This window comes from Flavihumibacter sp. UBA7668, from assembly GCF_002483205.1.
Lineage (GTDB): Bacteria > Bacteroidota > Bacteroidia > Chitinophagales > Chitinophagaceae > Flavihumibacter.
Window position 1 is genome coordinate 865,070 of sequence record NZ_DLHM01000007.1, and the last position, 57,671, is coordinate 922,740.

At 43.6% G+C, this 57,671-nt stretch carries 56 protein-coding genes (1 of these 56 cut by a window edge); 40 read left to right on the forward strand and 16 right to left on the reverse strand.

Annotated elements, in window-relative coordinates; translation table 11 throughout:
• A protein-coding gene (uvrB, locus tag B2746_RS21125) for an excinuclease ABC subunit UvrB (RefSeq protein WP_290798684.1) crosses the window boundary here: on the reverse strand, positions 1–1,252 show its 5' portion. The gene continues 788 nt to the left of window position 1, outside the view; 1,252 of the gene's 2,040 nt are visible here — the first part of the coding sequence; its start codon is at positions 1,250–1,252; the stop codon falls past the left edge of the window.
• A gap of 231 nt (positions 1,253–1,483) precedes the next feature.
• On the opposite strand from uvrB, the gene B2746_RS21130 reads away from it, so the two are divergent.
• Positions 1,484–1,795, forward strand: a complete 312-nt coding sequence (locus tag B2746_RS21130; RefSeq protein ID WP_290798687.1) for a DUF3817 domain-containing protein — start codon at positions 1,484–1,486, stop codon at positions 1,793–1,795.
• Between the two features lie 4 nt (positions 1,796–1,799).
• Here the strand turns inward: B2746_RS21130 and B2746_RS21135 are convergent, their stop codons facing one another.
• Complete coding sequence (locus B2746_RS21135) at positions 1,800–2,258, reverse strand: methylglyoxal synthase (RefSeq protein ID WP_290798690.1); 459 nt, start codon at positions 2,256–2,258, stop codon at positions 1,800–1,802.
• 122 nt (positions 2,259–2,380) lie between these two features.
• On the opposite strand from B2746_RS21135, the gene B2746_RS21140 reads away from it, so the two are divergent.
• The 5 genes from B2746_RS21140 to B2746_RS21160 all read left to right on the forward strand — a co-directional run bounded on the left by B2746_RS21140 (position 2,381) and on the right by B2746_RS21160 (position 11,477).
• Positions 2,381–2,986, forward strand: coding sequence for a T9SS type A sorting domain-containing protein (locus B2746_RS21140; RefSeq protein WP_290798693.1), 606 nt, complete (start codon positions 2,381–2,383; stop codon positions 2,984–2,986).
• A 627-nt stretch (positions 2,987–3,613) separates the two neighbouring features.
• Positions 3,614–4,828 (forward strand): ROK family protein, encoded by a 1,215-nt coding sequence (locus tag B2746_RS21145; protein WP_290798696.1) that lies wholly within the window; start codon positions 3,614–3,616, stop codon positions 4,826–4,828.
• A 48-nt stretch (positions 4,829–4,876) separates the two neighbouring features.
• Positions 4,877–8,002 (forward strand): SusC/RagA family TonB-linked outer membrane protein, encoded by a 3,126-nt coding sequence (locus tag B2746_RS21150; RefSeq protein ID WP_290798699.1) that lies wholly within the window; start codon positions 4,877–4,879, stop codon positions 8,000–8,002.
• A 27-nt stretch (positions 8,003–8,029) separates the two neighbouring features.
• Positions 8,030–9,937, forward strand: coding sequence for a SusD/RagB family nutrient-binding outer membrane lipoprotein (locus B2746_RS21155; RefSeq protein WP_290798702.1), 1,908 nt, complete (start codon positions 8,030–8,032; stop codon positions 9,935–9,937).
• Positions 9,938–10,259: 322 nt separating this feature from the next.
• Complete coding sequence (locus B2746_RS21160) at positions 10,260–11,477, forward strand: ROK family protein (RefSeq protein ID WP_290798705.1); 1,218 nt, start codon at positions 10,260–10,262, stop codon at positions 11,475–11,477.
• Between the two features lie 13 nt (positions 11,478–11,490).
• Here B2746_RS21160 and B2746_RS21165 read toward each other — a convergent pair whose 3' ends face one another.
• Entirely contained in the window at positions 11,491–11,790 is a 300-nt protein-coding gene (locus B2746_RS21165) for a hypothetical protein (RefSeq protein ID WP_290798708.1), read from the reverse strand.
• 127 nt (positions 11,791–11,917) lie between these two features.
• On the opposite strand from B2746_RS21165, the gene B2746_RS21170 reads away from it, so the two are divergent.
• The 4 genes from B2746_RS21170 to B2746_RS21185 are packed head-to-tail and all read left to right on the forward strand — an operon-like array spanning position 11,918 to position 14,727.
• The gene (locus B2746_RS21170; RefSeq protein ID WP_290798711.1) at positions 11,918–12,352 is read left to right on the forward strand and encodes a thioredoxin family protein; all 435 of its coding nucleotides are present in this window, start codon (positions 11,918–11,920) and stop codon (positions 12,350–12,352) included.
• On the forward strand, positions 12,345–13,301 hold the full coding sequence (locus tag B2746_RS21175) for an FAD:protein FMN transferase (RefSeq protein ID WP_290798714.1): 957 nt from the start codon (positions 12,345–12,347) through the stop codon (positions 13,299–13,301). Before B2746_RS21170 ends, B2746_RS21175 begins: the two co-directional genes overlap by 8 nt.
• Complete coding sequence (locus B2746_RS21180) at positions 13,298–13,510, forward strand: DUF4266 domain-containing protein (RefSeq protein ID WP_290798717.1); 213 nt, start codon at positions 13,298–13,300, stop codon at positions 13,508–13,510. Before B2746_RS21175 ends, B2746_RS21180 begins: the two co-directional genes overlap by 4 nt.
• A 26-nt stretch (positions 13,511–13,536) precedes the next feature.
• The gene (locus tag B2746_RS21185) at positions 13,537–14,727 is read left to right on the forward strand and encodes a DUF3570 domain-containing protein (RefSeq protein ID WP_290798720.1); all 1,191 of its coding nucleotides are present in this window, start codon (positions 13,537–13,539) and stop codon (positions 14,725–14,727) included.
• A gap of 66 nt (positions 14,728–14,793) precedes the next feature.
• Here the strand turns inward: B2746_RS21185 and mqnC are convergent, their stop codons facing one another.
• Positions 14,794–15,918 carry a cyclic dehypoxanthinyl futalosine synthase gene (gene mqnC, locus B2746_RS21190; protein WP_290798723.1) on the reverse strand — a complete coding sequence of 375 codons (1,125 nt, stop codon included), beginning with the start codon at positions 15,916–15,918 and terminating at the stop codon, positions 14,794–14,796.
• 114 nt (positions 15,919–16,032) lie between these two features.
• Between mqnC and B2746_RS21195 the strand changes: the two genes are divergently transcribed.
• The 10 genes from B2746_RS21195 (at position 16,033) to B2746_RS21240 (ending at position 27,637) form a co-directional block, all read left to right on the forward strand.
• Positions 16,033–17,250, forward strand: coding sequence for an aspartyl protease family protein (locus B2746_RS21195; protein WP_290798726.1), 1,218 nt, complete (start codon positions 16,033–16,035; stop codon positions 17,248–17,250).
• 24 nt (positions 17,251–17,274) lie between these two features.
• Complete coding sequence (locus B2746_RS21200) at positions 17,275–18,513, forward strand: M16 family metallopeptidase (protein ID WP_290798728.1); 1,239 nt, start codon at positions 17,275–17,277, stop codon at positions 18,511–18,513.
• Between the two features lie 54 nt (positions 18,514–18,567).
• Positions 18,568–19,845 (forward strand): M16 family metallopeptidase, encoded by a 1,278-nt coding sequence (locus B2746_RS21205; RefSeq protein ID WP_290798730.1) that lies wholly within the window; start codon positions 18,568–18,570, stop codon positions 19,843–19,845.
• 86 nt (positions 19,846–19,931) lie between these two features.
• Positions 19,932–21,017, forward strand: a complete 1,086-nt coding sequence (locus B2746_RS21210; protein ID WP_290798733.1) for a formylglycine-generating enzyme family protein — start codon at positions 19,932–19,934, stop codon at positions 21,015–21,017.
• Positions 21,018–21,164: 147 nt separating this feature from the next.
• On the forward strand, positions 21,165–21,830 hold the full coding sequence (locus B2746_RS21215) for a DUF4136 domain-containing protein (RefSeq protein WP_290798736.1): 666 nt from the start codon (positions 21,165–21,167) through the stop codon (positions 21,828–21,830).
• Between the two features lie 4 nt (positions 21,831–21,834).
• The gene (locus B2746_RS21220) at positions 21,835–22,443 is read left to right on the forward strand and encodes a hypothetical protein (RefSeq protein WP_290798739.1); all 609 of its coding nucleotides are present in this window, start codon (positions 21,835–21,837) and stop codon (positions 22,441–22,443) included.
• Positions 22,444–22,497: 54 nt separating this feature from the next.
• Positions 22,498–22,974, forward strand: a complete 477-nt coding sequence (locus B2746_RS21225; RefSeq protein WP_290798742.1) for a DUF4251 domain-containing protein — start codon at positions 22,498–22,500, stop codon at positions 22,972–22,974.
• Between the two features lie 56 nt (positions 22,975–23,030).
• Entirely contained in the window at positions 23,031–25,268 is a 2,238-nt protein-coding gene (locus tag B2746_RS21230) for a TonB-dependent receptor (protein ID WP_290798744.1), read from the forward strand.
• Positions 25,269–25,291: 23 nt separating this feature from the next.
• Entirely contained in the window at positions 25,292–25,636 is a 345-nt protein-coding gene (locus tag B2746_RS21235; RefSeq protein WP_290798747.1) for a phage holin family protein, read from the forward strand.
• A gap of 3 nt (positions 25,637–25,639) precedes the next feature.
• Positions 25,640–27,637 (forward strand): alpha-ketoacid dehydrogenase subunit alpha/beta, encoded by a 1,998-nt coding sequence (locus tag B2746_RS21240; protein WP_290798750.1) that lies wholly within the window; start codon positions 25,640–25,642, stop codon positions 27,635–27,637.
• Here the strand turns inward: B2746_RS21240 and B2746_RS21245 are convergent.
• Positions 27,606–29,426 (reverse strand): ABC transporter ATP-binding protein, encoded by a 1,821-nt coding sequence (locus B2746_RS21245; protein WP_290798753.1) that lies wholly within the window; start codon positions 29,424–29,426, stop codon positions 27,606–27,608. The genes B2746_RS21240 and B2746_RS21245 overlap by 32 nt on opposite strands.
• A gap of 1 nt (position 29,427) precedes the next feature.
• Complete coding sequence (locus B2746_RS21250) at positions 29,428–30,645, reverse strand: dipeptidase (RefSeq protein ID WP_290798755.1); 1,218 nt, start codon at positions 30,643–30,645, stop codon at positions 29,428–29,430.
• A gap of 145 nt (positions 30,646–30,790) precedes the next feature.
• On the opposite strand from B2746_RS21250, the gene B2746_RS21255 reads away from it, so the two are divergent.
• Entirely contained in the window at positions 30,791–31,000 is a 210-nt protein-coding gene (locus B2746_RS21255; protein WP_290798758.1) for a YgaP family membrane protein, read from the forward strand.
• Between the two features lie 3 nt (positions 31,001–31,003).
• Here B2746_RS21255 and B2746_RS21260 read toward each other — a convergent pair whose 3' ends face one another.
• Genes B2746_RS21260 through B2746_RS21275 form a run of 4 tightly spaced genes read right to left on the reverse strand, consistent with a single transcriptional unit; the run spans position 31,004 to position 34,832 of the window.
• On the reverse strand, positions 31,004–31,543 hold the full coding sequence (locus B2746_RS21260; RefSeq protein ID WP_290798760.1) for a hypothetical protein: 540 nt from the start codon (positions 31,541–31,543) through the stop codon (positions 31,004–31,006).
• Between the two features lie 8 nt (positions 31,544–31,551).
• Positions 31,552–33,081 carry a serine hydrolase gene (locus tag B2746_RS21265; protein WP_290798763.1) on the reverse strand — a complete coding sequence of 510 codons (1,530 nt, stop codon included), beginning with the start codon at positions 33,079–33,081 and terminating at the stop codon, positions 31,552–31,554.
• Between the two features lie 33 nt (positions 33,082–33,114).
• Positions 33,115–33,888: a hypothetical protein gene (locus B2746_RS21270; protein WP_290798765.1), complete on the reverse strand. Its 774-nt coding sequence runs from the start codon at positions 33,886–33,888 to the stop codon at positions 33,115–33,117.
• A gap of 41 nt (positions 33,889–33,929) precedes the next feature.
• Positions 33,930–34,832 carry a phosphoribosylglycinamide formyltransferase gene (locus tag B2746_RS21275; protein ID WP_290798768.1) on the reverse strand — a complete coding sequence of 301 codons (903 nt, stop codon included), beginning with the start codon at positions 34,830–34,832 and terminating at the stop codon, positions 33,930–33,932.
• Positions 34,833–35,054: 222 nt separating this feature from the next.
• Here B2746_RS21275 and B2746_RS21280 point away from each other — a divergent pair, with 222 nt between their 5' ends.
• The 15 genes from B2746_RS21280 to B2746_RS21350 all read left to right on the forward strand — a co-directional run bounded on the left by B2746_RS21280 (position 35,055) and on the right by B2746_RS21350 (position 51,276).
• Positions 35,055–36,281 carry a c-type cytochrome gene (locus tag B2746_RS21280; RefSeq protein ID WP_290798771.1) on the forward strand — a complete coding sequence of 409 codons (1,227 nt, stop codon included), beginning with the start codon at positions 35,055–35,057 and terminating at the stop codon, positions 36,279–36,281.
• A gap of 65 nt (positions 36,282–36,346) precedes the next feature.
• Positions 36,347–39,496, forward strand: a complete 3,150-nt coding sequence (locus tag B2746_RS21285) for a TAT-variant-translocated molybdopterin oxidoreductase (protein WP_290798774.1) — start codon at positions 36,347–36,349, stop codon at positions 39,494–39,496.
• Between the two features lie 100 nt (positions 39,497–39,596).
• On the forward strand, positions 39,597–41,036 hold the full coding sequence (gene nrfD, locus B2746_RS21290; protein WP_290798777.1) for an NrfD/PsrC family molybdoenzyme membrane anchor subunit: 1,440 nt from the start codon (positions 39,597–39,599) through the stop codon (positions 41,034–41,036).
• A 52-nt stretch (positions 41,037–41,088) separates the two neighbouring features.
• A complete protein-coding gene (locus tag B2746_RS21295) occupies positions 41,089–41,682 on the forward strand; it encodes a DUF3341 domain-containing protein (protein WP_290798780.1) in 594 nt (197 codons plus the stop codon).
• A gap of 22 nt (positions 41,683–41,704) precedes the next feature.
• Complete coding sequence (locus B2746_RS21300; protein WP_290798783.1) at positions 41,705–42,355, forward strand: c-type cytochrome; 651 nt, start codon at positions 41,705–41,707, stop codon at positions 42,353–42,355.
• 35 nt (positions 42,356–42,390) lie between these two features.
• The gene (locus B2746_RS21305) at positions 42,391–43,611 is read left to right on the forward strand and encodes a quinol:cytochrome C oxidoreductase (RefSeq protein ID WP_290798786.1); all 1,221 of its coding nucleotides are present in this window, start codon (positions 42,391–42,393) and stop codon (positions 43,609–43,611) included.
• Between the two features lie 72 nt (positions 43,612–43,683).
• Positions 43,684–44,751, forward strand: coding sequence for a cytochrome c oxidase subunit II (locus B2746_RS21310; RefSeq protein WP_290798789.1), 1,068 nt, complete (start codon positions 43,684–43,686; stop codon positions 44,749–44,751).
• 67 nt (positions 44,752–44,818) lie between these two features.
• Entirely contained in the window at positions 44,819–46,612 is a 1,794-nt protein-coding gene (locus B2746_RS21315) for a cytochrome c oxidase subunit I (RefSeq protein WP_414655289.1), read from the forward strand.
• 104 nt (positions 46,613–46,716) lie between these two features.
• Positions 46,717–47,643 (forward strand): heme o synthase, encoded by a 927-nt coding sequence (gene cyoE / locus B2746_RS21320; RefSeq protein ID WP_290798795.1) that lies wholly within the window; start codon positions 46,717–46,719, stop codon positions 47,641–47,643.
• Between the two features lie 46 nt (positions 47,644–47,689).
• Positions 47,690–48,256, forward strand: a complete 567-nt coding sequence (locus B2746_RS21325; RefSeq protein WP_290798798.1) for a cytochrome c oxidase subunit 3 — start codon at positions 47,690–47,692, stop codon at positions 48,254–48,256.
• A gap of 51 nt (positions 48,257–48,307) precedes the next feature.
• A complete protein-coding gene (locus tag B2746_RS21330) occupies positions 48,308–48,979 on the forward strand; it encodes a cytochrome c oxidase subunit 3 (protein ID WP_290798800.1) in 672 nt (223 codons plus the stop codon).
• Between the two features lie 17 nt (positions 48,980–48,996).
• A complete protein-coding gene (locus B2746_RS21335; protein WP_290798803.1) occupies positions 48,997–49,443 on the forward strand; it encodes a cytochrome C oxidase subunit IV family protein in 447 nt (148 codons plus the stop codon).
• A 99-nt stretch (positions 49,444–49,542) separates the two neighbouring features.
• A complete protein-coding gene (locus B2746_RS21340) occupies positions 49,543–50,232 on the forward strand; it encodes an SCO family protein (RefSeq protein WP_290798806.1) in 690 nt (229 codons plus the stop codon).
• A gap of 6 nt (positions 50,233–50,238) precedes the next feature.
• Positions 50,239–50,781 carry a DUF420 domain-containing protein gene (locus B2746_RS21345; protein ID WP_290798809.1) on the forward strand — a complete coding sequence of 181 codons (543 nt, stop codon included), beginning with the start codon at positions 50,239–50,241 and terminating at the stop codon, positions 50,779–50,781.
• Positions 50,782–50,802: 21 nt separating this feature from the next.
• Positions 50,803–51,276 (forward strand): hypothetical protein, encoded by a 474-nt coding sequence (locus B2746_RS21350; protein ID WP_290798812.1) that lies wholly within the window; start codon positions 50,803–50,805, stop codon positions 51,274–51,276.
• 3 nt (positions 51,277–51,279) lie between these two features.
• Here B2746_RS21350 and B2746_RS21355 read toward each other — a convergent pair whose 3' ends face one another.
• Genes B2746_RS21355 through trmB form a run of 3 tightly spaced genes read right to left on the reverse strand, consistent with a single transcriptional unit; the run spans position 51,280 to position 52,574 of the window.
• A complete protein-coding gene (locus tag B2746_RS21355; RefSeq protein WP_290798847.1) occupies positions 51,280–51,696 on the reverse strand; it encodes an MGMT family protein in 417 nt (138 codons plus the stop codon).
• Entirely contained in the window at positions 51,668–51,883 is a 216-nt protein-coding gene (locus B2746_RS21360; RefSeq protein WP_290798850.1) for a DUF5522 domain-containing protein, read from the reverse strand. Before B2746_RS21360 ends, B2746_RS21355 begins: the two co-directional genes overlap by 29 nt.
• Positions 51,864–52,574 (reverse strand): tRNA (guanosine(46)-N7)-methyltransferase TrmB, encoded by a 711-nt coding sequence (gene trmB, locus B2746_RS21365; RefSeq protein ID WP_290798853.1) that lies wholly within the window; start codon positions 52,572–52,574, stop codon positions 51,864–51,866. Before trmB ends, B2746_RS21360 begins: the two co-directional genes overlap by 20 nt.
• Here trmB and B2746_RS21370 point away from each other — a divergent pair.
• Positions 52,573–52,749, forward strand: coding sequence for a hypothetical protein (locus tag B2746_RS21370; protein WP_290798856.1), 177 nt, complete (start codon positions 52,573–52,575; stop codon positions 52,747–52,749). The two genes, trmB and B2746_RS21370, sit on opposite strands and share 2 nt — an antisense overlap.
• Before the next feature lie 13 nt (positions 52,750–52,762).
• Entirely contained in the window at positions 52,763–53,857 is a 1,095-nt protein-coding gene (locus tag B2746_RS21375; protein ID WP_290798861.1) for an alkaline phosphatase family protein, read from the forward strand.
• Here B2746_RS21375 and B2746_RS21380 read toward each other — a convergent pair whose 3' ends face one another.
• Genes B2746_RS21380 through B2746_RS21390 form a run of 3 tightly spaced genes read right to left on the reverse strand, consistent with a single transcriptional unit; the run spans position 53,858 to position 55,569 of the window.
• On the reverse strand, positions 53,858–54,193 hold the full coding sequence (locus tag B2746_RS21380; protein ID WP_290798864.1) for a hypothetical protein: 336 nt from the start codon (positions 54,191–54,193) through the stop codon (positions 53,858–53,860). It abuts the gene before it with no gap.
• Positions 54,194–54,208: 15 nt separating this feature from the next.
• On the reverse strand, positions 54,209–54,901 hold the full coding sequence (locus B2746_RS21385; RefSeq protein WP_290798867.1) for an OmpA family protein: 693 nt from the start codon (positions 54,899–54,901) through the stop codon (positions 54,209–54,211).
• A 32-nt stretch (positions 54,902–54,933) separates the two neighbouring features.
• Entirely contained in the window at positions 54,934–55,569 is a 636-nt protein-coding gene (locus tag B2746_RS21390; protein WP_290798870.1) for a porin family protein, read from the reverse strand.
• A gap of 990 nt (positions 55,570–56,559) precedes the next feature.
• On the opposite strand from B2746_RS21390, the gene B2746_RS21395 reads away from it, so the two are divergent.
• Complete coding sequence (locus B2746_RS21395) at positions 56,560–57,027, forward strand: Lrp/AsnC ligand binding domain-containing protein (RefSeq protein ID WP_290798872.1); 468 nt, start codon at positions 56,560–56,562, stop codon at positions 57,025–57,027.
• Positions 57,028–57,202: 175 nt separating this feature from the next.
• Positions 57,203–57,619 (forward strand): hypothetical protein, encoded by a 417-nt coding sequence (locus B2746_RS21400; protein WP_290798875.1) that lies wholly within the window; start codon positions 57,203–57,205, stop codon positions 57,617–57,619.
• The last annotated feature ends 52 nt before the right edge of the window (positions 57,620–57,671 follow it).

The window sequence follows — 57,671 nt, forward strand, 5'->3', positions numbered from 1 at the left end:
CCAGCAGGCCGGTTGGACGAACCACTTGTTCAATCACTACACCACCGGTTTGTTCCAGTTCGAATTCACCGGGAGTAGCCGAAACGTAAATTACCTGATTCAGCAGGCTTTCAAATTCGTGAAAATTGAGTGGCCGGTTGTCCAGCGCAGAGGGTAATCGGAACCCAAAATCCACCAGATTCAGTTTTCTGCTTCGGTCACCTCCATACATACCACTGACCTGGGGAATAGTCTGATGGCTTTCGTCAATAACACAGAGGTAATCCTTTGGGAAATAGTCCAGAAGACAGAAGGGGCGGGTTCCAGGATCCCGGCGATCGAAAAAGCGGGAGTAGTTTTCCACCCCGTTGCAATAGCCGAGTTCACGGATCATTTCAAGGTCGTAGTTTACTCTTTCACTAATTCGCTGGGCTTCAATAAACCGTCCCTGAGATTTGAAATACTCAACCTGTGCAGCCATTTCATCCTGAATTTCATTCAGCACCTGGTGCATCATATCCTTGGGAGCAAGATAAAGGTTGGCTGGAAAGATAGCAGCATTGTCTAATTTGCCAATTCGTTTGCCGGTTTGAATTTCGAAACTTTCGATGGTTTCAATTTCATCGCCAAAGAAAATGATGCGATAGCCGATATCAAGATAGGGCAGGTTTATATCGATGGTATCACCCTTCACCCGGAAAGTGCCGCGGGTGAAATCGGTTTGCGTTCGGGTATAGAGGGAATTTACCAGCGCATGCAGAAATCCCTGCCGGGAAATGGCTTGTCCCGTATGGATACGAACGATACCATTCTCAAATTCCGTGGGGTTACCCATACCATAGATACAGCTCACAGAAGCCACCACTATAATGTCTCTGCGCCCGCTGAGCAATTGTGATGTTGCCTGCAGGCGAAGTTTGTCGAGTTCTTCATTGATAGCCAGGTCTTTTTCAATATAGGTATCGGATACCGGGAGATAGGCTTCGGGCTGGTAGTAATCGTAATAGGAAACAAAGTATCCTACGGCATTATCAGGAAAGAATTGTTTGAACTCGCCGTACAACTGTGCCACCAGGGTTTTGTTATGCGTAAGCACCAGGGTGGGTTTCTGTACATTCTGAATAACATTGGCAATGGTGAAGGTTTTACCGCTTCCGGTTACGCCCAGCAGGGTTTGTTGTCTTTCTCCACTACGCAGACCTTCTGTGAGTTGGGCAATGGCAGCGGGCTGATCACCGGCCGGCTGGTAAGAGGATTTCAGTTGGAAAGGCATGGAGCAAATATACGAAGGGAGAGGGGAGGAGGGAGAAGGGGGGCAAAACGAGCTGCACCCATATATAATCCATGTACCGTACTTTCCTTATCCTTGTGTCGTTTGATTGATTATTGACTTAAAATACCATTGGGTAAATTTCTTTGACCCTCCTCCCTTTTCCTCTTTCGCCCTTTCCTTTTCTCTTCTCCCAGCTCCCTTCTTCCTATCTTCACAAAAATTCAATCTACCATGAGTGATGCGGCGGTAATCAGGAAATTCAGGGCAATTGGAACGGCTGAGGGCATTTCCTTTCTTTTGTTATTGGGCATTGCGATGCCGCTAAAATATATGATGGGAATTCCTGAAGCGGTGAAGTATACCGGCTGGATCCATGGAATTCTTTTTGTATGGTACTGTTATATGGTAATTGAAGCCGGACAGGCACTTAAATGGAAATTTGGCAGAATTTTTCTGGCATTTCTTGCGGCCTTATTGCCGCTGGGGCCCTTTCTTTTTGATCGCTGGTTTTTACGAAAGGGTAAGTCTGTGCTGGAAGAATAGGAAATCAGTCTTTGATTTTTCTGGTCAGATAACCGGAGTAATCGGGAATAACAGCTTCATATGCACCGGACATCAGCGGGGAACTTATTATAAAATCTGCTGTAGCCGGATCGCAGGCTACAACACAGTTCCAGGCGATGGCTACACGCAGCAGGGCTTTAACATCACTATCATGTGGCTGGGCTTCCATAGGGTCCCAGAAGAAAATAAGAATATCGATAGCACCGTCGGCAATCATTGCTCCGATTTGCTGATCACCACCAAGCGGACCGCTTAATAATTTTTTCACCGGACGATCCAGCTTGTCTTCCAGCAATCTGCCGGTAGTGCCGGTGGCGAGCAGTTCATGTCTTGCCAGTATTACTTTATTCGTTTCAGCCCAATCCACCATTTCTTTTTTCTTTTTATCATGGGCTACCATCGCAATACGTTTACGGGGACTAAAACTTCTGTTTTGCAACATGCTGAAAATCTTTGCGCTATATTCCTGTTAAAGCCGCTGGTTCCGGTTCATTCGGCACAATAATTGTTCACAACTTATCCACAACCCAAGGACCAGGACCCATGCACTTACTAACTCCCGTTATGGCAATCGCCATTTTTTGCCGTCTATTACCAGTTGCAGCGCAAACAAATCAGGCATCGCCGCTTACACCGTCCATGGGTATGCGAAATTTGCTGTCGATTCGGTTAGACGATCCGGTTATATTGGTGCCAGGTAAGGTTTTGCTGAAATGGGAGTTAGCAACAGCCAAGCGTGGGGGTTATGCAAATGTAGAAAGGGCAACATTTAAAGATGGTCCATTTGAAGTGCTGGCGGTAATCCGTCAGGATTCGGTATTGGCAAAATTTACAGATGAGCAACCGATGAAAGGGAAAAACTTCTATCGGTTGAACTGGATGCTGGAGGATGGAACAAGGTTTGTTTCAAATACTGTTCAGGCAAATCTGGCGGGGGACATGACCTGTCGATTTTATCCGAATCCGGTTGATAATGTATTGATTGTCCGCTCTGAGCAGGCCCTGGATCTGGTTTTATCGGATGCCAACGGAAAAATAATGGTGAGTTTGAAATTGCAGCCCGGATTACAAACCGTAGATGTCTCGAAATTGGATAAAGGTTTGTATATCATCACATTAACCCAGATGGAAAGCGGCCGTGTGATTACAGAAAAGCTCATGAAAAACTAGCAGCATTACACGTATTTCTACTCAATTTTGGGAAACCTGTTGTGTATATAGTAGAAAACCACTATTATTGTAATGGTTTTTCATAGGATATTGGATTTTAAAAACGGGGTTGAATGTCTATTCTGACCCCTTTTTTTATGCCCGGTCTGAACAGACTTTCTTCTTTTTTTTATTGTGTACAGAGAGTTAATTTCCAGCTAAAATCATGCCTAACTTGAGTTAGTTGAATTACCAAAAACTTCTTCCTTTTTTATACAATTTTATTGTTCTCCACGTAATTCTGCCTGATACAGCTTGTTTTGTTTATGAATTCCGACTAAACAGATCACTTTTATTGATTTTATGTTAATTGGTTCTGCCAGGATTTAACATTTTTATCTGTTTTAAGCATCGGAGCAGAATTTTTTTTCAATTTTTTCACTTTTTAACCAGTTTTTTTATTCTGGATTAAACTCCTTCACAATCAATGTTTTTCTTAACAAAAACTTATTTAACAGGAGTTTTTGTAGTTGTTTTTCGAAACCCTTCCTAAGATATTACCCGAAACTTATCGAAAATTAACCTATTTTGACAATCTATATAAAATTGTTAAAAAGTTAATCGGACATCTATAAAGAATTAACAACAATGGCGGGTAAGTCGGATTTATATAAGAGTAAAATATTAAAAGAGCTCTGTCTGGGTAATTTATTATCCGGCTCAGATATCAGCATCCGGATTGAACGCAGTCTCCCGCTAACCCTACGTGTATTAAATGAACTGGTCCAGGAAGGTATGGTGGAAGAAAAGGGGTATGCTGCTTCTACCGGAGGACGTCGTCCTTTAATGTATGCGCTGGCACCTGGTAAAATGTATGGTATTGCTATTGCGATGGACCAGCTGATTACCCGGATTGCTCTTATTGATTTACAGAGTTTTGGCATATTGGACACCCGCAAGCTGAACCTGAGGTTAAAAAACAATGAGGATGCACTGCAACAGCTTATCCAGCATATTCGCAGTTTTATTAGTGAATTAACCATTGATCCAGAGAAAATAATTGGAATTGGAATCGGGATGCCTGGTTTTATAGATGTGAACAAAGGAATCAATTATTCTTATCTGGATAATAATGGAGACAGTATTTCCCAGCGGATGGAGGAAGAAATTGGGATTCCGGTTTATATAGACAATGATTCCAGTGTAATTGCGCTGGCGGAATTCAAGTTGGGAGGTGCCAAGAACAAAAGCAATGCCATGGTGATCAATGTTTCCTGGGGTGTTGGTTTGGGTATGATTGTAAATGGCGAATTATTCAGAGGATATAATGGTTTCTCCGGGGAGTTTAGTCATATCCCCATATTTAATAATAACAAGTTATGTGAATGTGGTAAAAATGGCTGTCTTGAAACGGAAGCATCGCTGCGGGTAGTGGTGGATAAAGCACGGCAGGGCATTTCGGAAGGACGTGTTACCAGTATGAAACATCTTCCGGAAGAAATTGAGGAAGCCTGTCACGAAGTTTTGAAATCAGCTACCAGGGGCGATCAGTTTGCAGTAGAGCTTTTATCGGAGGCTGCCATGCAAATCGGAAAAGGCATCGCCATCCTTATTCACATAATGAATCCGGAGCTCATCATATTAAGTGGCAGGGGAGCGGCTGCCGGAAATCTTTGGTTGCCACCTATACAACAGGCTTTGAATCGCTATTGTATTCCCCGGCTGGCAGCCTATACCCACATGGAAATATCCCGGCTCAGCAAGGAAGCAGAGTTAATGGGCGCGGCCAGTCTGGTCGTGGAAAATATTGATAAACCGCAAAAACCAACCCCTTCTATTCCAGCACACCCTTTTGTAGCCTAGCACCGATAGGTGTGCTTTTTAGTTAATAACAAATCAAAATCAACTGCAATGAAAAAACGGATCCAAACGTTTCTGCTCTTTCTGGTGGCCAGCTGCTTCGCTACAGTGGCTGTGGCCCAGTCCAGGCAGGTGTCAGGAACAGTCAAGGACAAACAAGGCGCTCCAATCTCCGGCGCCACGGTTATTGAAAAAGGAACCTCTAATGGGATTACAACGAATGATGATGGTGTGTTCAATCTATTCGTTGAAGGTTCAAACGCTGTAATTGTAATTTCCGCCATCAATTTCAGTAATCAGGAAATTACGGTAGGACAACAAACATCATTTGATATCACGCTTGAAAAAGGATCAGGGAATCTGGATGAAGTTGTTGTAACTGCACTTGGAATCAAGCGGCAGAAAAAATCACTGGGTTATGCAGTTCAGGAAATAAAGGGTTCTGCGATTTCTGATGCCCGTGAAACAAACATTGCCAATGCACTGACAGGTAAAGTTGCTGGTCTGCAGGTAGTTCGATCCAGTAATGGGGCTGGTGGTTCTTCAAAAATTGTATTAAGAGGAAACACTTCTTTACAAGGGTCGAATCAACCCTTGATTGTAGTAGATGGAATACCAATTGACAACTTCACCGGTACAACTGAAAATGGATACTGGAGTGCAGGCTTTGACAAAGGAAATGGTTTGGGTGATATTAATGCCGAAGACATTGAAAGCATGTCCATTCTGAAAGGCCCTTCTGCGGCTGCATTGTATGGTTCTAGAGCGGGTAATGGTGTTATTCTGATTACTACCAAATCTGGACGTAAGAGTAACGGACTGGGTATTAATTTTACTATGAATCAGGGTATTGAGAATATTTTTATCAAACCGGATATTCAGAATAGTTTTGGTCAGGGAGATCAGGGAATTTACGATCGAAACAGTCAATTAAGCTGGGGACCAAAAGCAGAAGGACAGGATGTTACAAAATGGGATGGATCAACTGCTCCATTAACTACCTCACATGATAATGTAGATAATTTCCTTCGTTCAGGCACTTCACAGAGTTACAATTTATCTTTTCAACAACAATTAGGTGCAACTGCTGTGTATACTTCACTTGGCCGTTGGATTGATAAAAGCATTATACCAAATAATAAATTGGAAAGAACCAATCTGACTACGCGCGCAGTATCCAAATTTGGTAAAGACAATCGGTGGACAACCGACGTAAAGATTTCTTATAATAATACGGCAGGTTTCAATCGCCCGATTAATGGACGGGATGTAAGCAATGTATTTACATTATATACCCTGCCAAGAAGTATGAATATCAACGATTTTAAAACTTCTAGAAATGAGGATGGAGGAATGATCTGGTATGAAGGTGCTCCTGGTTGGCAAAATAATCCGCACTGGAATACCAATTACAACCTCAATAAGGATGTACGTGATCGATTCATGATTAATGGATCAGTTAAGTATGCGTTCACTGATTGGCTTGATGCAGAGATCAAAGCTGGAGGCGATATTTATACTACGAGTTCTCAACGTAAAGTATATGCCGGAAGTAACAGGGCGAATGAATACAGCGAGGGAAAACAAACATTCTTTGAAACAAACTACAGCGCATTAATTACTGCTAAAAAAGACAATTTATTTGGAAAGTTTGGTGGAATTGCATCGGTAGGTGGGAACCTTATGCATACCGAAAGCAGCTCAATTAATGTGGGTACCGGACAATTAGAAGTGCCAGATGTCTTTTCTCTAACAAATGGTGTAAACCCTCCAAGTGTAAGCCAGTGGTATAGCAATAAAAAAATTAATTCTTTATACGGGACCTTTGGATTGAACTATGATGGATTCATTTATTTAGATGTCACTACCAGGAATGACTGGTCTTCCTCTTTAATTAAAGCCAATCGTTCTTATTTTTATCCATCATTTAGTCTTTCTTATGTCTTCACTGATATGATGGAATCGCTGGGTGGTAAAACTCCATCCTGGTTAAGTTATCTCAAATTAAGAGCTTCACATGCCACCGTAGGTAATGATATGGATCCTTTTAATTTGTATAATGGTTTTAATATTGGCCGAGGACCAAATGGTAATACCACCGCATCCAGAATTCAATTATTAAAAGATTCCAATGTAGTAAGTGAACTAATTAAAAACCTGGAGTTTGGTGTGGAGAGCAGATTCTTTAACAATCGCCTTGGAATTGATTTTACATGGTATAAATCAAATGCAACCAACCAACTTATCAGAATTCCTATGGATCCATTAAGTGGTTATGGAAATAGAATTATAAATGCAGGTAATATTCAGAATAAGGGAATTGAATTGGTTGTAGATTACCGAGTGTTGTCAAATCCAAAATCACTCAGTTGGAATATTATCGCTAACTATTCAAGAAATGAAAATAAAATTATTGATATAGCCAGTAATATTGATGTAAACCGATTCGATCTCGGAGCATTTGATGATTTGTTTATTCGTGCCAATACCGGCGGATTATATGGTGACATTTATGGAACTAAATTGTTGCGGGTAGAAGATCAATCAAGTCCTTATTTTGGTCAATTGCTCTTAAACTCTGATGGACTACCTCAGCGAACTTCCGAGTTATTCCTATTGGGAAATCAGCAGGCAAAAGCATTGCTCGGTATTACAAACACGTTCAATTACAAGAATTTCGGACTCTCCTTCCTGGTCGATGGACGGTTGGGCGGTGAAATGTTTTCTGCTTCCAATGTAGGCTTACAACGTTTTGGTGTAGCTGCAGTAACTGCTCCAGGTGGTGCAAGACCTGATTTTGTTGTGGATGGAGTGATTCAGGACGGTTCAGGTGGATTCAGTAAAAACTCAGAAACAGTTACTCAGCAACAATATTGGGGTCAGTTATCAACGCTGAATAATCTTGGTGTAGGTGAAGCTTATATTTATGATGCTACCAATATCCGGCTACGTAATGTTCAATTAACTTACAGTTTTGCAAAATCAGTTTTAGCTAAAACGCCGCTTCAATCTGCAAGAATTGCCCTTTCCTGTAATAATGTATGGATGATAAAGAGCCATATGAATGGAATTGATCCTGAATCAGTTTTTGCAACCGGAAGTAATGCAGTAGGTTTTGAAAATGGAGCTTTTCCAACCATGAGAAGCTTTTTATTCAGTGTGAACATTGGATTTTGATTACTTAACAACAAACTTATTTAGTATATGAGATCTATTTTTAAATACACAGCTTCACTGGCTATTTCAGCCAGTCTGTTAAGCGGGTGTAATAAATTTGATGAGATAAATAAAGATCCTTTCCTGGTTACGGAAGATCAGGTACAGGTTGAATATTTTATAAACAATGCCATAACTGGTAGCCAGCAGGATCCACATATTGCAGAACGAATTTTTGTACTGTACTGGAAAACTGCCGGCAGACAGCAATTTGGTGGTGGTATTTCGTCCGGTGGCTACAATGATGGCTGGAGCAGCGATTATTATGGAGGCGGTTATATGGGAGGCTGGTTAAACGCTATCAACTCAGGAGTACAGGTAGCAGAGAGTCAATTAGAAAAAGGAACCGCTAAATCCTATACCAATAACCTTTTGCAGGTTTCCAGGATTTACAGGGCTTATCTGATGAGTGAGCTGACTGATAATTTCGGTCCTATTCCTATCAATGCATTTCAGGGAACAAATCCTGAATTCAGCAGCGAAAAGGAAGTGTATTATTTTATGCTTAGCGAATTGAAGGATGCTGCTTCGAAAATTGAACCGGATGTTGCGGGGCCCGATGCCAAATTTGATCTTGCTTATGGATTCAACTTTGCCAAATGGCAAAGGTATGCAAACTCAATGCGGCTTCGTTTGGCTATGCGATTATCAGAAGTAGATGCAGCAAAAGCCAAAGCTGAGTTTGAAGATGCTGTAACAAAACCGTTAATCACCACGGCTGATGATATGTTTCAGGTAGCTGAATTAGGTGGCTGGCATGCACTTACAGGTGTTATGACCAGAGAATGGAATTATTTTCAACTTTCTGCAACCATGCGTAACCTTACAATTGGTTTGGGTGGTATTGAATCAGCAGATCAGGTTGGTGCGAATATGCAATCACATATAAAACCAGCCGGATATATCGGGATGCGATTCCTGGATCATTTTACCACTTTAACCAATGATCCATCTGCTGGATACTGGCTCGATGGTTTGCCAAATACAGTAGATCCAAGAGCGTACAAAGCTTACATCATTCCTGGGGACTTTACCAATTCAGACTTTAACAGTTACCCTTCCTGGGATAATTCTGCTAAAACTACAGTTCGTAATCTGGTAGATGCTTCCGGTGGTGTTGTAAAGACGCTGGATGCGGCAGGTACCTGGAATGCACCTGCTAACGGAGACTGGGGTGCAAAAGGAGCGAAGAACCAAATCCGTTCGTACAATGGAGCGATTCCTCGTCATGGTCAAAAATTCAGAAACAGTGCCAATAAGAGAATCTACTTTGCGCCTTGGGAAACCTATTTTCTGATTGCCGAAGCTGCAGTTAGAAACTGGACTGTACCAATGTCTGGTCAGGCTGCTTATGAAGCTGGAATCGATGCAAGCTTTACGTATTGGGGTGTTAGTAATCATGCTACAGCCTATAAAGCGTCAACTGAGTATAATATGGCTGGTACCTCAGTTAGCTGGACACATACTACAGAGCCAGGTGCAACTCATGCCATGACTTATATTGATGGTTATACAAATACACCAGGTGTTGTTCAGGTTGAATATCCTGTAAATAACCTGTATCAGGGTGGTACTGTGCGCAATGATCTTCTTACTAAAATCATCACACAAAAATTCATTGCACAAACCCCTTATCTTCCTCTGGAAGCGTGGAGTGATCACCGTCGCCTTGGATTGCCGTTCTTTGAAAATCCGGCAGTTGAAAACCCTCTGGTGAATATGCCTGCTTTGAATAGCACCAACTATAAAACAGCACAGGTAAATTTCTTTCCACAGCGTTTAAAATATCCGTCCAGTCTCCAATCAAGCAATCAGGCTGGATATGACCAGGCTGTAAGTTTACTTGGTGGACCAGACGCTGTATTAACTCCGCTCTGGTGGGCTAAGAAACCGTAACACATTGTGTTGATCCCCTGATCGGGTAAACAATTAGTAGCAAAAGGCTGTCTCCAACGAGGCAGCCTTTTTCATATTTCAGCTTCTCTGCTGCTAGCTCAAATGCGAACAGTTATTGTATCAATACCAAACAGATAAACTTGAAAATTAGAACACAGTAATTTGATAATCAGCAAATTGTATTGTGGCATACAGTTTATTGAATCTACATAAACTCTTGCATTCAACTTACTGACCGGTACCAGCTTTTATCGAAAAAACCAAGAGGTTAACCGAAATGCTGGTTACAAGCAGAACCTTATCAACACATAGTTCAATTAGAATGGCATCAAAATCCACCATATATAAAGCAAGAATCTTAAAGGAACTCTGCTTCGGGAATATGCTTTCCGCATCGGAAATAAGTGTTCGCTTGCAAAAAAGCTTACCCTTAACCATGCGAATGCTGAATGAACTGGTTGAGGATGGTGTTATAATCGAAAAAGGATTAGCTCCTTCTACCGGGGGACGCAGACCGCAGACCTATGCCATTACGCCAGGCAAAATGTATGCTATTGCCGTAGCAATGGACCAGATGGTTACCAAAATTGCCCTGGTTGATCTTCAGAATTTTGAACGCACTAATGAACTAAAATATAGCCTGGTTCTCAATGAAAATCCGGATTCTTTGGATGAATTGATTCAGTTGATAAGCAGGTATATCGGAGAAGTTTCCATCCCTTTTGAAAAGCTCCAGGGGGTGGGAATCGGTATGCCTGGGTTTATTGATAGTTCGAAGGGGGTAAATTATTCCTACCTCGATAACCAGGGTAAAAGTATCAGCGAAAAGATGGAAAAGCTGCTGGGTTTGCCGGTTTTTATCGATAATGACTCCAGCCTAATTGCACTTGCCGAACTAAAAATCGGAGGTTCAATGGATCGAAGCAATGTTATGGTAATTAATATTTCATGGGGAATTGGACTTGGTATGATATTAAATGGATCTCTCTTCAGAGGATACAATGGTTTTGCCGGAGAATTCAGTCATATGCCACTTTTCAACAACAACAAACTTTGCGGATGCGGGAAAAGCGGTTGCCTGGAAACCGAAGCCTCTCTGAAGGAAATGGTCAATAAAACAAAAGAGGGTATCCTTTCAGGCAGGGTTACAAGTATTAAATTTTTACCCGATGATATTGAAGTTGCCTGTGAAATGGTGCTCAATGCTGCGATTCGCGGAGACCAGTTAGCTGTGGAACTCTTATCCGAAGTAGCCTATAATATTGGCCGGGGTGTTGCCATATTGGTGCATATCATGAATCCCGAACAAATTGTATTCAGCGGCCGTGGCTCAATTGCAGGCAGACTATTATTACCCCCAATTCAGCAGGCACTTAACAGGTATTGTATTCCACGACTGGCTGCGTATACCCAGTTAACTATTTCAGACTTGAACAAAGACGCAGAAATATTGGGTGCCGCAGCTCTGGTGGTGGAGCAGCTGGATAAACGTTTCACCAATAGAAAGCCCAAGCCCAAAAACCATCCGTTTGCAGCCTGATTTTAAATTCCTGTTATTTGATAAGAGTTACCGGATTCCTGGTTGACCGGGTACCAAATCGCTGGACCAGCCAGCCAATCGTAAAACTGGGAATGAAATCGGTAAACGGTAGCAACTCTTCCGCAAATGCGAAAACCCCACCCAAAGCACCTTTCCATCCTCCAAATAATCGGTAAAATAGGAGTCCGGACAGGGGCGCCCAGATCAGGTCCCCAAATTCTCCCAAAACCGGTAATGCATAGGTGAAATAACCAACGGCATCCAGCACCAGGCAGAGCACCAGCGAAGGCGCTTTCGAACTTTCTCTATTCATGCTTATTCAGACGTGGTAAAAACATGAAAAGTTGTATTAAAAAAGAAAAAATCAGGGGAGCGAGTGACCAAAATCACATTGACGACATTAGAATCAGATTAGATTTAGATTAAAATTGGATTAAAAAATGCTAATTCCCTCAGTTTTGTTGCTACTATTAACGCATTTAAACGGGCTTATTTGGTTTACTGATTTTCAGTCCGCGCAAACCCAGGCACAAAAAGAACATAAACAGATGCTGCTGAATTTTTCTGGCTCGGACTGGTGCGGACCCTGTATAAGATTAACCAGGGAAGTATTTCAATCGGCTGATTTTGAACAGCTTGCAACTGAGGAACTGGTTCTTGTAAGGGCTGATTTCCCAAGGTCTAAGAAAAATCAACTCTCAAAGGAACAACAGCAAAAAAATGATGCACTGGCTGAACGTTACAATGAAAAAGGAAGTTTCCCCCTAACCCTTTTACTGGATGAAAATGGCCATGTAATAAAATCCTGGGAAGGTTTCCCGGTGAATCAGGCCAATGGATTTTTAAAAGAATTACGCGAACTCACCCATGAATAACAAAACTACGCTGCCTCAGGAAGGCAATACGCTGGTAAAAAGAGCCCTCAAATTAATGGGCAATCGCTTCGAAATAAGTATTCAGGAATCAGATAGTGAACGTGCTGAAGAGTTGATTCAGCTGGCTGTAGATGAAATACGCCGAATTGAAGCACTGTTAACTACCTACCATCCTGAAAGTGAAACTAACCGGATTAATGAAATGGCGGGTTTAGCTCCGGTTGAAGTTTCTACTGAATTTATTGCTTTGATCCAGAGAGCACAACGAATAGCTGCATTGACGCAGGGGGCTTTTGACCTTTCTTATGGATCTATCGATAAACGATTCTGGAATTTTGATGCGGGAATGAAAAGTCTGCCGGATCCCATACTGGCGAAAAAAGCAGTTCAGCTGATCAATTATCAGAACATTGAAATAGACCCATTGAATAAAACTGTTTTCCTAAAAGAAAAGGGAATGCGGATTGGGTTTGGAGGTATCGGAAAAGGATATGCTGCTGACCGGGCTAAAGAAGTACTGGTTAAACAGGGAGTAAAAAGTGGAATTGTTAATGCAGCGGGTGATTTAACCGCCTGGGGCAAACAGGAAAACGGGGAGCCCTGGACCATCGGAATAGCAGATCCCCGAGCTGCCAGTCATTTGTTTTCCTATATCAATATCACCGATATGTCTGTTGCTACTTCCGGCAATTATGAAAAGTTTGTAGAGATCGGGGGTAAGCGTTATTCGCATACCATCGATCCCCGAACCGGCATGCCTGTTAGTGGTATTAAAAGCGTGACCATAATAAGTCCATATGCCGAATTATCGGATGCCCTTGCCACACCGGTAATGGTAATGGGAAAAGCAGTCGGCCTTGATTTGCTCAACCAGATGAAACAGGTGGCAGCTTTGATAATTGATGAAAATAACCAGCTTCACACAACTAAAAATATACAGGTAATATGATTAAAAAAATTGGATTGGGATTACTGCTCCTGACAGGTACAAGCAGTTGTCAGGTAGTGAAGGAATTTCAAAAGAATCGCCTGAATGATGCGGAAATGATCCTGGCTAACCGCAAAATTGAAAAAACAGAACTCAGTTTTCAATCCTACAGAGAAGGTGCTTCCGGTGCCAATGCAGGAAAATCTGGTGGTGGTTGTGGTTGCAATTAATTCTAACAAGTAAGAACTGATCGTTCATGAAAAAAATATGTCTGACTGTAGTCGGGTTGTATATCGGCCTGTTCGCCGCCTTTTCCCAATCCAATACCGATAGCAGTTATCGTTCCCGAAAATTGAAAATTGAGGAGATTAATCTGGTATCCAGTTATTACCATCAGGAAGGTGATCATGCGGCTGTAACAGGCGGAATCGGCTCGCAGAAGCTCACCGATTTTTCCAATTCGCTGGAGGTAAAACTGATCCGTTATGACCGTGCGAATCGAAAACAAACATGGTCCGCAGATATAGGTTTGGATCATTATACTTCTGCATCTTCTGATAAAATTGATCCGAAATCAGTTAGCTCCGCATCCTATGCCGATACCCGTATTTACCCCTCTTTCTCTTTTAGTCGCGAAAACGAAAAGAAAGGAACAGAATGGGGTGCCGGATTATCTTATAGTGGCGAATATGATTATACTTCAATTGGTGCTTCCATTCACGGATCTAAAAAAACCGCCAATAAAATGGGTGAATTAACGGTTAAGGGGCAGGTTTATCTTGACCAGATCAGTCTGATTTACCCCATTGAACTACGTGATGGAAATTCAACAGATCCGCTGAAGCGGGGTGGTGACAGCAGAAATTCCTATAGCCTGGCCATGTCCTGGTCACAAATTATCAACCAGCGATTTCAATTGGCCTTCTTACTTGACCTGGTACAGCAACAGGGGTATTTATCGCTTCCGTTCAACCGGGTATATTTTACGGATGGAACGGTGCATGTAGAGCGATTACCGGATAGCAGGTTTAAGGTTCCGCTTGGATTTCGGGCCAATTACTTTGCGGGAGACAGACTGGTACTTCGATCTTACTATCGTTATTATTTTGATAATTGGGGTTTGACAGCGCATACGGCAAGTCTGGAAACATCGGTTAAAATCAGTCCATTTTTTTCAGTATCACCATTTTATCGCTTTTACCAGCAGACCGGAGTGGACTATTTCGAGCCCTATCTGACACATACACCAGGGAAAGATTTTTATACCAGCAATTTTGATTTATCCAAATTCACCAGTCATTTTTTCGGTTCAGGAATCCGACTGGCCCCTCCAAAAGGAGTGTTTGGAATACAACACTTCAACAGTCTTGAACTACGCTATGGGCATTATTCAAGGAGCAATACACTTCAGTCGAATATAGTTTCAGTTCACCTTAAATGGAAGTGAATAAGGTGAATAAAGTGAATAAGGTGAATAAGGTGAATGGGTGAATGGGTGAATAGGGTGTTCAACTCAATAGTTGATTACCTGCTCCTGAATCTGCGCCGGCAATTCCCGGAATTCATATTGCTGGTTTCTGAGCTGGGGTTCAAATCCGGCTTCACGGATTGCCGCCTGAATACTTTTATAGGTAAAACGGTGTGGTGCACCTGCGGCACTTACCACGTTTTCTTCAATCATGATACTACCGAAATCATTGGCGCCGGCTTGTAAACAGAGCTGCGCCACTTCCTTTCCAACTGTCAGCCAGCTTGCCTGGATATTTTTAATATTGGGCAGCATAATACGGCTGATCGCAATCATCCGGATATATTCTTCGGATGTTGTCAGGTTATGAACCCCCCGAATTCTGGTTAGCAGCGTGTCTACATCCTGGAAGGTCCAGGGAATAAAGGCAACAAATCCCTTTACGCCATCCGGTTTACGAGCCTGAACATCTCTTAATTTAACCAGGTGTTCCATGCGTTCTTCGATTGTTTCTACATGCCCGAACATCATGGTACCGGAGGTAGTCAGGTTAAGTTTATGCGCTTCATGCATGATATCGAGCCATTCCTGCGATCCACATTTACCTTTGCTGATCAGGCGGCGTACCCGATCAACCAGAATTTCTGCACCTGGTCCGGGTAAGGAGTCCATTCCGGCCTCTTTCAGTGCTTTTAGCACTTCATGGTGCGATTTCTTTTCCAGTTTGCAGATATGGGCAACTTCCGGTGGACCAAGTGCATGCAATTTAAGTTGGGGGAATAACTGCTTTAATTGCTTGAACAAGTCAACATAATAGGCTAATCCGAGTTCCGGGTGATGGCCTCCCTGGAGGAGCAATTGCTCACCGCCATATTTAAAGGTTTCTTCTATTTTGACTTTATAGGTACCGATGTCGGTTATATAGGCCTCTGCATGTCCGGGTATGCGATAAAAATTACAGAATTTACAATTGGCAATACAAACATTCGTGGTATTCATATTGCGATCGATAATCCAGGTAACTTTTCCGTGGGGCACCTGTATTTTACGGAGGGTATCTGCTACCTGCATCAAATCGGTCAGGGGTGCCTGGTGGAAGAGGTATACAGCTTCTTCTACGGACAGAAATTCAAAATTCAGGGCTTTACGGTACAGTTCAGCTAATTGCATGGTGCGATTTTAATCCGTTATGACCAACAAAATTAGGCTGTGAATGTTGGATGGCTTCAAATAATTTGTGACCATCGGTGCGGATGGGTCTTAATTTGATTGTAAATTCATTCAGTGCGTAACCTACTAACCACTCTGCTTACGATTGTATTGCTGAACGGACTATTAGTTCCAGCGGCTGCGCAGGAATATTTTTCTCAACCGCCAACACAACATATTACAAGTTTTGGTTTTAGAATGTACAGCGGCGGGGTGGTTACGCTTCGCGCAAAATTGAATCAATACCCTGATTCTCTGACTTTTATATTGGATACAGGGAGTGGTGGGATTTCGCTGGATTCCAGTACGGTGGATCGATTGAAAATCCCGACGGTAGCCACCGATCGAACGATCAGAGGTATTGCCGGAATCAAAAAAGTGCGGTTTTCCTATAATAATAGCCTTCATTTTCCCGGTTTAACAGTAGATAGCCTGAATTTTCATGTAAATGATTATGAAATTCTGACCAGTGTTTATGGGGAACATATAGATGGAATTATCGGGTACAGCTTTTTTTCACGGTACATCGTAAAGTTAGATTATGATACCAACCGGATTTCCGTTTATACCAGGGGCTCGATTAAATATCCGAAGGGTGGTTTCATGATCCGGCCCAATCTGGCGACTATTCCGGTCACGACCAACCGAATCCGCGAAGAAAGTAAAATCAGCACCCGGTTTTTCTTTGACACAGGGGCCGGCTTATCGCTTTTGCTAACGGAAGATTTTATTGCCGACAGCAGTATGTACAGCAGGAAGAAAAAATTCTGGACAACACAGGCAGAAGGATTGGGAGGTAAGACATTTATGAAATTGACTACTACAAAGGAATTTCGAATAGGTCCGTATAAATTCAGGCGGGTACCCACCTTTATATTTGAAGATGAGTTTAATGTAACTTCCTATCCTTATCTGGGCGGACTGATAGGTAATGATCTGCTTCGCAGGTTTAATGTAATATTAAACTATGAGCGCCGGGAGATTCATCTTACGCCAAACCGCCATTTTCGGGAGGCATTTGATTATGCCTATACCGGTCTGGGTTTTTATTTTATCGATGGCCAGGTTACGGTTACGGATATAATGCCGGGATCGCCTGCCGAAAATGCGGGGTTTAAAGTGGGAGATATCATTATCGCCGTAGATAATAATATGAGCCGAAGCATTCAGGCTTATCGAAGTATGTTACAGCAAACAGGCGCCCGATTAAAATTTTTGGTGGTCAGACAGGCGGATGGAGACCTCGAAGAATTGTATATGAAAGTGGGAAGTATCCTGAAAAAGAAGAAATGAGGTCTTTTGAATTAAGTTTGCACTATGATTCAATTTTCAAGATTTGTCCTGCCGAATGGATTGAAGGTACTGGTTCATGAAGATAACAGCACACCGATGGCAGTAGTGAATGTGCTATATGATGTTGGTGCCAGGGATGAAGATCCCGACAGAACCGGGTTTGCACACCTTTTTGAGCACCTGATGTTTGGTGGAAGTATCAATATACCGGAGTACGACGATGAGTTGCAGAAAGCAGGAGGTGAAAACAATGCCTACACCACCAATGATCTGACCAATTATTATTGTCAGCTTCCTTCCGCCAATATTGAGACAGCTTTTTGGCTGGAGAGTGATCGGATGCTTAGTCTGGCGTTCAGTAAAAAAAGTCTGGAAGTACAGCGGAAAGTAGTGTGTGAAGAGTTCAAGGAGCATTATATCAACCGGCCCTATGGCGATATCTGGTTTAAGATGAGGGAGATGGCCTATGAAAAGCATCCTTATCGCTGGATGACCATCGGCAAGGAGTTAAAGCATGTAGAGGATGCCAGTCTGGATGACGTGAAGAAGTTTTTCAGGAAACACTATAATCCGATGAATGCCATCCTGGTGGTGGCAGGAAATGTGGTAACTGAGCAGGTCTATGAACTGGCTGTGAAATGGTTTGGTGATATCCCGCCAGGTGAAAAATACAGTCGGTCCTTGCCGCAGGAAGAGGAGCAACAGGAAGCGCGGAGAATGGATATTACGGCGGATGTGCCCGTGGATGCCTTCCTGAAGACCTGGCATATGCCAGCACGGCTGGACCCGGATTATTATGTAGCGGATCTTGTAACAGATATTTTGGGTGGAGGGACTTCTTCGCGATTGTATCAATCCCTGGTGAAGGAAAAACAATTGTTCACCAATGTCGACTGCTATCATTATGGGTCTTCGGATGCCGGTTTAATTTGTATTGATGGCAAATTGGTGAAGGGGGTTCGGTTTGAGGATGCAGAACTGGCTGTTCAGGCTCAATTGGACTTATTGATGAATGAAGGGGTTACGGCTACGGAGCTTGAAAAGGTAAAAAACAAGACCGAAAGCACCATGGCCTTTGAGGATATGAGTGTAATGAATCGGGCCTCCAGTCTGGCATATTATGAATTATTGGGAGATGCCAACCTGATGAATACCGAGCTGGCGCGTTACAATGAGGTAACTGCCGATCAACTGGTAGAGCTGGGTCGCCGGCTTTTTGAAGAGAAGAACAGTCATACATTATATTATAGAAGTAAAAAGTAAAGAGTTAAAAGTAAAAAGTGGGGTAACCTCTTTTTTTTACCTTTCACGTTCATTATGAATAGAAAAATAGCGCCTCCGATAAAAGATGCGGTTGAGTTTGACCTTAAGCTTAAACCCTATGATAAATATGTATTAAGTAATGGGGTTGAAGTATATGCAGTAAATGCCGGGGCAGAGGAGTTGATCCAGATAGAGTGGGTCTTTTTTGCGGGCAATTGCTATGAAGAGAAGAAAATGGTTGCTTCTGCCACGAATCACCTAATAAAAAACGGAACCAGCCAGAAGTCGGCGTTTGCGATCAGCGAACAGGTGGATTATTATGGGGCAAGTCTGGCTCGTGCCTCTTACCATGAAACATCCACCATTACCCTGCATAGTCTGACCAAACATCTTTCAAAGTTGTTGCCATTGGTTCGGGAGCTATTGACAGATGCCAATTTCCCTGAAGAGGAATTGTTGTTGTTTCAACAGAATAACCGGCAGCGCCTCGAAGTTAATTTAAAGAAAAACGATTTTGTTGCGAATCGGTTGATCGATGAATACCTGTTTGGATTTGATCATCCATATGGGGCCTATAGCCGGTTTGAAGACCTGGCCGCACTGAATCGTTCAGATTTGGTAGCATTTTATGACAGGTTTTACCGGACGGGTAAGTGTATCCTGTTCATTGCGGGTAAGTTGCCTCCGAATATTATTGAGTTACTGGAGCAGGAGTTTGGTGATCTGCCGCTGCATGGTGGGGTGGTGGAGGTTCCGTCGAACCTGGCGGTACCTGCTGCAGAGCGGAAATACCGGGTTACGAATGATCCGAATGGGGTTCAGGGAGCCATCCGTATTGCACGTGATTTTCCTAACCGGCACCATCCTGATTTTTTTGGCGTACAGGTTTTGAATGCGATTTTCGGAGGATTTTTTGGATCGAGGCTGATGAATAATATCCGTGAGGATAAGGGGTATACCTATGGAATTTATTCCTATTTGCAGAATCATATACAGCAATCGGCCTGGCTGATCAGTACGGAAGCAGGGAAGGAGGTTTGTGAAGCAACGGTTGAAGAAGTCTATAAAGAAATGGAAGACCTTAGGGAAGAATTGGTAGATGAGGAGGAATTACTGCTGGTTCGGAATTATCTGATGGGGTCAATTCTGGGGGATCTGGATGGTCCTTTTCATATTATTGGTCGGTGGAAGAACATCGTTTTGAACGGCTTGGACGAGGATTATTTTTATCAGAGTATACGTACTATTAAGACAATTCAGCCGGAAGAGTTGCAACAACTTGCCCGGAAATACCTTCAACCTGAGGCTTTTTATGAGCTGGTAGTTATTTAATTTTATAGGAGATTTTCAATATTAACCGTTTAGGATGGGACTATTTGTACCATCCTGAACGGTTAATTTTTTGGTAAATTCGGACTATGAAGAGGACGATCGTTAAGCTTGCCGGAATCGCCTTACTGGCCTTTTTTTCGGCTTTTGCAGTTTGGTTTTTTATTTTGAGAGAGAAGGATTCAGAACCTGAAAGTTTCGAAAATTCGTATACAGTGTCAGAAACCCGGCCACCTGGTGAGGCGCCTGATGGAATGGTTTGGGTGCCCGGGGGACAATTTTTAATGGGTTCGAATGATCAGATGGCCTGGGAGGAAGAGGGACCTGCACACCATGTTAAGGTGAAGGGATTCTGGATGGATGTTCATGAAGTAACCAATAAACAGTTTGCTGATTTTGTAAATGCTACCGGATATGTGACCGATGCGGAGAAAGCACCGGTTTTGGAGGAAATAATGGCTCAATTGCCGGATGGTACCCCTCCCCCTGACCCAAAAGACCTGGTTGCCGGCTCCATGGTTTTCAGTCCGCCATCTACTGGCGTACCCCTGAATGATATTAGTGCCTGGTGGAAATGGGTGCATGGTGCCGATTGGAAACACCCGGAAGGACCGGGATCGGATTTAGCAGGAAGGGAGCAGCATCCGGTGATTCATATCAGTTGGAATGATGCGATGGCTTATTGTAAATGGGCAGGGAAGCGGTTACCGACGGAAGCGGAGTGGGAATTTGCAGCCCGTGGTGGATTGGAGGGCCGGAATTTTGTTTGGGGTGATGAGGCGCCCACCGATGAAAAGACCTATGCCAATACCTGGCAGGGCAAATTTCCGGCGGATAATTTAATGCGTGATGGATATGCCGGTACGGCGCCGGTTGGACAATATGCTCCGAATGGCTACGGTTTATATGATATGGCGGGAAATGTTTGGGAGTGGTGCCAGGACTGGTATGATAAAAATCTGTATCAATCCTGCGGACCGGGGGAGGTTCGGGATAATCCGCAGGGGCCTTTGGTAAGTCGGGATCCATCCCAGCCGAATATGCCGCTTCGAGTTCAGAAAGGAGGGTCTTATCTCTGCCATGATTCCTATTGTCAGCGTTATCGTCCGAGTGCGCGGCAGGCGAGTTCACCCGAAAGCGGGATGAGTCATGTGGGTTTCCGTTGCATCCGTTAGGTGTCAGATACAAGTTAGAACGCTGTTAGAGAGGTGTCAGACAAGTAATAGAACGCTCTTAGACAGGTGTCTGATACCTGTCTCACTGGTGTCTGACGTTTTTACCGGGTTGGTACAAAAACTGCATAAGGATTAAAAACCTTTTGTATGAACAAGGTATCGATATTGACGTCTCCGGGTTTGTATATGAAGTTTTCAGCAGGTTTGGTCTTATCCCTATTTTTCATTTCTTGCCAGCCATCTGCTCCGGAGTTTGTTTCCGACTACGATGTTGTTTACACGAATTATGAACGGACATTTGATTTTGGTGCAGTTGACACCTATTTTCTACCGGATACAGTGGTACATACTGTGCCCCCGGGAGAAGAACCTGACCATCGGTTTGACGATCAGATTCTTTCCAGTTTGGAGCAAAATCTCAATGAATTGGGTTGGACCAGGTTAAATGAAGGGAATGGTAATAGTGCCGATGTGGTTATACTACCCAATGTAAGTGAGCAGGCCTATGGGAGCTGTGCCAGTTATTGCTGGTATTGTGATTGGGGATGGTATCCGGGTTGGGGAGCTTATCCCCCAAGTTGGGGACCGGGCTGGGGCTGGGGTTATCCATCCGGAATTGTATGTGGTTCTTACGCTACCGGAACGGTGGTGGTAAATATAACAGCCCCCGGATTAGCTCAGGAAAACACGCTTCCGGTAGTCTGGGTTGGAATATTAAACGGGTTACTAGAGGGGACTGATGCATCGATTAATGCCCGTATCAGAAAAAATATTGATCAAATGTTCCAACAATCACCTTACCTGAAAAACTAAAAAAATGAAAATCACATCAATTATAATTGGGATAGTCCTGGTTTTAATAAGTGGACAGGTCAAATCGCAGGTGGTGCCTGAACTGCATTTTCAGCTATCCATTCCGACCGGTGATTTCAGAAATTTTGTGGAGAAACCAGGCCTGATGGGATTTGGTCTTCAATTTCGAAAATACCTGCCGGATAATCGGTTATCATTAGGAGGCGGTTTATCCTGGTTCTATTTTCCCGATAAAAAGGGGAAACGGACCCTTGAGCTTCAGGGAGATGATGGAACCTATACCGGCTATGTGACAAATTTCAGCAATATTTACGGGTTGGAAGCGCTGGCTCAATATGATCTCAAAGATCGTTCTGAAAAACTGGTGCCTTTTGTAAAAGCAGGAGTGGGTGCGGCTTACCAGAACCAGCGGCAGGATATAGGATTACTTGCTTTTAGATACAGGGGGTTTCAATTCTTAACACATGCAGAAGCGGGAATGAAAATACAACTGGCTCGGGAAGGATCTCTGAATCTTTCCTTAACTTACCATATGCTTCCGGGTTCAGGAGATGTTTCGTCAACCAGTTTTGCCGGACTTCGAATCGGTTATGCTGGTTTCCGCATCCGCTGACCCGTCTCTAACATCGTTCTAACACCTGTCTGATACCTCTCTAACACCTGACACATGAAAAAATTACTGGTGATCGCATTGCTGATAGCGGCATGCACCCCAAAAGCACAGCCACCACAACTCACTGAAACAGAAGTTCTGCAACTGGTTGATGATAGAAATTACCAGTTCAATTTGGAATTTGTAAGACCTCTGGGAGGCAGGCAGCGACTCATTACCGGCAACTATACCTTCCGTGTAAAAAAAGACCGGATCGATTCGGATCTTCCCTATATCGGACGATCCTTCCAGGCACCCATCGGCAGTTCAGAAAATGGCATGAAATTTACATCAAAAGACTTCGACTATAACAGCAGCACCGGAAAAGATAATCGAAGAGAAATCAACATCCAGCCAAAAGATGCAAACGATATCCGCGATATCCAGCTGATAATATTCAGCAATGGAACTGCCGACCTGAGGATCAATTCCATCAACCGCCAAACGATTTCCTATACCGGCAACATAACAGCCCTGCCGCAGCCCCAATAAAGCTTTTCCAAATAAGCCTCTTACACTAAGTTTGCGCTCCACATACACTTATTCTTATGACAGGTCGTGCAGCTTTTATGGCTTGGTTTGTAATTTTTTTATTCTGCAACTCAGTTCAGGCTCAATATACTATTACAGGAAGAATCCTTGCACGCGATACCGACCTGCCTCTCGAAGAAGCCACCATTCAGCTTAAATCACAGCATACCCATTCCGGTATTGATGGTCGGTTTACAATAAACAGCAGCCAACCAACCGATACACTTTTCATCACGCATATCGGGTATGACCCCAAAAGGATTATCTGGACTAATAACAGCAGTCCGCTTACCATACATCTCTTAACCGCTCCCGTTCAATTAAGCCAGGTTGTAGTAAATGATAGCAGACGTGCCATCCAACAGGTCATGCAGATCGATCTCAAAACGAACCCCGTAAACTCCGCCCAGGATATTCTCAGAAAAGTTCCCGGATTATTCATTGGTCAGCATGCAGGCGGTGGTAAGGCTGAACAGATTTTTCTACGCGGGTTTGATATCGATCATGGAACTGATATCAGAATCACCACGGATGGAATGCCGGTAAATATGGTCAGCCATGCACATGGACAGGGGTATGCGGATCTTCATTATCTGATTCCGGAAACCATCAAAGATATCCAGTTTGGCAAGGGATCCTATTATGCGGAAGAAGGCGACTTTACCACGGCGGGATATGTGAACTTCACCACCTTCAACCGGCTGGATCGCAACCTCCTGAAACTGGAAGCGGGACAATTCAATACCCTCCGCACGGTTGGCATGTTCAATCTGTTTGAAAAAACCGGAGAGAATGCCAGTAATGCCTATATCGCAGGTGAATATCAATTTTCCAATGGCCCCTTTGAAGCAAAACAAAACTTCAACCGATTGAATTTCCTTGCAAAATACAACACACAGATAGGACAGCACTCCAACCTGCAAATAGTTGGGTCTGCTTTTAATTCCAAATGGGATGCATCCGGACAAATCCCCGATCGTGCTGTAAAAAGCGGACTCATCACCCGTTGGGGAGCCATCGATGCAACAGAAGGCGGAACAACCTCCCGCACTAATATTGCTGCCAAATACCGGAGTAAAATCAGCGCTACAGAAGACTGGCTATCCAATTTCTATTTCAGTCAGTATGATTTCAGTCTGTTTTCCAATTTTACTTTTTTCCTGGAGGATCCCGTTAATGGCGATCAGATTCACCAATCCGAAAAAAGAAAAATTTACGGCATGGATCATCGTTATACCAAACAGGTTTTGGGGAATCATTCAGACTGGATTCTGACAGCAGGCATGGGACTTCGACATGACGCGGTAAGAGATATTCAGTTGAGCCATACCCTCCAGCGAAAAGAAGTGCTGGAATATTTTGCACTCGGAGATGTAGATCAGACCAATGCCTCCCTGTATGGTTCAGCAGAGTGGAGAAAAGGGCATTGGAAACTAATTCCGGGTATTCGTATAGATCATTTTATTTTCAATTATGTTGATAAACTCCAACCGGTTTATAGTACCCAGTCTGCACAGAAAACCATGCTGAGTCCTAAATTAAACCTGGTATATACGCCACATGCTAACTGGCAAGGCTACCTGAAAATGGGGAAAGGCTTTCATTCCAATGATACAAGGGTAGTAGTAGCACAGGAAGGAAGAGAGATTCTCCCTGCTACCTATGGGGCTGATCTTGGTGCTATTATCAAAGTTCATCCAAAACTGCTCCTGCAACCTGCCATCTGGTTTCTTTATATGGAACAGGAATTTGTATATGTTGGAGATGCTGCGATTGTTGAACCGTCTGGTAAAACCAGAAGACTGGGGGCTGAACTGGGAATCCGATACCAGCCAACCAACTGGCTTTATTTGGATGCTGACATCAACTATGCCAAAGCAAGGGCAATTGAAGAAGATAAGGAAGCAGATTTTATTCCGCTGGCACCGGATCTTACCAGTACCGGAGGTATTTCAGTAAAACCAATCAAACGGCTCGATATCAACTGGCGCTATCGTTATATGAAAGATCGTCCGGCTAATGAAGACAATTCCATTCAGGCACAGGGTTATTTTGTAAATGATCTCCTGATTAATTATACCCGAACCAAATGGGCGCTGGGGTTACAGATTGAAAACCTGTTTGATACAGAGTGGAGAGAAGCCCAGTTTGATACGGAATCGCGCCTGCAAAATGAAGCCAACCCGGTTTCTGAAATTCACTATACACCTGGCACACCTTTCTTTGCCCGGATTAAATGGAGCTTGTTTTTTTGATTAACTTCAGGAAAATAACCACCATGAATTTTCTAACCCGATTGCTGATTACCGCGCTGGTTGCATTTGGACTTTCCTACCTGCTACCCGGCGTGCATATGGATTCCTTTATAGCAGCACTTATTCTTGCACTGGTGCTTGCCTTATTGAATACACTTGTAAAACCTATATTGGTAATTCTAACCTTTCCAATCACCATCATCACACTGGGTTTGTTTCTGCTGGTTATCAATGCAGTCATTATTTTACTGGCAGCCAAATTGGTAGGCGGATTTAAGGTGGATGGGTTCTGGTGGGCACTTCTTTTCAGCATATTACTTTCTGTAACCAGTTCACTGCTCCAGGGAACCGACGATCGTAAATCCTAGTTTATGCAATTTGATCCCAGGGACCTTACCCATGAAGAATTACTGCGGTTTTACAAAGCGATCCTACGCCCACGCATGATCGAAGAAAAAATGCTGCTTTTGCTTCGGCAGGGAAAAATAAGTAAATGGTTCAGTGGTATCGGGCAGGAAGCCATTTCTGTAGGAGCAACACTTGCCCTTCAATCAGATGAATGGATAATGCCCCTGCATCGAAACCTGGGTGTGTTCACGACAAGAGAAATGCCGCTTCATAAATTATTCATGCAATGGCAGGGACAGAAAGAAGGATATAGCAAGGGCAGAGAGCGAAGCTTTCATTTTGGTTCAAAAGAACATCATATATGTGGAATGATTTCGCACCTCGGCCCCCAGTTAAGCATCGCAGATGGTGTTGCATTGGCGCATAGTCTTCGGAAGGAGAATAAACTAAGCCTCAGTTTTACAGGAGATGGAGGAACAAGCGAAGGAGATTTCCATGAGGCACTGAATGTTGCAGCGGTCTGGAATCTTCCGGTAATTTTTATTATTGAAAACAATGGATATGGGCTTAGTACCCCGGTTCAGGAACAATACCGTTGTGAAAGTCTGGTGCAACGGGCGAAAGGCTATGGCATGGAAGGGGTTTGTATTGATGGAAATAATCTGCTTACCGTTTATGATACCATAAAAGGCGTGCGTGATTATTGTATCAGAGAACAAAAACCTTACCTGATTGAATGCATGACTTTCCGCATGCGGGGACATGAAGAAGCCAGTGGTACGAAATATGTGCCTCCTGAATTATTTACCCAATGGGCTGAAAAAGATCCCGTTAAGAAATATGAAGGATGGTTGTTGTTGCAGGGAATCCTTACCTATTCCGTAATGGAGCAAATGAAAGCAGCCATTAAGGATGAAATTGAACAGGAATTACAGTTGGCTGCAACGGCTGAACCTCTAATTCCTAATACGGAAGAAGAGCTGGCAGATGTATATGCATCTGTTGAGCCTTCACAGGAAGCTGCCACCAATGACACTGGGGCTTCTTTATTTTCTACCAAATCCATCCGTTATATCGATGCTATTAAAGAAGGCCTGCAGGAAGGAATGCGAAAATTTCCCAACCTCATTTTAATGGGGCAGGATATTGCAGCATATGGTGGTGCGTTTAAAATAACGGAGGGATTTGTGGATGAATTTGGACGAGACCGTGTCCGTAATACGCCTCTTTGCGAAAGTGCCATACTCGGTACTGCTTTGGGTTTATCACTCGAAGGATTCAAATCAATGGTTGAAATGCAATTTGCAGATTTTGTCAGTGTCGGCTTGAACCAGATTGTCAACAATCTCGCTAAACTTCATTATCGCTGGGGACAGGCAGCTGATGTGGTGGTTCGTTTACCTACAGGCGCTGGAGTGGGGGCCGGTCCTTTTCACAGTCAGAGTAACGAAGCCTGGTTTACACATACACCCGGATTAAAAGTGATTTATCCATCTTCTCCGGAAGATGCAAAAGGTTTGTTGCTGGCAGCATTAGCCGATCCCAATCCCGTCCTGTTTTTCGAACACAAAGCTCTGTACCGGAGTATCAGCGGTGAAGTTCCGGAAGGATATTATACCATTCCGATCGGGAAAGCACGTACTATTAGGGAGGGAACCGATATCAGTATCATCACTTATGGTGCAGGTGTACACTGGGCAATGGAGTATACCTTACAACACCCTGAAATCAGTGTGGATATTCTTGATTTGCGTAGTTTGTTACCACTTGATTATGCAGCTATCCGGAATTCGGTTAGTCGTACGGGTAAGGTGATGGTATTACATGAAGACACACTGACAGGTGGTATAGGCGGAGAGATTAGTGCCTGGATTGGGGAACATTGTTTTGAATTATTGGATGCTCCGGTAGTAAGGTGTGCATCACTTGATTCACCGGTGCCTTTTAATGGAGAACTGGAAAAGAATTTTCTTGCAAAATCGAGATTGGCTACAACGGTTGATCGTCTGATGCGGTACTGATTTCCTCCGTATCAAAATCGGGTTTGGCAGGCGGACTTACCACCAATGGATCTCTTTCTCCAATTTGCTGGCGCCACATAGCATAATAAAGCCCTTTCTGTTCCAACAATTCATGGTGTTTTCCCTGTTCTGTAATTCTTCCTTTTTCCAGCACAAAGATGGTATCTGCATGCATTATTGTAGAGAGACGGTGTGCAATCAGAATAGTCATCTGTTTATTGGAAGCAGAAATTTCCCTTATGGTATCGGTTATTTCTTCTTCCGTAATGGAGTCCAGTGCGGATGTAGCTTCATCAAAAATTAGTAAACGAGGTTCGCGCAGTAATGCCCGTGCGATGGCAAGTCGTTGTTTTTCCCCGCCCGATACCCGCTTTCCACCTTCTCCCAGCACAGTATCCAGTCCTTTTTGTGAATAGGCCACCAGATTGGCGCAGGAAGCTTTTTCCATAGCAGCATAAATCTGTTCATCGGTTGCATCCGGTTTTACAAAGAGCATATTGTCACGGATTGTGCCGGAGAACATCTGCGTTTCCTGTGTTACAAAACCCAGTTGCCGGCGTACCCGGTTATACCGTAATTGCCTGACCGAAATTCCATCTATCCGGATATCTCCTTCAACCGGCGAATAGAGTCCTACGAGTAGTTTCACCAGGGTTGATTTGCCAGAACCGGATGGACCAACAAATGCAATGGTTTGCCCGAGTCCGACTTTAAAACTTATATTGTCAACTGCATTCTGAATGGCTTTTTTATGCCGGAAACTTACTTTATCAAACTCCAGGTGTTCGATGGCGTTGATATCCACCGGTTCCTCCGGGCGGTATTCCGGCTCTTTCATCATCAGCTGATTAAAAACCTGAAGGGAAGCTTCTGCCTCGCGGTATTGCAGAATAATATTGCCCAGATCCTGCAGAGGACCAATGATGGCAGTGGAAATAAATTGCATGGAGATTAACTCTCCGGTTGTTAGTACATTCCGAAAAATCAGCCAGAGCAGAATAAAAAGAATAGACTGTTTCAGCAGGTTTAGTGTAGTTCCCTGAAGAAAGGATAAGCTTCTCACTTTCCGGTTTTTCATCATTTCCAACTCAAAAATTTGCTGGGTTTTCTCGCGGAGGCGCCTGATTTCAGAATACGTGAGTCCAAGGCTTTTAACCAGTTCTATATTTCGGATAGATTCCGTAATGCTGCCACTCATGATATTGGTTTGCCGCACCACCTGTCGCTGAATTGTTTTTATTTTTCGGCTAAGCAGGGAGGTTAGTCCGCCCAGAAGTAAAACACCAATCAGAAAAACCGGAATAAGGGCCCAGTGTTTGGTTACGGCATACCAGATCAGAAATCCCATCCCAACAAAAGTGGAGAATAGAATATTGATAAAGGAATTGATAAAACGTTCTGTATCAGTGCGCACTTTCTGCAATTTGGACAGGGTTTCACCGCTGCTTTGGTCTTCGAATCCGTCGTAGGGAAGGCGAAGTGTTTGGCGTAAGCCATCATTAAAAATCTGCATGCCGAATTTCTGTACCACCAATCGAACTACATAATCCTTGAATGTGGCAGCAATACGTGCCAATAAAGCCACCCCAATTGCTATCAACAATAACCAGATCACCCCGTTTGTGCGCTCTTTTTCAGAAAGATTTGCCGGATTCAGTGCATAGGTATCAATCACCTTTCCGAATAGTACCGGATCGTACAGGGCCAGCACCTGAGCCAGCGCAGCCAGGCCGAGCGCCAGAAAAACCCAGCCCCTATAGGGTTGGAGGTACTTCCATAATATTTTCATTTCATTTACTTACGGCTTTGAATACCCGAATAAAGTTGCCACCGAGAATTTTACGGATATCTTTTTTGCTGTAACCTCTTACCAATAAAGCGGAGGTTATATTCGGCATATCTTCCACGCCGTCCAAATCCTGAGGAGCAAGTTCTATGCCATCGAAATCAGAGCCAAGGCCAACATGATCTACCCCTATCATGCGCACAATATAATCGAGGTGATCGAGTAAAAGATTCATGGAAGGTCGCAATGCTTCCGCTTCTTCCGGAAATCTGGCAGTAAGGTACCCATCAATTTCATAATCTGGCAGCTTTTGCTGAACCAATGAATCGATGATGTCCTTATGCCGGTTAATGAATGCTGCTTTATTTTTGTTATAAGTGCTATCAAGAAAGCCGGCATAAAAATTAAGAAAAATTACACCACCGTTTTTACCAATTGCTTTTATCTGATCGTCTTTCAGATTACGTGGAAGCGGACAAATAGCATGAACACAACTATGTGATGCAATTACCGGTTTTGTTGATACAGCGATTGCATCATAGAAACTTTGCTCGCCCACATGACTCAGGTCTACCATCATACCCAGTTCATTCATCCGGCGAATTACCTGTTTTCCAAACTCATTCAGGCCTTTTTTCTCAATATTGCTGGGTTGCTGGTTATCGAGATAGGATTCATCCCAGGCTGAACTTGCCCAGGAAGTGGAATTATTCCAGGTAAGGGTAAGATAACGGGCACCCCGCTTATAAAGACTATCCAGGTATTCCATCTTGTCCTCAATCATATGGCCCCCTTCAACGCCTTTCATGGCGCCCAGCTTTTTTTGTCTCACTGCCTGGTGCAGATCCTGTAAAGAATTAACCAGCATCATTTTATCCGGATTGCGTGCAGCGATGGCATCAAGTGAATCGATCTCTCTAAGCGCATGATTAAATGCCGTACCCGGTCCAAAACGCTCATCACAGAAGATGGAAAAGATCTGGATGTCGATACCGCCTCTTCTAAACCGGGCCAGATCACTATGGGTTTTACCGCTCAGATCCTCTTCGATATTTAAACCTTTCAGCGTTGCACTGGAAAGAACATCGTTGTGTGTATCCACAACAATGCTTCTCTCGTGCAGATTTTTCTGCGCAATCAGTCCGGATGGAATTGTGCATCCGACTAAAATTCCCAATAGGAAGGAGCGATAAGAAGACATATGATGGTTAAATAAACACATTGTAAAAATTATATCATCAATATACCGAATCCAGTTGATCGGGCATCCGATCGGTCAGCGATCGGATAAAACTCAAACGAAGAACTGACCTTAATCAGTATTTTCGGAAGGTTTGCGGGTTATTTTCATTGTTCAAACATAGTATATGAAAAAGAACATGGGTGGAACTGACCGCCTGATCCGAATTTTGGCAGCCGGTATTTTAGGGTATCTCTATTTTTCAGGAATAGTAACCGGAACAACGGGCCTTATTCTTGCCATTGTTGGCGGAGTATTTATCCTGACCAGTTTGGTTGGATTTTGTCCATTGTATACCATTTTCGGGTTGAATACCTGCCCAACAAAAAAAGTATAGGCCTTATTCGCTGCCTTTTTCTCCTGTGAACCAGTCTTCTTTGTTTTTAAACAGAACATTGAAGGTGGTCAATGTGCCATAAATACGGGTGATATACTGTTGCATATTTACCTTGTCTTCATCGGTCAGCACTTTATGTGCATTGATCTGTTGTTCCATTACCCGCAGCCGGTCGCGAAGCATTACGATTTTATGAAAAAACACATCGATTGGTACGTCCTTTGGTTTTAGGGAGGAATCACCGGGTTGCAAAATCATGGTACCACCTTTCCACCGGTCTCCAAGGGGAACGACCTCGCTAACGCCATTCCATAACCGAAGAATCTTCAGAAGAGATTTTTCTATTTCGGAATGTGTTTCTATTTCTTCATTGACATTTTCAGGAATAATTTCTTCCAGTTTAGTATCGTCTTTATCAATTTCCTTTATTCCATGGTGAATGAATGAAATAAGGTAAGTCGCATAACGAAGTCCGACAATCACACCCGGACCGAACTGTGTGTGTTGAAGGCGTGTGCCAATTCCTAATACAAGTTGTTCCATAATACTTTCTATTGTTTATAAAATTCGTAGGGGGTAAATTCAATAAAATCAGCTACGGTAACAGTTACAGATTTCACTTTGCCATCAGCAATGGTGAATGGCCATACCTTATTACCGAATAATGGATCATTAAAACTGGCAAGAAAACGATGACCACCGAGTGCACCCAGGGTAGCAAATCTTCCGGGATGGTGTTCAAAGCGGGCAACCAGTTGTTCTTTCTCAACCTGCAATGTCATCTCACCATATATTTCATGTTTGTAAGTCCCGGCAAATTGAGCCAATGCAAGGACCGGTTTAAGTTTTAGCGCGATGGAATCACGCTTTGATTTCAAAAAACCGGCCGATCTTTTTTCACTTTGAACCTGTTGTTCAAGTGCCATTGCATTATAGTTTCGAAAAGGAAGTCCGAGGCAGGCGTCCAGCAATTCCCATTTCATGGCTTCGAAGAATCCGTTTGCGTCGGTATTGGTAAGTACAACGATACCGATTTTTTCTTCTGGTACCAGGGTAAAGCTGGTTACGAATCCATTTACACCACCGGTGTGTTCCACTAATTTTCGGCCTTCGTATGATTGCAGAAACCAGCCAAGTCCATACAAATAAAAATGAGCACGGTTATACGGATGTCCGCCACTCCCTAAAATAGAATGCGGCTGCATAGGTGCCTGAACAGCAGATGGTGGAAAAATTCCTTTCCCATCCGGTTCACCATTTGCCAATAAGGTTTTTGCCCACAGCCCCATATCATATGCGCTGGAAGCGATAGATCCGGCAGGGGCCATATTGTCCAGGTTGCCGTAGGGGATTTTTTTCAATATCCCTTCAGCAACCGTGTGCGCTTTGGAAATATTTGGTGCTCCTGCATATTGATTGGAATTTGCAATGGAGTTTTTCATCCCAACCGGTTGAAAAATTTGGGTGGTGATAAATTCACCGTAGGACATACCACTTGCTTTTTGGATGATTTCACCGGCGATGGCAAATCCTGCATTGGTATATCCCCACCTTGAACGGAAACCATAATTCGGTTTAAGCATTCCAAATTTCTCTTTCAATTCTGTGTAACTAAGATCTGAGTCAAAATACATGAAGTCTCCCTGGAAGGTTTCATATCCCATCCGGTGACTGAGCAGGTCGCGGATGGTCAATTCTTTGGTAACCCAGGTATCATAGACCTGGAAATCGGTGATCCATTTTTTCACTTTATCATTAAGCGAAAGTTTTCCCTGTGCTTCGAGCAGGGCAAGAGCTGTACCGGTGAAGGCCTTGGTATTACTGCCAATACCAAACAGCGTATGTTCATCTACGTTATCTGACATACCGGTTTCCTTTGTTCCATATCCCTTAAGTACCAGCCATTCCCCATTTTTAATAACGGCGATTGATACACCTGGTATCTTCCATTGCTTCATTGCATTGATTACATATTGATCCAGACTGTCTTTCAGAAAGCTTCGGGAGGTGGATGATTGTGCAAAGTCAGCTGATGAGATCAGCAGGCAGATAAACAGCATCATCGATTGAATACGCTTCATGTGCGATTGATTTTCGCACTAAAAATAGGGTTATTATTCCCACCAGTTGTCTTCTCTTTTACCGGAAATTTTTCCGCCCATGGTACGGATCCGTTTGTATTGTTCACCTGCTTTTTTCATATAATCGAGCAGTTCATATTCACTGGCAGCAACCACAGCTTCATAGGGTGGCGCGTAATACCGATAGAAAGTGTCCAGATCCGGTCCGGTTATACCGGTGATTTTGATGATTTTGGCCCGGGAAAAACGGTAGGCTACATATTTATCCTGTTCTTCTTCCATCAGTCGATTCTGGAATGCGGCCATACTTCGGTTGCGTCGGAACCGGAATACGTTGATGAGTTCATTGATATCAAGTCCTACTCCAAAATTCCCCGAGGCCGGATTAGCGGATGAAAGAGCCAGTCCGGGTTTTTTATAGTCAAAGACTTTTGCATAATCTTCGCGGTTTTTCATGCTGTCGAGCCGATAATCTTTTGGCATGACCCTGATTTCGCGAAGGGTGGTAACATTTACATGCAGGGAGATATCAAATTGTGCCGTGGATGGGATATTGCTGACGGCGTATTTGGGTGTAGGTTTTCCGAGGTAGGAAAAATAGAGTGAATCATTGTCATTAACTACTATGCTATATCGCCCCGATGAGTCAGTGACTGTTCCCTGTCCGCCTGTACTTAAAACGCTTACAGACCCCAACGGGAAGAGTTTATTCATTTCATATACGGTGCCGCTTATGCGAACCTGTGCCTGCAAGCGGGCGCTTAGGGTCAGGCAAAGCAGTAGTAATATGAGGCTACACCATTTCATGCTAGGGTTTACAAGGGTACAACCAAAACCTGATAATTTTGTCAGCTGTTTTGATTTTTAACGACTTGTGTAAGAAGAGTCTCTTCAATAACCCTTGGATAATGCTGATGTTCGAGTCCGTGTATCCGTTCAGCAAGCGAATCGGGCGTATCATTGGGTAAAACCGGGCAGGTAGCCTGGAAAATTGTTCCGCCGTGGTCATATTGTTCATCCACATAATGAATGGTAATACCCGATTCCTTTTCACCTGCAGCGATAACGGCTTCATGTACAAACTTACCATACATTCCCTTGCCGCCATAGTTGGGCAGAAGGGCAGGATGTATATTTATAATACGGGAAGGATAGGCTTGTATAAGTGCAGCCGGTACTTTCCAGAGAAATCCGGCAAGCACAATGAAGTCGATACCCATGGAGCGCAAGTCCGGAACATAGGCATCTCCCCGAAAGAATTGTTCTTTTTCAAGAAGAAAAGTGGGGATGATAGCTTCTCGGCCTTTATCCAATACACCGGCATCTGTCTTATTGCTCACGATAAGAGCCACGCGAATGCTGGGGTGATTGCGGAAATGTTCGATAATTTTTTGGGCATTGGAGCCGGCACCGGAGGCGAAGATGGCGAGGGAGAGGGGAGAAGAAGGAGACAAAGGAGACAAATGAGAAAGGGGGGAGGGGTTCATTTTGCGGAAGATTCGGGATAAATAATTACGGAAAAAGGGAAATTGGCCGAACGGAATACTGACCACTAATACCATAAATGGCCAGATCAGGGTCATTACTATAATATACAGGATAGTCCAGCCAACCGGATGTTCGACCGGCAGGAGGGCTAAGATCCGGCGACCGGCAATTCCGGTTAAACTACCACCGATGGCAAAAGTGCAGAGAACGGCCGTTAATTGCCACCCATTGACCTTCCATTTCTGTTGCAGTTTATCAAACATGCTGCAAAGAAACTGGATAAACCTGAACAAAAGCGTTTACAAATAGCAAGTAATTACCAATTAAAAAATTACACAATTCGTTGAAATGCAAGCCCTGCGCAGCTAAAAAAAAATGGATCATGTTGATAGATTGTCAATAACGTGTCATATTTTTGCCCCCGAATTGAGGCATTTTAACATTACCAACGATATTTCCAGCTTATGATTCACTATAGATCGATCGTGCAGAGATTCACACTCATTTTATCACTTTTGACAGTGCTTTGTTTCGATCAGGCGGCCGTTGCGCAGGATGGGAAGGCTTTGTTTCAACAGAATTGTGCTTCCTGTCATGCGGTTCATAAAGATTTGACCGGTCCTAAACTGGCGGGAATTGAAGAGCGTGTTCCGGATCAAAAATTGCTCTATGCCTGGATTCGCAATAACCAGGCAGTGCTGGCAACCGGTAATAAATACTTTACCGACCTCTATGCAGCGTGGAATAAGACAGCGATGAACCTGTTTCCGAATCTGACCGATGAGGAAATTGGGGCAATGATTACCTATATCAATTCTGTTCCAGCTCCTGGTGCTGCCGGTGAAACTGGTGCTGCCGGGGTTCAGGCTAAAGCAGACGAAAGCGATAATTCCCTGATCTTCGGTGTATTAACCCTGATCCTGGCAATTATTGTTCTGGTGTTATTACAGGTGAATGCCAATCTGAAGCGCCTCAGTGATGAAAAAGATGGAATTCCATCCTATGAGCCGGTACCTTTCTACCGTAACAAAGCGTATATCGCACTGTTTGCAGTAGTATTATTTATAGTGGGTGGTTATTTCACCATCCAGGGGGCTGTTGGACTGGGGCGTTCCAAAGATTACCAGCCGGAACAACCGATTTACTATTCCCATAAAGTACATGCCGGTACCAATCAGATCAACTGTCTGTATTGCCATGGTGGTGCACAGGAAGGCAAACATGCCAATATCCCTTCATTGAATACCTGTATGAACTGTCATATGGCAATTAATGAATATGCGGGTGAAAAACTTTACCGTGAAGATGGAACAGAAGTGAACGGAACCGAGGAAATCAAGAAATTATATTCTTATACAGGTTGGGATCCCGACCAGAAAAAATATGTGAATGAGCCCAAACCAATTGAATGGGTGAAAATTCATAACCTGCCGGATCACGTTTATTTCAACCATGCCCAGCACGTAAAAGCCGGACAGGTTGCCTGTCAAACCTGTCATGGTGATATTCAGAATATGGGAGAAGTATACCAGTATTCTGATCTCAGCATGGGCTGGTGTATCAACTGTCACCGGGAAACCAAGGTGCAGTTTGAAGACAACAAATTCTACAGCATTTACGAGAAATTCCACAGCGACCTCAAGAGTGGAAAGATGGATAGTGTAACCGTTGAAAGCATCGGCGGTACTGAGTGTCAGAAATGTCACTATTAATTGAATAGCATCGCAATAAACCATTTTTTATCACCAAAATCAGCACCCCTTCCGGGGTTTGGTATATGGAGCAAAAAAAGTACTGGCAAAGTTTCGGAGAGTTGAACAACTCAGCAGCACATCAGCAAAACGCGCAGGACGAGTTCAAAGAAGACCTTCCATTTGAAGGGCTTGGTGACAAAGGCCTGGAATCTGCTGGAACACCTCGCCGCGACTTCCTTAAATACGTAGGTTTCAGCACAGCTGCTGCAGCAATTGCGGCAAGTTGTGAAATGCCTGTAAAAAAGGCTATCCCTTTTGTTAATCGTCCGGTGGATGCTATTCCGGGAATTGCCAACTACTATGCTACCACCTATGTAGCAGGTGGTACAGCTATTCCGGTAGTGGCCAAAGTGCGGGATGGTCGTCCAATTAAGATTGAAGGCAATGAATTGTCGAGTTGGTCAAAAGGTGCAACTACAGCACAGGTACAGGCTTCTGTACTGGATCTTTATGATACGGCACGGCTTCGTTTCCCGATAGCTGATAAGAAAGAAGTAAGCACGTTTGATGCATTTGATAAAATGGTAGGTGAGGCACTGGCCGGACTGAATGGTGCGCCACTTGTATTACTTACCAGCACGGTGAATTCTCCCTCATCGAAAGCCGTGATTGCTGAATTTCTGGCAAAATATCCAGGCAGCCGCCATGTTCAGTATGATGCCATTTCTTATAGTGGTATGCTGTTGGCGAATGAAGCGAGTTTCGGAACCCGCATGATTCCATCCTATGCTTTTGAAAAAGCAAAAGTGATTGTGAGTTTAGGTGCTGATTTTCTGGGTACCTGGCTGAACCCGGTGGAATTTCAGCATGGATATACACAGGGTCGTAAAGTAGATCCAAAAAATGCCGGCATGAGCAAACATTACCAGTTTGAATCCATGCTGAGTATGACCGGAGCAAATGCGGATGAGCGCTATACCCATCGCCCGTCCGAAGCAGGGGCAGTAGCTGCAGCTTTATTAGGTGCTGTAAGTGGTCAGGGTGCAACAGGAATTTCAGATGCCGCATTGAAAAAAGGAATAGAGCAGGCAGCAAAAGACCTGGCAGCACATAAGGGGCAGGCATTGGTAGTAAGCGGAAGCAATGATGTGAATGTTCAATTGATTGTAAATGCGATCAATGAAGCTGTTGGTGCTTTTGGAACGACGGTAAACCTGGTTAGCAAACTCCAGAATTATGCTGGTATCGATTCAGAATTCGTGAAACTGGTGGAGGAAATGAATGCCGGATCAGTTGGCGGAATCCTGATCTATGATGCGAACCCGGCCTATGATTATTTTGATGCAGAAAAATTCAAAGCAGGATTAAAAAAGGTTCGGGTATCCGTTTCTTTCAATGAGAAAATGGATGAAACAACCGAATTATGCAAATATGTATTACCCGCCAGCCACTATCTGGAAAGCTGGGGTGATGCGGAACATAAAGCCGGGTACATCAGTATGCTGCAACCAACCATTGCACCTTTGTTTAAAACAAGGCAATGGCAGGATAATCTCCTGAAATGGAGCGGCAATGCCAGTACCTATGCCGATTATTTCAAAAACTTCTGGACAACCCGTTTGGGTGGTGAAACAACCTACTTTAAAGCACTGCAGGATGGTGTAGTGGAGTCTCCGGCTATGATTATGGGATTCCCAAGCTTTAACGGTGCTGGTGTTGCTGGTGCATTAACAGCTGCAGTTGCCGGTAAGAAAGCAAGCGGACATGAAGTAGTGGTTTATCAGAAAGCTACGTTTACAGATGGACGTCAGTCGAACAACCCCTGGTTACAGGAAACGCCGGATCCCATTACACGTGCTACCTGGGATAACTACGCTATTGTATCGCCTGCATTGGGAAAATCCATGTTTGGAATTGATATCACAAACGCTACGCAGGCAGATGAATACGAAGCATTCCCTAAGAAACCGCTTATAAAAGTTAAGCAGGGAAGTAAGGAACTTGAATTACCTGTTTTGATTATTCCGGGAATGCAGGCTGATACCATTGCAATAGCTGTTGGATATGGCCGTACAGAAGCAATCGGAAGAGCAGCAGCAGGGGTTGGTAAAAATGCCTATATCCTGGGCAATTTTAATGGTACTACAGTAGTCAATACTGCTGCAGTAACCGTTGAGAAAGCAGCAGGTGAATATAAAATCGCGACCACTCAAACGCATAGCAGTTATGAAGGTCGTTATGAAGTGGTGAAGGAAATTACCCTGGGAGATTATGTGAAGAATCCAACCAAAATTCTGGATGCCCGTAAAAAGGAAATGGAACCATGGGGTGGATTGGAGAAATACGACAGTGATGGAACCATGTATCCGGTTTTCGATAAGCCTGGTATCAAGTGGGGAATGAGCATCGACCTGAACAGTTGTTATGGTTGTGGTGCCTGTGTGGTAGCCTGTACGGCAGAAAACAACGTTTCTGTTGTAGGAAAGCCGGAAGTGCTGCGTGCGCATGATATGCACTGGCTGAGGATTGACCGCTATTTTGCAGGAGACCCAACAGATCCAAACAGCATCCAGACCGTATTCCAGCCAATGATGTGTCAGCATTGTGACAATGCTCCCTGTGAGAACGTTTGTCCGGTTGCAGCTACCAACCACAGCTCGGAAGGTTTGAATCAGATGACTTATAACCGTTGTATTGGTACAAGATATTGCGCGAATAACTGTCCGTATAAAGTGCGTCGCTTTAACTGGGCTGATTATACCGGAGCAGACAGCTTTGGCGATAATCAGGTAGGTTCAAAAGGTGAAAATGATGTCATCACCATGATGAATGATGATCTGACCCGCATGGTATTGAATCCGGATGTAACAGTTCGCAGCAGAGGTGTAATCGAAAAATGTTCTTTCTGTGTTCAGCGCTTGCAGGAAGGTAAACTGGCTGCTAAAAAAGCCGGTCGCCCATTAGAAGACCGCGATGTTAAAACGGCCTGTCAGCAGGCATGTGCGGCAGATGCAATCGTATTTGGAAATGTGAACAATAAAGAGAGTCTGGTTTCCAAACATCGTGCGGAGAATGAAAATCGCCTTTTCTATGTGCAGGAGCAAATCCACGTATTGCCGAATGTGAGTTATCTGGCAAAAGTTCGGAATACCGGTGAAATCAGTGCGCATACACAGTATGGCGGACCGCATTTTATGAATGAAGGGCATACAACGGAGGGAGGTCACCACTAAAGAGGTGAAAGGTGAAAGGTGAAAGAGAGAAGAAAGAATAAAGAAAAAATAAAAACCAACAAGCGAAGGGGTTAGAGCCGACGCTAAACGCTTATACGATATGGCATCATTAAGATACGAATCGCAAGTAAGGGAGCCACTGGTAACAGGTGCAAAGACTTATCACGATGTAACAGTAGACATCGTACGACCTATTGAGGCGGCCCCCTCCAGACTCTGGAAGATCGGTTTTACCATCTCCGTGCTTCTTTTGATGTTTGGGGTGTATTCCGTTTACCGGGAGGTAGTGTACGGGATTGGAGAATGGAACCTGAATAAGACCATTGGCTGGGGTTGGGATATCACCAACTTCGTTTGGTGGGTAGGTATTGGTCACGCTGGTACCCTTATCTCTGCGATCCTGCTGCTGTTCCGTCAGGGATGGCGTACCGGTGTAAACCGTGCGGCGGAAGCAATGACAATTTTTGCGGTAATGTGTGCGGGTCAGTTCCCGATATTTCACATGGGCCGGGTTTGGATGGCCTTCTTCGTATTACCTTATCCTAACAGTCGCGGTCCTTTATGGGTGAACTTCAACTCACCCCTTTTATGGGACGTATTTGCGATCTCCACTTATTTCACGGTATCTCTTCTGTTCTGGTATTGCGGTCTCCTGCCTGATCTGGCAACCGTACGGGATCGTGCCAAAGAAAAATGGAGAAAAAATATGTACGGTGTACTGGCATTTGGCTGGACCGGTTCCACCAAACACTGGCAGCGCCACGAAGCACTTTCACTGGTATTGGCCGGCTTGAGTACACCACTGGTACTTTCTGTACATACCATCGTATCCTTTGACTTCGCAACCTCAGTAATACCGGGATGGCATACCACCATCTTCCCGCCTTATTTCGTTGCGGGTGCTATCTTCTCCGGATTTGCGATGGTACAAACGCTGTTGATCATTACCCGAAAAGTGCTGAACCTGAACGATTATATCACGATGGAACACATCGAGGTAATGAATAAAGTAATTGTGTTAACGGGTTCCATTGTGGGTATTGCTTATATCACGGAGTTGTTTATTTCCTGGTATGGTCAGAATCCGTATGAAATGGCCGCATTTAAGAACAGGTATGATTTGAGTACACCCTATGCCTGGAGTTACTGGCTCATGATGAGCTGTAACGTAATTGCACCTCAGTTCTTCTGGTTCCGGAAGCTGAGAAGAAATATACTCTTTACGTTCTTTATGAGTATTATCGTGAACGTAGGTATGTGGTTTGAGCGATTTGTAATCATCGTTACCTCTATTTACCGCGATTACCTGCCAAGTAGCTGGAGTACCTATTATACACCTTCACTCTGGGAGGTTGGTTTCTACCTTGGAACTTTTGGCTTATTCTTTACCTGTTTCTTCCTGTTTGCGAAATACTTCCCGGTAATTGCGATTGCCGAGATCAAACATATCCTCAAGAAAAATGGTGAGAGTTATAAGAATACAATGGGAGAAGAGGAAAAAGCTACCGTGGAGCATTTTAAACACGAGCATGCGCATTAGGAGGTGAAAGGTGAGAGGTGAAAATAATTAACAACAAAGAATTCGAATAAAAATGGCAAAAAAGAAATTCGTAGTTGGAAGCTTTGATGACGAAAAGGTATTGTTTCCTGCGGTGAAGAAAGTACGGAAGGCCGGCTATAAAATTCACGACGTATATACTCCTTTTCCGATTCATGGACTGGACCAGGTAATGGGACTTCGGGATACGAGTCTGCATACTGCCGGATTCATTTACGGTATTACAGGTACAACTACGGCACTCACTTTTATGGGTTGGGTATTCACCAAAGACTGGCCCCTGAATATTGGTGGTAAGCCACATTTTCCGTTACCCGCTTTCATTCCCATTACATTCGAGTTAACCGTTTTATTTTCTGCAGTAGGAATGGTACTGACTTTTTGCTATCTGTGTCAACTGGCACCGTTTGTAAAAAAACACCATTTCCATGCAAGAGCTACCGATGATCTGTTTGTAATGGTACTGGAATGTACATCAAGAACCAATGAGGACGAAGCCAAGGCATTTTTGGAAAGTGTTGGAGCAAAAGAAATAAATGTGCAGGTAGCCGAAGACGGCTGGTGGTTGGGCAGATACGCAAAAGAGCAGAAGCTCTATGACACCACAACTGAAAATAGTTTAGCATAAACCCCTAGAAGAAGTCAGGAAAATGAATAAAATATCCATCATAGCGGTAGTCATCGGAGCGGTTGCAATCAGTAGCTGCAGCGATGTAAAACGTACCCCAGGTAAGATTTACATGCCGGACATGGCCTATAGCCGCGCGGTTGAAACCTATAATGATAACCGTGAATTACAGGCTGAGGGCATTAATTACAATGCCATGCCGGTGGCAGGAACAGTTGCACGGGGAGAGGAAGTGATTTATAAGATGTTGAAGGATACTGCAGGAACCTATGTAACCTCTTCTTCAATGACGAATCCGTTAACGGGTAAACTATCTGAAGCTGATTATACAGAAACAGAACGGATCTATCTGATCAACTGTGGTATTTGTCACGGTGCCAAACTCGATGGAAACGGGCCTTTATATAATGATGGTAAAGGACCCTATCCCCTGGCACCAAAGAACCTGGTATCGGATGAGTTGAAAAAAATGGCAGATGGTACCATGTTTCATTCCATTACCTATGGTAAGGGGATGATGGGACCTTATGCTTCTCAATTGTCGCCCAAGCAACGCTGGATGGTTATACAATATATCCGGATGAAACAAGGTGGTGAAACGCCGGGTGCTGCTGCAGCAACAGACAGCACGGCTACTGTAAAAGCAGACAGCACGGCAACTGCCATGAACTAAGAAAACCAATTTGACCAAACGATAAATTTTTGAGAATGTCTTTCAGAGAGAAATTTGAAATACCAGCCAAGTTCAAGATGTGGTCGATGATTTTGATGGCGGTGGGATTGGTTTCCATCCTTGCTGGATACTTCATCTACGGACAGGGCGACGAGCATGCGAACACCCGTTTCTGGGGAGTATTATTATACAACAGTGTTTTCTTCCTGTTGGTAGTAAATGCTTCCATGTTTTTCATTTGTGCAACTGCACTTGCAATGGGTGGATGGCAGATGAGTTTCCGTCGGGTAGCGGAGGCAATTTCAACGGCAGTTATTCCAATTGGAATAATCTCAGGTGTTATTCTGCTTTCCCTGGTATTGGGTCATCAGCATCATATCTATCATTGGATTACACCAGATCCGAATGATCATATCCTGATGGGAAAAATTGGCTTTCTGAATCCTACTTTTTTTATTGTTTGGACCATACTGACACTGGCAGGATGGATTTTCCTGGGTGCTAAAATGCGGTCTATCAGTCGGGAACCGGACAATAGCGGACCAATGAGTCCGGAAGAAGGAAAAAAATACATTTTCAAAAATACCATCTGGGGTTCCTTGTACCTGGTATGGTTTGGTTTAACCGTAGCATCTACCGTTCCCTGGTTATGGCTGATGAGTATTGATGCACACTGGTACAGTACCATGTATAGCTGGTACACCTTCGCTTCTACCTTTGTAGCAGGTATTGCATTGATAACTCTTTTTGTAATTTATCTGAAGAACAAAGGATACCTGGAACTGGTTAATCAGGAACACCTGCATGACCTGGGTAAGTTCATGTTTGCCTTCTCTATATTCTGGACTTATCTCTGGTTCAGCCAGTTTATGCTGATCTGGTATGCTAATATTCCGGAAGAGACTGTTTATTTCAAGCATCGTTTACAAGGACCATACAGAGGAATTTTCTTCCTGAACCTGATTATTAACTTTATTGCACCGTTGCTGGTTTTCATGAGAAGAAGCTCCAAACGTAATTATACATTGCTGGTGTTTATGTCTGTGTTGATCATTTTTGGTCACTGGATCGATTTTTACCAGATGGTTATTGCATCACTCTCCAAGGAACATGTTGAACTCGGTTTGTTTGATTTTGGGGTAGCAGCAGGATTTGTAGGACTGATCATGTGGGCAACAGGAAATGCATTAAGCAAACATTCACTGATCAACCGTAACCATCCATTCCTGAAGGAAAGTATAATTCACCATACCTAAGGAAAGGAACTTTAAACAAAAGCATAGTATATAAGCTTTCATTCAAAACTTTGTATAAACACGGAATAAGACATGTCAACATTATTAATCATTGCGATCCTGTTGTTGGGTTTTATCGTGGTCTTCCAGATCGCAAAAGCCAGCGAATATGTATCTGTGTTGAAAGGTGAAAAGAAAACCTTTGAGCAGAATAACCGTATCAATGGTTTCCTGCTGCTGGCTTTCATGATCCTTGGCCTGATTGGTGTGTATTGGTGCAATGAGCTTTTTAAGGGAAAGATTCTCGGAGAAGCTGCATCGGACCATGGAGAAAAGATTGACACCATGTTATATATCACCATTGCAATTACCGGTGTGGTGTTCGTAATTACACAAATTTTACTGTTCTGGTTTTCATTTAAATACCAATACAAGGAAGGACGTAAAGCATTTTACTATCCGCATAACAACAAACTGGAACTTATTTGGACAGTAATTCCTGCAATTGCACTGACTGTACTGGTTGGTTTTGGTTTATTCTACTGGTTTAAGATCACCGGTGATGCACCCAAAGAGGCAAATATTGTAGAGATTACCGGGAAGCAGTTCGGTTGGATTTATCGTTATCCGGGCAAGGATAAAGTATTTGGTAAAAAGTACTACCAGAAAATTGATGAAGGAAAGCTGAACCAGCTTGGACTAATCTGGGAAGATAAAGCTACCCACGATGATATTGTAACAAATGAGGCTATGTACCTGGTTGTTGGCAAACCCGTTAAGCTGGTGATCAACAGCCGCGATGTGGTACATGATGTAGGTTTGGCGCATTTCCGGATGAAAATGGATGCTGTTCCCGGAACACCTACTACCATGTGGTTTACGCCTAAGTACACCACTGCGCAGATGAAAGAAAAAACAGGCAACCCTGAGTTTGAATATGAAATTTCCTGTGACCAGATGTGTGGAAAAGGGCATTATTCCATGAAGGGAATAGTGAAAGTGGTGGAACAGGCGGAATATCTGTTATGGCTGGCCAAGCAAAAACCAAACTATGTAATGTCTCATCCTGAAATGGAGAAGATACCGGCAACACCGGCAGCAGCAAAAGCTGATAGTACGGTAACTGCTGCTGCTGCAACACCAGTATCCAATTCAAACTAAGGTCGTACCGAAAAACAAATAGATTTTTATGAGCCAAGAAGTGAATTTGCATGAGCATGCGGGAGCGATGACAACGCATGAGGTTCATCACGATGAGCACCATGGTCATCACCACAAGGAAACCTTCATTACGAAGTATGTGTTCAGTCAGGATCATAAGATGATTGCGAAACAGTTCCTTATTACAGGTATTGTTTGGGCAATTATCGGCGGTCTCTTTTCGGTATTGTTCCGTTTGCAACTGGGCTTTCCCAATGAAACCTTCCCCTGGCTGGAGAATATACTCGGTAAATGGGCAGCAGGAGGAAAAATCCATCCTGAGTTCTATTATGCCTTAACCACCATGCACGGTACCGTATTGGTATTCTTTGTATTAACTGCCGGTTTGAGTGGAACTTTTTCCAACTTCCTGATTCCACTACAGGTTGGTGCACGTGATATGGCATCTCCTTTTATGAACATGCTGAGTTACTGGTTCTTTTTTGTTGCCAGTATCGTTATGATCAGCTCGCTGTTTGTTCAAACGGGTCCGGCTAGTGGTGGATGGACAGTATATCCTCCACTAAGTGCGCTGGGTGATGCATCTGAAGGATCTAAAATCGGTATGGATCTCTGGCTGATTGCGATGGCCCTATTTGTGGTGAATTCACTGCTTGGAAGCCTAAACTATATTTCTACCATTCTGAATATGCGGACAAAGGGGATGAGTATGACTCGTATGCCTTTGACAATCTGGGCGCTGTTCTTTACAGCGGTATTGGGTGTATTATCCTTCCCGGTATTGTTGTCTGGTTTCATTCTATTGTTGTTTGACCGCCATGCAGGTACCAGCTTCTATCTGTCTGATATCTTCCTGGCTTCAACGCAGAAAGCGCTTCCAAATGAAGGCGGTAGTGCAATTCTTTACCAACACTTATTCTGGTTCCTTGGTCACCCGGAAGTGTATATCATCATCCTTCCAACGATGGGATTGGTATCAGATGTTATGTCCGCCAATGCAAGAAAACCCATCTTCGGCTATATGGCGATGGTTGGTTCCATGTTTGCGATTGCCGTTCTGGCCTTCCTGGTATGGGCGCACCACATGTTTGTAACCGGATTGAATCCGTTCCTGGGGGCCTTCTTCGTGTTACTTACCCTGTTGATTGCGGTTCCATCTGCTATTAAAGTATTTAACTGGATTACCACACTCTGGAGAGGTAACCTTCGGTTTACTCCGGGTATGTTGTTCTCCATTGGATTTGTGAGCCTCTTTATTTCAGGTGGTTTAACCGGAATTTTCCTGGGTAACTCCACACTGGATATTCACCTGCACGATACCTATTTCGTAATTGCGCACTTTCATATTGTAATGGGTGTATCTGCCTTCTTTGGGATGTTTGCCGGTCTATACCACTGGTTCCCCAAAATGTATGGCCGTTATATGAATAATACCATGGCCTATATCCATTTCTGGATTACATTGGTTGGTGCTTACCTGATTTTCTGGCCAATGCATTATCAGGGTCTGGCTGGTGTTCCCCGCCGTTACCTGGATTTCAGCGGATGGACTTCCTTCAATCAGTTTGACGGATTAAATCGCTTTATTTCTATAGTAACCATGATGGTGTTTGCGGTTCAGTTGTTGTTTGTGTTTAATTTCTTCTACTCTATTTTCAAAGGAAGAAAGGTTCGTACGCAAAACCCCTGGGGTGCAACCACACTGGAATGGACCACTCCAATCAATCCGGGTCACGGTAACTGGGAGGGTGAGATTCCTGAAGTGCATCGCTGGGCTTATGACTACGGTAAGGATGGACGTGATTTCATCCCTCAAACCGAACCGATATCAGCCAGTGAGAGTCCGGAGAGTAAGCATTGATAAAGGAAGGGGGTTAATTGATACTAATAAAATCGACATAAAATGCCCTGATGTTGAATCAGGGCGTTTTTTTAGAGTGGACGGTTTTTGTTTAATAATGATGAATGCAGCAGAGTGAAACAGTTCAACCCGGAAAGGAAAATGGTGTAATGGCGCGGTTGCGTGATTACCTCTTGCTGATAAAGTTCTCTTTGACAACAATGGTGGTGTTCTCAGCGGTAATAAGTTACCTGCTGGCACCAAAAATTGTGGAGTATGATTGGGCAATGATCTCGCTGCTGTTTCTGGCAGGAATGCTGGTAACCGGAAGCGCCAATACCATTAATCAGGTAGTGGAAAAAGATACGGATGCCCTGATGAAACGGACAGCGAACCGGCCAATTGCATCGGGTCGTATGTCGGTTACGGAAGGTTGGGCTTTTGCCTTGATTAGTGGATTGCTGGGGGTTTTTCTCCTCTGGTATTATTTCAATGGCTTATCCGCTGGTCTGGCTGCATTTAGTCTCTTTCTGTATGCGTTCATTTATACACCGCTGAAGAAAGTGAATTCCATTTCCGTTCTGGTAGGAGCATTTCCGGGAGGATTGCCCTGTCTGATTGGCTTTGCTGCCGGAAATGATACGATTTTCTTTGGGGAGCATGAATGGCGCGATTTGGGTGGATGGGCGCTCTTTGCAATTCAGTTTTTCTGGCAATTCCCCCATTTTTGGGCCATTGCCTGGATATCGCACAAGGATTATGAAGCTGCAGGTTTCAGGATGTTGCCATCCGAAAAAGGGCCAACTAAATATTCGGCTATTCAGTCGATTGTTTATTCGGTCCTGCTGATTCCGGTTGGCTTAGGTCCCTATTTTATCGGATTGACCGGCTGGGTAAGTTTGCTGATTCTGCTGGTTTGTAATATTGGAATGGTGGCATTGAGTGTGCGATTATATACAAAAATGGAGAAATCAGCTGCCAGAGGAGTGATGTTTGGAAGTTATGTGTATCTGATGGTAGTGTTTCTGGCACTGGTGGCGGATAAGGTTTAGGAAAAGGAGACAAAGGAGACAAAGGGAGTGTTTAAAAATATTGTGTATGGGGGTAGAAGCTATGGAGCAGAGAAAACGAATACATCCTAACAAGTTCACGATGTGGGTGGCGATTGCGAGCATTACCATGATGTTTGCAGGATTGACAAGTGCCTATATCGTGAAAAGGAGCCAGCCCAGCTGGACCAGTTTTGAAATGCCGGTTATTTTCTGGTATTCAACCGGGGTGATGTTATTGAGCAGTTTGGCCATCCATTTTTCACTGAGGGCCTTTCGGGAACGGAACCGGGTGAAGTACCGACAACTGATTACACTGACTGCTATCCTGGGTTTGGTTTTTGTAGTATTGCAGTGGATCGGATTTAAGCAGATCTGGGCAACCGGTATTCAGTTTTCAGGCGCAGGTGGGGGTCAATTTCTCTATATTATTGCCGGATTACATGGATTGCACGTGATTGGAGGAGTAATTGCACTTATAATCCTTTTTTTTAAGGCCTATAGCACGCGATTCCGAAATTATAATCCGGTACCGGTGGAAGTGATGAGTACGTATTGGCATTTTGTTGATCTGTTATGGATCTACCTGATGGTATTTTTTATGTTATTACAATAGTTAATTCCGTATATCCAATTAAATTTGCGAACCAATCTTTAAACACTGAACATGGCACAAGCAGTACCTGCAGAACAAAAATGGTGGAGTGGCGGTAAAAGTCCCTTCAACGTCGAGTACGGTAAACTGATGATGTGGTATTTCCTGATGAGTGATGCGTTCACCTTTGGTGCGTTTCTGATCTCTTATGGCACCATCCGTTTCGCCACAAATTCCTGGCCCGACCCCAACGAAGTATTCCAGTCCTTTCCCGGTTTGGGAAACGGTCTTCCGCTCATGTTTGTGAGTTTGATGACGTTTATCCTGATTATCAGTTCTGTAACCATGGTTCTGGCGGTTCAGGCCGGCCATGCGATGGATAAAAAGTCGGTAGTTCGTAACCTGGTACTTACCATTATCGGCGGTATTGCCTTCTTAAGCTGTCAGGCCTGGGAATGGGCACACCTGCACCATGAAGGTGCCTGGTGGGGCAGCAATCCTTTTCTGAATATAGATGGAACAAAAGCAACTACCAACTTTACCAACTTCTTCTTTACCATTACCGGTTTCCATGGCTTCCACGTTTTCAGTGGAGTGGTTATTAATATCATTATGCTGATCATGACCCTCAATAATGTATTTGAGCGGAAAGGTCATTACCTGATGATTGAGAAAGCCGGTTTATATTGGCACTTTGTAGACCTGGTATGGGTATTCGTATTTACCGTATTTTATCTCGTTTAACCAATTAAGAAGTTACTATGCATCAAGACGATAATACCGAAATAACCTTCCATCATGAATATGACCGGGAGGCGAGTAAAAAAGAAGTAATCAAAATAACTGTTATTCTATCCGTAATTACACTGGTAGAATTAGCACTTGGTTTTTGGATGTATTTGTCTCATGGCAACCTTGGTTCCTTCATGATTACCCTGATTAAAGGAGTGATCCTGATCCTCATGCTGGCCAAAGCCTTTTATATCGTAGCTTATTTCATGCACCTTAAGCATGAACTGAAGAATATGATTATGACCATTGTGGTTCCTCTCCTGCTTTTTGTATGGTTCATCATTGCCTTTCTGTATGAAGGGAATTCCTACAAAAACCTGAAGAACACCTATGATCCTTATCATAAAGAACAGAGTGAAATCAAGGTGGAGAAAAAAGAACAGGGTAGTAAAGAACATGATCCACAAGCTCATTAACTTATATAAACCAATATTATGTGAACCATCCGCCATTGCGGATGGTTTTTATTATCAATACTATTTGATTTGAATAAGACAGCATTAGCAGGGGTTTTTATGGCAGTAGTGATACCGGTGATCTGCTATTTCATTGTAAATTATTACAGTAAAGACGCGGTCGATATGCCGCGCCGGTATTATGTAGATACGGTACTTACCAAAATAGATGGCGGAAAAGAGTTCACTGATACGGTTTGGCATAAAGCCGCCAATTTCACCCTTACCAATCAACTGGGAAAAGAAGTTAGTCTGGATGATATTCAGGGCAAAGTAATTGTGGCGAATTTCTTCTTTACCCGTTGCCCATCTATTTGTCCCACGCTCACCATGAATATGAAGCGGTTGCAGAATACCCTCAAACTGAAAGATGTAACCCGGAAGATCGATACCACTTTTGTTCAGTTTCTTTCATTCAGCGTAGACCCTCAGCGGGATTCAGCCACCCAGTTGAAAAAATATGCCGACCGATACGGCGTAAATCATGATGTCTGGTGGATGCTGACCGGAGATAAAAAAACCATTTATGATTTCGCTTTGAATGAAGTGAAATTATCCGCTATAGACGGAGAGGGTGTGGATTCCAATTTTATTCATACGGAAAAATTTGTATTGCTCGATCGTGATCGGGTGGTTCGCGGTTATTACAATGGGCTGGACAGCATGGCCATGGCCGATTTGGCTGGTGATATCGTAAAGATTTTCATCGAGAAGGATAAAAAGAAAAAACGCAATCTGTTCCGTAAATAAGCTGTTATGTTGAGTGCGATCATTAAGAAAAACGATAAACAGGCAAAGATTCTGATCGGTGTAGTTTCCTTTGTTGTATTTGTTGCCGTAGTGATTTTATCAAGGGTAAAACTGGACCTGGAGCCGGGCTTTGATGTACATATTTTTGCCAGAATCAATGCCGTGCTAAATAGCGCAGTAGCTGTCTTATTGGTGGCTGCACTGGTTGCCGTAAAACAGAAAAAGTTTGAACTGCATAAGCGACTGATGTTTGTGGCAATAGTACTATCAGCTCTTTTTTTGATTTCCTATATTGCCCACCATCTGTTGGCGGATAGTACCTCACATGGAGGTGAAGGGTTGGTACATACCATCTATCTCATCATACTTATTACCCATATTTTTTTAGCGGCGATTATATTACCCTTTATCCTCTTCACTGCTTACAGGGCACTAATTGCGGAATGGCCTGCACATAAAAAAATTGCCCGGATCACCTGGCCTATCTGGTTTTATGTGGCGGTAACAGGCGTTATTGTTTATCTGATGATCAGCCCTTATTATTCCTGACAGAAAGGATAAATTAGCAGTATGAGTAAAGCAACGGCCCCTTCAATTTTTCGTGATCTTCAATACCTGTATAAAATACTGTTGTATGTATTGGTGGTAGCGATGCTGCTCTCCTTTCTGCTGGTTCAATTTAATATACTGGAACCCATGGTAGGCGTGGCAACGGATCGGATGTTGCAGGTGATTGCTGTACTGTATTGTTTCGCTGCTGTTTTTGTGGGACTTCAATTGTTTCGTCGCAAACTGGAACGAATCAGGGTAGACAGTCAGACTCCAAGAGAAAAACTCAATCAGTACAAGTCGGCTTCCCTGCTGCAATGGTCGCTGATGGAGTCCGCAGCTATATTCAGTATTCTTTGTTATCTGCTTACCGGCAACTGGGCTTTTCTTGCCCTTGCCTTTACGCTGCTGGTATTATTTGGCGGATTAAATCCCTTTAAGCATAAGGTGATGATTCAGCTAAGACTCAGTGAACAGGATGTGGCAGGGCTTTAATGCTTAAAGCTCTTCGGCCGGATCCCAAAAGACCTGATCAAAGTTTTGTACAGTATCATTTTTTACGATTATTCCCTCTTTCTCCAATAATTCCTGCATGCGGGTTGGTGTGGCAAAATGGGCTTTTCCTGATAGCTGTCCATTTCGGTTAACTACCCGTTGGGCAGGCAGGTTTCGGGTGGAGAGAAAGGATCCATTGAGTGCCCATCCCACCATGCGGGCCGATAATCCACTACCTAAACAGCGGGCGATGGCGCCATAACTGGTTACTTTCCCTTTCGGGATTTGTTCCACGATAGCATAGACCTGTTCGAAAAAAGACGCAGAAGCCTTACCCGACGGGTCGACTGCCTTTAGCTTACCGGCATTGGTTTTACTGCTTTTTTTGGGACTAGGTATTTTCTTCCTGGGACTTGCCATGGTTTTTATTTCCTGCTAAAAGGAGCTGCGTCCTGCGAGGTTCCGGAACATTAATATACTCAAAAGGACAATGCAGGCAGCCATTGCCGCAGCAGAATCCTTTTTCCAGGTGGTATTTCTCAGTTAGTACAACAAATCCGGATTCGTTGTAATAGAAATCATCGCCCTCAATCAGTTGCTTTTTCATATTGAAATACCAGTTCGTGCAGCTTTTCGTCGTGGTCTGGAAGCGGGGCTTCAGGCAGTCGAAAAGACAGGTAGTGAATACGGTTACTTTGGGCTATATCCAGTCCTTCGTAATAGGTTTTGATGGCCAGTTCCGGACTGATTACAGGTTCCTGGTAAAGGTGCTCTATTTTTTTAACAAGTTCCAATCCATAGAGTTCGATTACCCATAAGGTAAATTGAAAGAGAACGGGGGAATCGGTTTTTAAATGGATAATTCCCCCTGGTTGGAGAAACTGCTGGTATTTCCGTAGAAATTTAGGATGGGTAAGACGTTTGCTGTTTCTGGATCTTCGCAGCTGCGGATCGGGGAAGGTGATCCAGATGGAATGGACTTCACCGGCTGCGAAATAGTCATTGATCTGATCGATTTTGGTACGGAGAAAAGCGGCATTTGTTTGGTTGTTTTCCAGGCATTTTTTGGCACCGATATAAATCCGGTTACCTTTTACATCTACTCCAATAAAGTTCTGTTCGGGGTAAAGTGCGGATAAGCCGACTGTATATTCACCCTTTCCACAAGCCAGTTCGAGGGTGATAGGGTTCCTGTTTCCGAACTGATCTTTCCATTTTCCAGGCATTCCTTCCGGGTACTGAAATACGTTGGAAAAACCTTTAATTGCCTCGAATCGGATGAGTTTTTTTTGTCCCATGGCGGCAAAGATAAAGGGAAGGGGAGACAAAGGAGGAAAGGGAGAAAGAGGGGACAAAGGAGGAAAGGGAGAAAGAGGGGACAAAGGAGGAAAGGGAGAAAGGGGAGATAAAGGAGGAAAAGGAGAAAGGGGAGGCTGGTTAACGGAGAGCAAATGGTACTTTTGGATATATTAAAATATAGTTGGACATGAAAAAGGCAGTTGTACTTGTATTGCTTTTAACGGTATCGCTAAGCCGGTTAACAGCTCAAACAAAAATTGAGAATGTAATTCTTATTACTACGGATGGGTTAAGATGGCAGGAGGTGTTTCAGGGGATGGATCCTGTATTGGCAAATGACCGTGCCTTTAATCAGGGTGATAGTGCGGGTATCTATAAAGCCTTTTGGGCAGAAGATGCAGCAACAAGAAGAGCAAAACTATTGCCATTTTTTTGGTCTACTATTTCGAAAACTGGTCAGTTGTATGGGAATCGGGCTTTTGGAAATAAGGTAAACAATGCCAATCCACATTGGTTTTCTTATCCGGGATACAGTGAGCTGATTACCGGTTTTGGTGATGAAAAAATCAACTCCAATGAATACCCTCCAAATCCACATGTGACAGTATTGGAGTTTTTGCACAAACAGCCGGCATATAAAAATAAAATTGCTGTTTTTGGTGCCTGGGATGCATTCGATCGCATCGTAAATGAAGAGCGTTCAGGCATTCCTGTTATTAGTGCGTTTGATCCGGTGGGAGGAAAGAATCCCACGGCAAATGAACGATTGATCAATCAGTTGCAGAAGGATGTTTTCAAACCCTGGGATAATCATGAATGCCTGGATGTTTTTACTCATTATGCGGCCATGGAAAACCTGAAAGTCCGCAAGCCAAAAGTTATGCAAATCTCCTATGGCGAAACGGATGAATGGGCACATGCCGGCATGTATAAAAATTATTTGAATGCTGCCCATCAGTTGGATAAGTGGATAGGAGATATATGGGCATTTGTTCAATCAGATCCTCAGTATAAAAACAAGACAGCTATTTTAATAACAACGGATCATGGCAGGGGTGATAAAGTGAAAGAGGAATGGAAGCACCATGGAAGTAAAATAGAGGGTGCAGATGAAATCTGGATAGCTGTTTTGGCACCTGGTATTGAGGCAAAAGGAGAAGTGAAAGTTCCCATGCAATTGCAACAGCAACAGGTAGCGCAAACACTGGCCCGGTTCCTGGGTCAAAAATATACCGCTGATCACCCAATAGCACCTGAATTGAAAGAGATCTGGACTAAATAATCAGCGCTTAAGATAATTCAGGGAGTGGATATCAATAGTAAGTTCTGCGCCATTGGCTTCTCTGCGCTGAATGGTAGAGGAGCCGTTCACCATAATCAGTAATCCGGATGAAGGGTGAAGAAAATGAGCAAAGACCTTAAGGGGTCTCTGCTCATTTTTATATATAAAGAGATCGTCCTGCACCCAGCCCTGCAGGTTTTGTGTGCCCTGCAGGCGAAGATGTTGAATAATGGTGCGAAGGATCTGATCAGAAGAGTTGACATCTGCTTCTTTGATCGTACCCAGTTTGCACTTAAGCAATGTGGTGAGTAAATTATGGTTTTGATTTGTTCTCATAGCAGTGAATCATGTTTAGTTGCCGGCTTCTTTCTTAGCAGATTCTACCATCTTTTCATTTGCATAGATGGCAAATTCTACCCGTCTGTTTTTGGCTTTATTTTCATCCGAAGTATTGTCGAATTTGGGTTGATCTTCACCATACCAGGCGGTACGAATCCGGTTCCCTGCAATACTTTGCTGGGTTAAAAATGCTGCAACGGATTGTGCTCTTCTTTTTGACAGACGATCATTATAGGAATGTGATCCCTGATCATCGGTATGGCCTTCGATAAGAATATAGGTATCGGGATATTTCTTCAGGATACCAGCCAGTTCAGCAATTCTTCCGGATGCTGTGGAACTGAGATTGGATTGATCAAATCCGAAAAGCACACCGGAATCGAAGGTTACATTAATCCCTTCACCAACCCGCTTTACTTCTGCTCCGGGTATATTATCAATTTCTTCAGCCTGTTTATCCATTTTTCTTCCAATGATGCCGCCGGTAACACCGCCAACTGCGGCTCCGATAATGGCACCTACTGCTGTGTTGCCTGCAGCTTTTCCTACTCCGGCACCAAGTACAGCACCTCCGGCGGATCCAATTACAACGCCCTTTTGAGTTTTATTCATTGATTTGCATCCGATACTTCCTGCACTTAGTAAGGCAACTGAAAGAGCTGCCCAGGCAGTTTGAGTTAATTTATTTCCTATTCTCTGATTCATATGATTTAATATAACGGTTAATAAAAAACGATTTATTGAACTTTGCCAATCCCAAAGGTTACACCAACATTGATACCGATATTTCGGTTGCGTTGCTCGATATTGGGATTTTCGATCACATCACTGAATCCATGATAATACGTAAGATCTGCATTTAGCCAGGTGCGATCTACAAGGCGATAATTAAAACCTGCACTGGCAGCCAGGCCGATATCTATTGATTTCGCAAATTCGGATGCTTTTGTTTCAACCGTTGTTTTTGTATCGCCTGAAATGGTAGTGGCTTTGTTATTTCCTCCGATCAGAAAGCCTATGGATGGTCCGGCTGTAAGTTTCGGGCGAAATGAATTTCCTCTTTCACCAAAAAAATACATGGCTTTTAGCGGAATGCGCAGGTAATCAAGCCGGGTGGTATTGGTAAAATTTGTTGTGGAAGTTTTTCCCCCTTCAATGGACCATTTGAGGTCGGCACCAAATCCCCAATTGGATTCTGTACTATATACAAGGGTTAAACCAAGGTTTCCTGCGGGCTGATAACGTGCATTTGTTGAATTAGAAAGCCAGGTATGGCCGAAACCTGCTGTTCCACCAAGCGATAAATTGTCCTGTGCAAGTGCTGAGCTGCCGATGGTAAGAGCAGCCAGGGTTGTGCGGATTATCTTTTTCATGCGTCTTTTGTTTGAAGGGAATGGGAAAAAAATGATGCCAAGAAGAAGTGAAAGGTGAAAGGTGAGAGATGAAAGGGGAGGGGTGTCTGAAAAGGGTTAAGGTTCAGTATTCATAGCTTTAACTCAGTAGCATGAACCGTTTATTAACCGTCTATCTACCGTTCATCTACCGTTCACGAACCGTTATAAAACGGTAAATGAACGGTAGATGAACGGTTCAATAACGGTAGATGAACGGTAGATGGCTTTACTTTAGAGCCGAGATAACACTTCTTAAGCTGAAGAAGCAGGTTGATTTGGAAGTGGGAAGTGGGAAGTGGGAAGTGGGAAGTGAAAGGTGAAAAAAAAGCCCCTCAGTGAACGGAGGGGCTACCTAACAGCTGTAAACACACACATGAGAAAAACTTGTGTGTACCAATGGCATGCAATCGAAACCGATGCGGCGGTACAAATCCTGCTGTTAAACGCAGGATTAAAAAAATGCTGTAGGGGGAGGAGTCGAACCTCCACGGGGCAGTTAGCCGTAGTACAATGCTTAGTGGTCAACCCTGGTCGGCTTTATTACGGTCCAGTTTGCACTGAACAGCAATACCAGTCGGCTCTATGCTACGTTTATCCTGGATTCCCCACCCTCGAGACGAGAGGGCATGTCTGCCAAAGATTTCATCACCCCACAGTATAAAGAGCAAGTTTAATTCGGTGCTTTTAAATAACAACCTAAATTAAGCTGGCTGTAGGAGGAGGAGTCGAACCTCCACGGGGCAGTTAGTGAGTTTGCACTCCTTTATCCTGGATTCCCCACCCCCGAGACAAGGGGGCATGTCTGCCGAAAATTTCATCATCCCACAGTATGTTCTAAGAACTTCGATAATGCAAACATACAGAAAACGGCCTGTTTGTTGCAAATATTTCAAACAAAATTTGAAATTTATCGAAAATGTTCAAAAAATACTATATTGCAATAGAAAACGTCAAAAATAAGATTCCAAAATGGCAGGTAAATTGAATTTAGACAAACTGGATTATCAAATCATCCAGGATATGATGGAAAATGCCGAAACATCGTATGCTGATTTGGGTAAAAAGCTATTTGTTTCCGGTGGCACTATCCATGTGCGGATTAAAAAACTGCAGGAGATGGGTATTGTTAAAGGTAGTCGTCTTAATGTTGATTTGAAACTATTAGGCTATGATGTTATCGCATTTATTGGCATTTATCTTGAAAAAAGTTCCTTATACGACAATGTTGCCAAGGAATTGAGTAAGATCCCGGAAATTGTGCGTATGAATTATACAACCGGAAATTATAGTATTCTGGCTGAAATAATCTGCAAAGACATCAATCACCTTAGAATTGTATTGCATGATCAATTGCAGAAAATTAAGGGAATTGAACGTACGGAAACCTTTATTTCGTTGGATGAGACCCTGAATCGGAATGTGGAAGTAAGAATCTGAGGAAGTAGGAAGTCGGAAGTCGGAAGTCGGAAGTCGGAAGTCGGAAGTGGGAAGTGGGAAGTGGGGTGACAAGTTTTCACATTTCACGTTTCACAATCCATCTTTCACGCTTCACCTTTCACCTTTCACTTCTTTTTGGTTTATCTTTAGACTAAACGTATAATTTACACATTACATGAAAGCTTTTATTGCGAACCTACTGCTTGCCTCACTAACTGCTGTTGTACTGCTGCCTTCCTGCGGTGGTGGTGGAGATGATCCGCAGCCCGCTGAAGAAAATCTGGTGATCACTACCACGCCTGTATTAAATGGTCAGCAGGAAGCGGTGGCACCCGGACCTAATTTCCCGCTTACCGTAACAGTTACTTCCAAAATGCCTCCTCAGGGAGTGCGAATTGAAGTGACTGCAAGGCCTGATGGAAATGGGACCACAGCTTTTTTCACAGCCAATCAAACTACCTCTAATGCTACTACTACGCTAAGTATCACCAACACTCCTCAATTAACCGTTTCAAGGGTAACTGTTACCGTTACTTCCTTGTCGAAGCCGAGTAATACGAAAACGGGATTTTATCTATATTCAAGAAAGTGAAAGGTGAAAGGTGAAAGGTGAAAGGTGGGTTGTGAAAGGTGAAAGGTGAATG

What these genes read in the sequence shown, in the direction of transcription:
- B2746_RS21260 (WP_290798760.1), bottom strand. Translation starts at nt 31,543, where the DNA reads ATGGAACAACTTGTATTAGGAATTGGCACACGCCTTCAACACACACAG.
- B2746_RS21355 (WP_290798847.1), bottom strand. Translation starts at nt 51,696, where the DNA reads ATGGCAAGTCCCAGGAAGAAAATACCTAGTCCCAAAAAAAGCAGTAAA.
- B2746_RS21335 (WP_290798803.1), top strand. Translation starts at nt 48,997, where the DNA reads ATGCATCAAGACGATAATACCGAAATAACCTTCCATCATGAATATGAC.
- B2746_RS21135 (WP_290798690.1), bottom strand. Translation starts at nt 2,258, where the DNA reads ATGTTGCAAAACAGAAGTTTTAGTCCCCGTAAACGTATTGCGATGGTA.
- B2746_RS21345 (WP_290798809.1), top strand. Translation starts at nt 50,239, where the DNA reads ATGTTGAGTGCGATCATTAAGAAAAACGATAAACAGGCAAAGATTCTG.
- B2746_RS21215 (WP_290798736.1), top strand. Translation starts at nt 21,165, where the DNA reads ATGAACAAGGTATCGATATTGACGTCTCCGGGTTTGTATATGAAGTTT.
- B2746_RS21390 (WP_290798870.1), bottom strand. Translation starts at nt 55,569, where the DNA reads ATGAAAAAGATAATCCGCACAACCCTGGCTGCTCTTACCATCGGCAGC.
- B2746_RS21185 (WP_290798720.1), top strand. Translation starts at nt 13,537, where the DNA reads ATGAAAAAAATATGTCTGACTGTAGTCGGGTTGTATATCGGCCTGTTC.
- B2746_RS21130 (WP_290798687.1), top strand. Translation starts at nt 1,484, where the DNA reads ATGAGTGATGCGGCGGTAATCAGGAAATTCAGGGCAATTGGAACGGCT.
- B2746_RS21255 (WP_290798758.1), top strand. Translation starts at nt 30,791, where the DNA reads ATGAAAAAGAACATGGGTGGAACTGACCGCCTGATCCGAATTTTGGCA.
- B2746_RS21180 (WP_290798717.1), top strand. Translation starts at nt 13,298, where the DNA reads ATGATTAAAAAAATTGGATTGGGATTACTGCTCCTGACAGGTACAAGC.
- B2746_RS21400 (WP_290798875.1), top strand. Translation starts at nt 57,203, where the DNA reads ATGAAAGCTTTTATTGCGAACCTACTGCTTGCCTCACTAACTGCTGTT.
- B2746_RS21220 (WP_290798739.1), top strand. Translation starts at nt 21,835, where the DNA reads ATGAAAATCACATCAATTATAATTGGGATAGTCCTGGTTTTAATAAGT.
- B2746_RS21210 (WP_290798733.1), top strand. Translation starts at nt 19,932, where the DNA reads ATGAAGAGGACGATCGTTAAGCTTGCCGGAATCGCCTTACTGGCCTTT.
- B2746_RS21140 (WP_290798693.1), top strand. Translation starts at nt 2,381, where the DNA reads ATGGCAATCGCCATTTTTTGCCGTCTATTACCAGTTGCAGCGCAAACA.
- B2746_RS21270 (WP_290798765.1), bottom strand. Translation starts at nt 33,888, where the DNA reads ATGAAATGGTGTAGCCTCATATTACTACTGCTTTGCCTGACCCTAAGC.
- B2746_RS21305 (WP_290798786.1), top strand. Translation starts at nt 42,391, where the DNA reads ATGTCTTTCAGAGAGAAATTTGAAATACCAGCCAAGTTCAAGATGTGG.
- B2746_RS21200 (WP_290798728.1), top strand. Translation starts at nt 17,275, where the DNA reads ATGATTCAATTTTCAAGATTTGTCCTGCCGAATGGATTGAAGGTACTG.
- B2746_RS21230 (WP_290798744.1), top strand. Translation starts at nt 23,031, where the DNA reads ATGACAGGTCGTGCAGCTTTTATGGCTTGGTTTGTAATTTTTTTATTC.
- B2746_RS21380 (WP_290798864.1), bottom strand. Translation starts at nt 54,193, where the DNA reads ATGAGAACAAATCAAAACCATAATTTACTCACCACATTGCTTAAGTGC.
- B2746_RS21315 (WP_414655289.1), top strand. Translation starts at nt 44,819, where the DNA reads ATGACAACGCATGAGGTTCATCACGATGAGCACCATGGTCATCACCAC.
- B2746_RS21360 (WP_290798850.1), bottom strand. Translation starts at nt 51,883, where the DNA reads ATGAAAAAGCAACTGATTGAGGGCGATGATTTCTATTACAACGAATCC.
- B2746_RS21310 (WP_290798789.1), top strand. Translation starts at nt 43,684, where the DNA reads ATGTCAACATTATTAATCATTGCGATCCTGTTGTTGGGTTTTATCGTG.
- mqnC (WP_290798723.1), bottom strand. Translation starts at nt 15,918, where the DNA reads ATGCAATTAGCTGAACTGTACCGTAAAGCCCTGAATTTTGAATTTCTG.
- B2746_RS21150 (WP_290798699.1), top strand. Translation starts at nt 4,877, where the DNA reads ATGAAAAAACGGATCCAAACGTTTCTGCTCTTTCTGGTGGCCAGCTGC.
- B2746_RS21245 (WP_290798753.1), bottom strand. Translation starts at nt 29,426, where the DNA reads ATGAAAATATTATGGAAGTACCTCCAACCCTATAGGGGCTGGGTTTTT.
- B2746_RS21330 (WP_290798800.1), top strand. Translation starts at nt 48,308, where the DNA reads ATGGCACAAGCAGTACCTGCAGAACAAAAATGGTGGAGTGGCGGTAAA.
- B2746_RS21325 (WP_290798798.1), top strand. Translation starts at nt 47,690, where the DNA reads ATGGGGGTAGAAGCTATGGAGCAGAGAAAACGAATACATCCTAACAAG.
- B2746_RS21265 (WP_290798763.1), bottom strand. Translation starts at nt 33,081, where the DNA reads ATGAAGCGTATTCAATCGATGATGCTGTTTATCTGCCTGCTGATCTCA.
- B2746_RS21395 (WP_290798872.1), top strand. Translation starts at nt 56,560, where the DNA reads ATGGCAGGTAAATTGAATTTAGACAAACTGGATTATCAAATCATCCAG.
- B2746_RS21275 (WP_290798768.1), bottom strand. Translation starts at nt 34,832, where the DNA reads ATGTTTGATAAACTGCAACAGAAATGGAAGGTCAATGGGTGGCAATTA.
- B2746_RS21175 (WP_290798714.1), top strand. Translation starts at nt 12,345, where the DNA reads ATGAATAACAAAACTACGCTGCCTCAGGAAGGCAATACGCTGGTAAAA.
- B2746_RS21285 (WP_290798774.1), top strand. Translation starts at nt 36,347, where the DNA reads ATGGAGCAAAAAAAGTACTGGCAAAGTTTCGGAGAGTTGAACAACTCA.
- B2746_RS21170 (WP_290798711.1), top strand. Translation starts at nt 11,918, where the DNA reads ATGCTAATTCCCTCAGTTTTGTTGCTACTATTAACGCATTTAAACGGG.
- B2746_RS21165 (WP_290798708.1), bottom strand. Translation starts at nt 11,790, where the DNA reads ATGAATAGAGAAAGTTCGAAAGCGCCTTCGCTGGTGCTCTGCCTGGTG.
- B2746_RS21295 (WP_290798780.1), top strand. Translation starts at nt 41,089, where the DNA reads ATGGCAAAAAAGAAATTCGTAGTTGGAAGCTTTGATGACGAAAAGGTA.
- B2746_RS21375 (WP_290798861.1), top strand. Translation starts at nt 52,763, where the DNA reads ATGAAAAAGGCAGTTGTACTTGTATTGCTTTTAACGGTATCGCTAAGC.
- trmB (WP_290798853.1), bottom strand. Translation starts at nt 52,574, where the DNA reads ATGGGACAAAAAAAACTCATCCGATTCGAGGCAATTAAAGGTTTTTCC.
- B2746_RS21370 (WP_290798856.1), top strand. Translation starts at nt 52,573, where the DNA reads ATGGCGGCAAAGATAAAGGGAAGGGGAGACAAAGGAGGAAAGGGAGAA.
- B2746_RS21340 (WP_290798806.1), top strand. Translation starts at nt 49,543, where the DNA reads ATGGCAGTAGTGATACCGGTGATCTGCTATTTCATTGTAAATTATTAC.
- nrfD (WP_290798777.1), top strand. Translation starts at nt 39,597, where the DNA reads ATGGCATCATTAAGATACGAATCGCAAGTAAGGGAGCCACTGGTAACA.
- B2746_RS21155 (WP_290798702.1), top strand. Translation starts at nt 8,030, where the DNA reads ATGAGATCTATTTTTAAATACACAGCTTCACTGGCTATTTCAGCCAGT.
- B2746_RS21300 (WP_290798783.1), top strand. Translation starts at nt 41,705, where the DNA reads ATGAATAAAATATCCATCATAGCGGTAGTCATCGGAGCGGTTGCAATC.
- B2746_RS21350 (WP_290798812.1), top strand. Translation starts at nt 50,803, where the DNA reads ATGAGTAAAGCAACGGCCCCTTCAATTTTTCGTGATCTTCAATACCTG.
- B2746_RS21225 (WP_290798742.1), top strand. Translation starts at nt 22,498, where the DNA reads ATGAAAAAATTACTGGTGATCGCATTGCTGATAGCGGCATGCACCCCA.
- B2746_RS21240 (WP_290798750.1), top strand. Translation starts at nt 25,640, where the DNA reads ATGCAATTTGATCCCAGGGACCTTACCCATGAAGAATTACTGCGGTTT.
- B2746_RS21205 (WP_290798730.1), top strand. Translation starts at nt 18,568, where the DNA reads ATGAATAGAAAAATAGCGCCTCCGATAAAAGATGCGGTTGAGTTTGAC.
- B2746_RS21145 (WP_290798696.1), top strand. Translation starts at nt 3,614, where the DNA reads ATGGCGGGTAAGTCGGATTTATATAAGAGTAAAATATTAAAAGAGCTC.
- B2746_RS21235 (WP_290798747.1), top strand. Translation starts at nt 25,292, where the DNA reads ATGAATTTTCTAACCCGATTGCTGATTACCGCGCTGGTTGCATTTGGA.
- B2746_RS21250 (WP_290798755.1), bottom strand. Translation starts at nt 30,645, where the DNA reads ATGTGTTTATTTAACCATCATATGTCTTCTTATCGCTCCTTCCTATTG.
- B2746_RS21160 (WP_290798705.1), top strand. Translation starts at nt 10,260, where the DNA reads ATGGCATCAAAATCCACCATATATAAAGCAAGAATCTTAAAGGAACTC.
- cyoE (WP_290798795.1), top strand. Translation starts at nt 46,717, where the DNA reads ATGCAGCAGAGTGAAACAGTTCAACCCGGAAAGGAAAATGGTGTAATG.
- B2746_RS21385 (WP_290798867.1), bottom strand. Translation starts at nt 54,901, where the DNA reads ATGAATCAGAGAATAGGAAATAAATTAACTCAAACTGCCTGGGCAGCT.